This window comes from Sphaerisporangium sp. NPDC049003 (genome assembly GCF_043197795.1).
GTDB lineage: Bacteria > Actinomycetota > Actinomycetes > Streptosporangiales > Streptosporangiaceae > Sphaerisporangium.
Genome location: NZ_JBICTU010000002.1, coordinates 113049 through 170719 on the forward strand (window position 1 = coordinate 113049; position 57671 = coordinate 170719).

Genomic DNA, 57671 nt, shown 5'->3' on the forward strand with positions numbered 1-57671 from the left:
GCTCGCCCCTGTCGCCCTTGGGCAGGCCCTGGACGACCACGAGGCGCGGGGCCGGCGCCGGCACCGTGCGACGGCCGAGGACCTCCAGCCGGAGGGAGTCCCTGGCGACGTCGCGCACGACGCATTCGGCGACCGCGCCCCTGCCGTCCGTCAGGTCGACGCGCTCACCGGCGCGCAACCGCCGCACGGTGGCGGCGTGCCGCCCCTCGGGGCCGGAAAGGACGATCTCCTGCCCGGACAGGTCGTCGGCGAGGAAGACGGGGACGCTCACCCGCAAACCTTAGCCACGCCCGCACGACCTCCGCGAACCACGGGCCGTACGGGCTCCGGCGAATGCCTTACGTGCCGAGTCCGGCGGGTGCCTTGTGTTGGCTCCGAGGGGTCAGCGGCCGTTGAAGGCGTCCCTGAGGCGGGAGAAGAAGCCCTGCTGCCCGGGGGCGAACTTGCCCGGGGGGCGCTCCTCGCCGCGCAGCTTGGACAGCTCCTTGAGCAACTCCTCCTGGGCCGGGTCGAGGCGGGTGGGCGTCTCCACGTTCACGTGGATCAGCAGGTCGCCCCGGCCGGTCTCGTTGAGCCGCTGGATGCCCCGGCCGTACAGGGGAAGGACGTGACCGGCCTGGGTGCCGGGCCGCACGTCGATCTCCTCGGCGCCGTCGAGCGTCTCCACGGTCAGGATCGTGCCGAGCGCCGCCGCGGTCATCGGGATCTGGACCGTGCAGTGCAGGTCGTCGCCCCGCCGCTCGAAGATCTCGTGAGGCCGCTCGACGATCTCCAGGAACAGGTCTCCGGGGGGGCCTCCGCCGGGACCGACCTCGCCCTCTCCGGCGAGCTGGATGTGGGTGCCGTCCTCGACGCCCGCCGGGATGCGGACCTTGATCGTGCGCCGGGTGCGCACCCGCCCGTCGCCGGAGCACTCCTGGCAGGGATGCTGGATGATCGACCCGAAACCGCCGCACTGCGGGCAGGGGCGAGCGGTCATCACCTGGCCGAGGAACGACCGGGTGACCTGCGAGATCTCGCCGCGCCCGTGGCACATGTCACAGGTGTCGGGGTGGGTGCCCGACGCCGCGCCCGACCCGTGGCAGATCTCGCACAGCACGGCGGTGTCGACCACCAGCTCGCGCGTGGTGCCGAACGCCGACTCGGCCAGGTCGAGCTCGACGCGGATCGTCGCGTTGCGCCCGCGCCTCGCCCGGGACCGGGGCCCGCGGGACCCGCCACCGCCGCCGAAGAAGGCGTCCATGATGTCGCTGAACGGGAAGCCCGCGCCGAAGCCGGCCGCACCGGCTCCCGGGCCGGCGCCCGCGCCGCCGAAGGGGTCGGCTCCGAGATCGAACATCTGGCGCTTGTTCGGGTCCGACAGGACCTCGTACGCCTGGTTGATCTCCTTGAAGCGCTCCTGCGTCTCAGGGTCGGGGTTGATGTCGGGATGGAGCTCGCGCGCGAGGCGGCGATACGCCTTCTTGATCTCATCCGGGCTGGCGTCACGGCGGACCCCGAGGATGCCGTAATAGTCGCGGGCCACCTAGGACCCCGCCAGGATCTGGCCGACATAGCGTGCGACTGCGCGCACCGCTCCCATAGTCACCGGGTAGTCCATTCGCGTCGGGCCCAGCACTCCGAGCCGAGCCAGTTCATTGTCGCCCGAACCGTATCCGGCGGCGACGATCGAGGTGCCGTGAAGCCCGGAGTAGGGATTCTCCGAGCCGATCCGCACCGTGAGCGCGGCCGAGTCGCCCGCCTCGCCGAGCAGCCGCATGAGCACGACCTGCTCCTCCAGAGCCTCCAGGACCTCGCGCAGGCCGACGCTGAAGTCGCCCGCGAGGTTGGCGGCCCCGGCGAAGACGATCTTCTCGTCGTGCCGGTCGACCAGGGTTTCGAGGAGAACGGACAGGATCGTGGTCGCCACCGGCCGGTCCTCCTCGGGAAGCCGGCCGTGCAGGTCGGCCACCGTCTCTGGCACGCGGTTGAGGCGGCATCCGTCGAGGCAGGCGTTGAGCACCGCCCGCAGATGCGCGATCCGGTCGTCCTCCACCACATCGGGAAGGTCGACGACTCGCTGCTCGACCCGCCCGGTGTTGGTGATCAGCACCAGCATGATCCGCCGCTCGGCCAGCGGCACGAGCTCGACGTGCCGGACCGTGGAACGGATCAGCGATGGATACTGCACCACGGCGACCTGCCGAGTCAACTGCGCGAGCAGCCGCACCGTGCGGGTCACGACGTCGTCGAGGTCGACGGCGCCCGCAAGGAAGGTCTCGATGGCCCGGCGCTCGGCGCCGGACAGCGGCTTGATCTGGGACAGCCGGTCGACGAACAACCGGTAGCCCTTGTCGGTGGGCACGCGACCCGCGCTGGTGTGGGGTTGCGTGATGTAACCCTGCTCTTCGAGCACGGCCATGTCGTTGCGCACGGTGGCCGGAGAGACCCCCAGATTGTGCCGCTCCGCGAGCGCTTTGGACCCGACCGGCTCGTTGGTGGACACGTAGTCCTCGACAACGGCGCGCAGAACTGCGAGCTTACGCTCATCGAGCAACGTGCTCACCTCCCTGCCCTGCGTTCGTGCCTGCGTGAACACCTGGTCTGGCACTCTGTGTTCCCGAGTGCCAAGTGTACGGCTCCGGCCGACAGGGTGCGATAACCCATACGCACGACCTCCCCTAGTCAGGGTCAAGCCACTTGCTATCGCTCGGCAAGTCGGATCCTCCACACTCTGGTACATGAGTGAGAACGACCCCCGGCTGAACGACGCGACCACCAGGCTTCCGCGTCCCAACTCCCCCGGCGACCATGGTCCCCTGCCCGGCTCCCCGTCCGTAGGCGCGCCCGCCGGCGGCGCCCCTTCCTACGGATCGCCCGCATATGGCAACTCCCCCGGCGCCCCCTCCTACGGCACCCCGGCGGCCCCCTCGTACGGCACCCCGGCGGCCCCCTCGTACGGCGCCCCGTCGGGCCCCTCGTACGGCGCCCCGTCGGGCCCCTCGTACGGCGCCCCGTCGGGCCCCTCGTACGACGCGCCTCAGGGCGCCCCTCAGGGCGGCCCTTCCTACGGCCCCTCGTACGGCACGCCGCCTCCCCCGCCGCCCGGCTCGCAGCAGCGGCCCTACGGGTCCCCTGCTCACTCCGCCCCCGGCCCCATCCGGCCCCGCGTGCTGTGGATCGTGCTGGCCTGGCTCATCGCCATCGTCTGCGTCGTCGTGGGCGTCGCCGGCTTCGCCGGAGGGGTGTCCAAGACCCTCAACGACGCGGCGCCGACGCAGACCTTCGAGAGCGGCGGCAGCGTGTCCGCGGCGATCGACCCCGCGGACAAGCCCATCTTGTACGCCTCGACGTCCGGGCCCGCCAAGGTCACCTGCTTCGCGCTCAACGCCGAGGGCAAGAAGGCCGACCTCACCAAGCCGACGTCCAAGCAGACCGTCACCGCGGACGGGCGGCTCTGGGAGTCGCTGTTCACCATCGGCGTCCCGGCGGCCGGCACGTACAAGATCAGCTGTGACGCGTCGGACGGCAAGCAGGTCCTGTTCGGTGTCGGCAAGTCGCTGGCCGGCAGCACGGGCGCGCTGGCCGGTGGAGTGGCCTCGCTGGTCCTCATCCCGCTGGCCGGGTTCGTCTTCGCGGTCGTCACCACGATCGTCGTGCTCGTCCGGCGCAGCCGCGCCCGCAAGCGCCGGGCCGCCGCCTCCTACGGTGGCGCGTGGCCGCAGGGCACGCCGCCCGGAGCGTGATCTTTGCTAGCGTGCCCAGGTATGCGGGACTACGGACGGGACGTTCTGGCCGGCGACTGGCGGAGGCCGCTACGCGGGAAGATCCCGCAGGTCCCCGCCGAGCCCGACCTCGTGGTGGAGGACGCCGAGGGCGGCTTCTGCGGGGCCGTGGTGGCCTGTGACAAGGAGGCCGTCACGCTGGAGGACCGGTTCGGGCGCCGGCGGGTGTTCCCGCTCGCGCCCGCCGCGTTCCTCCTCGACGGCAAGCCCGTGACGCTCGTGCGCCCGGCTCCTGCCGCGGCGGGGGGCCCGGCGCGCAGCGCGTCCGGCTCGATCGCCGTCGGCGGGCTGCGGGCGCGCGTCGCCCGGGAGAGCCGCATCTACGTCGAGGGCGTGCACGACGCGTCCCTGGTGGAGAAGATCTGGGGCCATGACCTGCGCGTGGAGGGCGTCGTCGTCGAGTACCTCGAAGGCGTCGACGATCTCCCGGCTATCGTGGAGGATTTCGGGCCCGGCCCGGGGCGGCGACTCGGGGTGCTGGTCGACCACCTGGTCCCGGGGTCGAAGGAGAGCCGGATCGCGGCCCGGGTGTCCTGTCCGGAGGTGCTCATCGTCGGTCACCCCTTCGTGGACATCTGGCAGGCGGTGAAGCCCTCCGCCGTGGGCATCCCCGCCTGGCCCTCCGTCCCGCGCGGGGTGCCGTGGAAGGAGGGCGTGATCGGCGCCCTCGGCTGGCGACTGGAGCCGGCGGACGCCTGGCGGCGCATCCTCGGCTCCGTCCACACGTTCACCGACCTGGAGCCGGAGCTTCTCGGCCGCGTCGAGGAGCTGATCGACTTCGTGACAACCGAGAACGAGGTGCAGGCATGAGCGAGACTCCGCAGGACCGCCGCCCCGACGACCACCCCCACGACCGGCGACCGGAGGACGGGCAACCGGGCTACGGGCAACCGGGATACGGGCAACCGGCGTACGGCCAGCCGGGATACGGGGCCCCCGGCCAGGGGCCACAGGGGTACGGCGATCCCGATCATGGGCGACCCGGCTACGACCGGCAGGGGTACGGGCAACCCGGCTATGGGCAGCGCGGCTATGGGCAGGCGCCGTACGGGCAGATGCCCTACGCGGCGCGGCCGCATGTGCCGGGGATGTACGGGCCGCGCCCGGGGACCGACGACACGACGATTGCGATGCTGGCCCACCTGCTCGGCCTGCTCACCTCGTTCATGGGCCCGCTGGTGTTGTACCTGGTCAAGAAGGACGAGTCGCCCTACGTGCGCGACCAGTCGGCCGAGGCGCTCAACTTCCAGATCACGCTGTTCATCGCCTACGCGGTGTGCTTCGTGCTGGCCTTCTTCATCATCGGCGTCCTGCTGATGTTCGTGGTGTGGATCGGCTCCCTGATCGTGATGATCATCGCGGCCGTGGCGGCGAACCGCGGCGAGAGATACAGCTACCCGATGACCATCCGCTTCGTCAGCTGAGGCTTGATCGGCTGAAGCCGCCGGACCGGCGGAAGGCGCGGGCCCGCCGGGCGGCGTGCGCGTGACCCGCGGCGCCGCTCAGGTCAGGTCGCGCACCAGCGCGTCCGCGAGCAGCCGGCCCTTCAGCGTGAGCACGGCGAGGCCCCTCCTGAAGGCCCCGGGCTCCAGCAGCCCGTCTCCGAGGGCGCGGGCGACGGCTGTACGGGCGTCCAGGCCGATCTCCGCGAGCGGGAACCCCGTGTCGAGCCGCAGCTCCAGCATCAGCCGCTCCACATGCCGGTCGGCCTCGGACACCACCTCGCGCGCGTGGGCCGGCGAGGAGCGGGCGGCAAGGCGCGAGGCGTAGGCCGCCGGATGCTTGACGTTCCACCAGCGGGTGCCGCCCACGTGGCCGTGCGCGCCGGGCCCCACGCCCCACCAGTCGCCGCCGGTCCAGTAGAGCAGGTTGTGGCGGCACCGGGCCTCCTCCGATGTGGCCCAGTTGGACACCTCGTACCAGGAGAACCCGGCCTGCGACAGCATCGCGTCGGCGATGACATACCGGTCGGCGGCCACGTCGTCGTCGGGCATGGGCAGCTCGCCCCTGCGGATCCGCGCGGCCAGCCGGGTGCCCTCCTCGACGATCAGCGAGTAGGCCGACACATGGTCGGGACCGGCCTCGATCGCCGCCGCCAGCGAGGCCCGCCAGTCGTCGTCGCTCTCCCCCGGCGTGCTGTAGATCAGGTCCAGGTTGACGTGCGCGAACCCCGCGTCGTGGGCCTCTCGTACGGCCCGCGCCGGGCGGCCCGCGGTGTGCCTCCGGTCGAGGACGGCCAGCACGTGCTCCTTCGCGCTCTGCATGCCGAAGCTGACGCGGTTGAACCCGCCGGCCCGCAGCCCTTCGAGGTAGGCGGGGTCGACCGACTCGGGGTTGGCCTCGGTGGTGACCTCGGCGCCCGGCGCCAGCCCGAACTCCTCGTCCACGGCCCGCAGGATCCTCACCAGGTCGCCGGCGGGCAGCAGGGTCGGCGTGCCCCCGCCGAAGAACACGGTCTCCACCGGCAGCTCGGCGTCCCCGAGCACCCTGCGCGCCAGGCGCACCTCCTCGATCGCCGTGGCGGCGTAGTCGGCGCGGGAGGCGCCGGGGCCCAGCTCGGTGGCGGTGTAGGTGTTGAAGTCGCAGTATCCGCAGCGGGTCACGCAGAACGGCACATGGACGTAGAAGCCGAACGGCCGCGTGCCGAGGCCCTCATGGGCGCTCGCGGGCAGCTCGCCCGACGCGGGAACGGCGTCGCCGTCGAGAAGTACGGAAGGCACGCTCCCAGTCTGCCGCTCCGGGACCGGTGCCCCGGACGGGCCGCCCCCGGCACGATGCTCCGGAGGCGGGCCTTGGCCCGATGCCCAGGAGGCGGGCCCCGGCTCCACGCTTCGGACGGCCTGCCCGGCTCGCGCCCCGGACGGCCCCTCGGCTACTTCTTGGCCTTGTCGGCGGCGGGGGCCTCCGTGGAGAGCGCGGCGACGAAGGCCTCCTGCGGGACCTCGACCCGGCCCACCATCTTCATGCGCTTCTTGCCTTCCTTCTGCTTCTCCAGCAGCTTGCGCTTACGGCTGATGTCACCGCCGTAGCACTTGGCGAGCACGTCCTTGCGGATGGCACGGATGTTCTCGCGGGCGATCACGCGGGCGCCGATGGCCGCCTGGATCGGCACCTCGAACTGCTGCCGGGGGATGAGGTCCTTGAGCTTCTTGGCCATCTCGACGCCGTACGCGTAGGCCTTCTCGCGGTGGACGATCGCGCTGAAGGCGTCGACGGCCTCGCCCTGGAGCAGGATGTCGACCTTGACCAGGTCGGCCTCCTGCTCGCCCGAGGGCTCGTAGTCGAGCGAGGCGTACCCCCGGGTGCGGGACTTGAGCTGGTCGAAGAAGTCGAAGATGATCTCGCCGAGCGGCAGCGTGTAGCGGATCTCCACGCGGTCCTCGGAGAGGTAGTCCATGCCGAGCAGCGCGCCCCGGCGGCCCTGGCAGAGCTCCATGATCGCGCCGATGTGGTCGGACGGCGAGAGCAGCGTGGCCTTCACCACCGGCTCGTGGATCTCGGCGATCTTACCGGCCGGGAACTCCGACGGGTTGGTGACGATGAGCTCCTTGCCGTCCTCCATGACCACCCGGTAGATGACGTTCGGCGCGGTGGAGATCAGCGAGAGGTTGAACTCGCGCTCCAGCCGCTCGCGCACGATCTCCATGTGGAGCAGGCCGAGGAAGCCGCAGCGGAAGCCGAACCCGAGGGCGGCGGAGGTCTCGGGCTCGTAGACCAGGGCCGCGTCGTTCAGGCGCAGCTTGTCGAGGGCCTCGCGCAGCTCGGGATAGTCGTCGCCGTCGATGGGATACAGCCCGGAGTACACCATCGGCCTCGGGTGGTCGTACCCGCCGAGCGGCTCCGCCGCGGGACGTACGGCCGAGGTCACCGTGTCGCCGACGCGCGCCTGCCGCACGTCCTTCACGCCCGTGATGAGGTAGCCCACCTCGCCCACGCCCAGCGACACGGACGGCACCGGCTCCGGCGAGATGACGCCGATCTCCAGGGTCTCGTGGGTGCCGCCGGTGGACATCATGACCGTGCGCTCGCGCTTGGAGAGCTGCCCGTCGACCACCCGGACATAGGTGACGACACCGCGGTAGGTGTCGTAGACCGAGTCGAAGATCAGCGCCCGCGCGGGGGCGGCGGCGTCGCCGACGGGGGCGGGCACGTGCTGGACGACGTGGTCGAGCAGCTCCTTGACGCCCACGCCGGTCTTGCCCGAAACCTTCAGCACGTCGGACGGGTCGCACCCGATGAGCCCCGCGAGCTCCTGGGCGTACTTCTCGGGCTGCGCGGCGGGCAGGTCGATCTTGTTGAGCACCGGGATGATGTGCAGGTCGGCGTTCATGGCCAGGTAGAGGTTGGCCAGCGTCTGCGCCTCGATGCCCTGCGCCGCGTCCACCAGGAGCACGGCGCCCTCGCAGGCCTCCAGCGACCGGGACACCTCGTAGGTGAAGTCGACGTGGCCCGGGGTGTCGATCATGTTGAGCACGTGGCCGTCCCACGGGAGCCGGACGGCCTGCGACTTGATGGTGATGCCGCGCTCGCGCTCGATGTCCATGCGGTCGAGATACTGCGCGCGCATCTGCCGGGCGTCGACCACACCGGTGAGCTGGAGCATCCGGTCGGCGAGCGTGGACTTGCCGTGGTCGATGTGCGCGATGATGCAGAAATTGCGGATCAGCGCGGGGTCGGTCTGGCCAGGGTGGATGCGCACCGGGGTCCGTTCGGCAGATTGACGACGATCAGAAGGCTGGCAGGGCAGCCGCTACCCATGGTGGCACGCCCGGATGGGCACCCGGACAGCGTCACCTGGACAGCAGATCGGCGCGGCGTCGCGCCCGCACACCGCCCGGACGAGGTGTTTCCGCCCCGTCTCGCCGGCGTGCCGGTGCCGCGCTCGGGCTCCAGTTTACCGGCACCAAGACCACCAAGCTCGCCGCTGCGCTAACATAAGGGTGCAGGGGTGTGCCGTGGCCTCCGATTTGAGCGTGGTCCCGGCATGTTGGTACCCTGTTCAACTGCGTGTGGCGCGCCCTCTCTGCCCGCGCGCCCCATCCATCGACTTTCACCGAGGCTTCTTCGTGGCGAACATCAAGTCCCAGATCAAGCGCAACCGGCAGAACGAAAAGGCCCGGCTGCGTAACAAGGCCGTCAAGTCGTCCCTGAAGACGGCGGTTCGCAAGTTCCGCGAGGCCGCCGAGCAGGGCAACGTGGATGAGGCGGCCGTCCTCATGCGCGCCGCGTCGCGTCAGCTCGACAAGGCTGTCAGCAAGGGCGTCATCCACAAGAACCAGGCGGCGAACCGCAAGTCGGCGATCGCCAAGCGCGTCGCCACCCTCCAGCCCGCCAAGTAGGCTCGGGCTTTCTCCACGACGCCGTGTCCTTCGCGGACACGGCGTTTTGGCATGCCCGAGCCCTGCTCGCATCCGGCTGATCTGCCCTGGATGTGGGGCCCTTCGCCCCTCCGGGGCAGACGTTCGGGGTATGTCACGATTTCGATATCACGTGGCAATTTCCGCCGCATATCGGATGCATCACCGTGATACCCGGCCCTCTTTTGTTAGCCAAAACCATAACTATGGTGTGCGAAACAGGGCAGCGGAAGGCGGGCCATGCGGGGGCGGACACCTCTGGTGCTGCGGCGTGCGTTCAGCGAGCCACTGCTGCTCTTCGCCGCCTTCGGCTCGATCCTTCTCGCGACCACGGCGCTGGTGGCGCTCACGATGTACGCCTCCACGATCGCCGACATCGGCGTGCGGCGCGCCCTCGCGACCGCGTCGATCAGGACCACCGCGACGACGATCAGCGCGCCCGTCCAGCAGGGCACCTTCGACAGTACCGACAGGGCCGTACGGGCCCGGGTCGCCGCCCTCGGCACGGGTGACGGCCACGCGCCCGTACCCCTCGACGTCACCCTCAGCGCCCGCTCCGACTCCTACGCCCTGCCCGGACAGGAACGGCTGGAGCACCCCGAGCTCGCCCGGTTCGGGACCTACGACGGGCTGGAACACCAGGCACGGCTGCTCGAAGGCGCGTGGCCCGAGCCGGCGCCGCAGGGCGTCATCGAGGTCGCGCTCTCGCAGCCCGCCGCCCAGTCGATGAGACTGTCCGCCGGCGACGAGTTCACCCTCGTGGGACGTCTCGACCACAAGGCCGTGCGCGCGAAGCTGACGGGCGTCTTCCAGCTCACCGACCCCTACGCAGAACGCTGGAACGGTGAGGAACTGCTGCGCAGGGGCGTGGAGCGCGGCGGCTACACCACCTACGGCCCCCTGATGGTGCCGCGCGCGACCTTCCTGGCCCGCTTCACCAGCACCAGCGTCACGGTCACCTGGACCGCCGTCCCCGACCAGCGGAACCTCACCCAGCAGCGGCTGCGGCCCTTCGCGGCCTCGGTGGCGGGCCTCGGCGACTCCCTCAAGCCCGACTGCCCCTCGTGCGAGACGTTCAGCCGCCTGCCCGAGATGCTGACCCAGCTCGACCAGGCGGCGCTGGTCGCCCGGTCGACCATGCTGGTGCCGGTCCTGCAACTGCTGCTGCTCGCCGCGTACGCGCTCATCCTGACCGCGCGGCTGCTCGTCGACCACCGGCGCATGGAGATGGCGCTGATGCGCTCGCGGGGGGCGGGCAGCGTGTGGCTGGCGGTGCTGACCGGCACCGAGGCCCTGCTGGTGGCCATCCCGTGCGCGGTCATCGCCCCGTTCCTGGCTCCCCTGCTGCTGCGCCTGGTGAACCTGATCCCCTGGATCCGGGCGGCGGGGGTGCGCATCGCCCCCGAGGCCGGGACCGCCACCTTCGCCGTGTCCGGGGCGGTGGCCCTGGCCTGCGCCGTCCTGCTCATGCTGCCCGCCCTGCGCGGCGGCCGCCGTACGTACGTGGAGGAGCAGGCGGCGCGCGGCCGGGGCGACGCCCAAGGGCTGCTGCAGCGGGCGGGCGGCGACGTGGCGCTCCTGGTGGTGGCGGCGCTGGCCATCTGGCAGCTTCAGCACTATGGCGCCCCGGTCACCGCCACGACGGGCGGCGAGCTCGGCATCGACCCCCTGATCGTGACCGGCCCGGCGCTGGCGCTGCTCTGCGGCGGCATGCTCGGCCTGCGGCTGGTGCCGCGCGTCTCGCGGATCGTCGAGCGGTTCACCTCACCGCGTCCGAGCCTCGCGCCCGCGCTGGGCGCCTGGCAGGTGAGCCGCCGCCCGACGCGGTACTCCGGGCCCGCCCTGCTGCTCACCATGGCCGTGGCCATCGGCGTGGTCTCCCTTGCGACCTCGGCGACCTGGCGCACCTCGCAGGTGGACCAGGCCAGGCACCAGGCGGGGGCCGACCTGCGCGTGTCCGGGCCGGCGGAGTCCCTGGAGCTCGGCCCGCTCGGCAGGGGGGCCACCTTCGCGGCCCTGCCGGGGATCACCGAGGTCAACCCGATGTACCGGGGCACGGCCACCTTCGCGGCCGGCGCCGGGACGCTTCTCGCCGCCGACGCGGCCAAGCTGGGCCCGATGCTGATGCTGCGGCCCGACCTCGCAGGTCATCCGGTGACCACCCTGGCCGCGCGGCTCGCCGCCGGAAGGCCCGACGCCCCCGTCGTCCCCCTGCCAGGCACGCCGAAGAAGCTCACCCTGGACCTGCGGCTCCGCCTCGACCAGCCGTACCTCAGCTCCGCGTACGGCTCCCTGGACGTGAGGATGGTGATCGTCGACGCCCTTGGGGTGCAGTGGAGAGCCGTCGTGAGGCCGCCGGTCGCCGACGGCGAGCCGCATCAGGTCGAGGTCGACCTGGCCGGGCTCGCGGGGGTGTCGGGAAAGCTGAGCTACCCGCTGGGCATTCGGGGGTTCTCCGTCGCAGTGCCGATCCCCCACATCGGAACGGGCCTCGAACTGTCGGCCGAGGCGATCAGGACCGACACCGGCGCCGAGGTGACCATGCCCGGCGGCGTGCGATGGGGGCACATCCCCCGGGGAGTCGTCCACGTTCCCGGTGAGGAGGTCACCACCGGACCCGCGCTGTTCACCCTGACCGTCCCGGCGCCGAAGGCCGTGGGCTCCGACGACCCGGCAGCCGTCGAGGACGTCGCCGTGGTCGCCGCGCCCGCCGGAGTCGAGAACACCGCCCTGTTCGCGCAGGCGGACGCGCCCTCCGGCGACGGCGGACCCCTGACGCCGGCCGCGAAGGCCGCGATCTTCAGACCGCTCCCCGTGGTGATCACCGCGGACATCGCGGCCCGGGAGAAGCTCCCGGAGGGCAGGAGCGGCGTGCTGACGCTGGACGGCGAGCCGGTCAGGGTCACCGTCGCCGGAGTCGTCCAGGCCATGCCGGGGACCCCGGCCGGCACCCCGGCCGTTCTGGCCGACCTGCCCACTCTGCAGGCCCAGGACGTCGCCCTGGCCCGTGACCCGCGCCTGGCCGGAGAGTGGTGGATGTCCGCCCGCGGCGGCGAGACGGCGGCGGCGGTCACCACGCTGGCCCGCCACGGCGAGTGGGACCAGACCACGGTGGACCTCGGCTCGCTGACCCGCCGGCTCCGTGACGACCCGCTGGCCAGCGGGCTCCAGGGGGCGCTCATCCTCGGCTTCGCCGCGGCGCTGATCTTCGCGGTGCTCGGCTTCCTGGTCAACGCGGCCGTGGCGGCGCGCGAGCGCGTCTCCGAGTTCGCGATCCTGCGGGCCCTCGGGGTCGGCTTCCGCCAGATATTCGGCCTGCTCGCCGTGGAGCAGGCGTTCCTGATCGGGCTCTCGATGGTCGGCGGCACGCTGCTGGCCGTGGGGGTCGCGACGCTGGTCGTCCCGCACATCGTCCTGACCGGCCAGGCGGCCTCGGTGACCCCGGCCGTGCTGCTCGACGTCCCCTGGCCCGCCACGCTCGGGATGCTGGCGGGGATCACGGCGCTGCTGTTCGCGATCGTCGCCGGCCTCACCCGCTCGCTGCGACGCCAGGGCCTCGGCCGTACCCTGCGCATCGGGGAGGACCGATGAGCCGCACCGGCCGAGTCCAGCGGACCCGCACCGGGGAGGACCGATGAACCCCTTTGTCCTGCTCAGGGTCCACCGGGGGCCGGCGGCCCTGCTCGCGCTGCTGGCGCTGAGCGCGTCGCTGCTGGTCGCCGGCCTGCCACGCGGCTTCGAGGCCTCCTATGACGAGGCCCTGCACGGCATCATGCACGACAGCCCCGCGAGCCTCACGGACGTGGTCGTCAGGCTCCAGCCGAGGCTGGAGGAACAGAACCTCACCAGCGAGGCGCGGTTCAGGGACAAGGACAAGAACCTGCGTGCCGGCCTGCCGCCGGCCCTCACCTCCGTGCTGAGCTCCGGTGAGGGCGACGACAGCCACTTCGCCGCCAAGACGTACGGAACCCCGGTGGCCGACCGCGTCGGGTCCCCTCAGCCGGGGGCTCAGTTCGTCGACCTCGCCTGGCTGTCCGGGGTCGACAAGCGCGTGCGCTACGTGGAGGGAAGCGCGCCGGGGCCGCCGGCCACCGTGGCGAGCGTGCCCGGGCATCCGACGCTGAAGGACATCAAGCGCTTCGACGTCGCGATCGCCAGGAGCGCCTCCGCGAGGATGGCCATCCCCGTCGGCACCACCCTGGTGCTCGGCAACAGCCATCCCGCGCTCGCGCGCGTCACCGGCCTGTTCGAGCCGGTGGCCCCCGCCGACGCGTTCTGGGCGCACAACCTCGACACGATCCAGGTCACCGCACGGCGCACTCCCGCGGACACCGAAGAGCTGCACATCACCGCGCTCACCAGCGAGAGCGGGCTGGCGCAGCTCAACACCGCGGACCGGGACCTGAAATACAGCTGGGTCATCGGGATCAGCACCCCCTCCGTGGACGCCCGTAACGCGCCCGACGTGATCCAGGGCCTGGACGAGTTCCAGTCCTTCCTGGTCCGGACGAACGCGGGCTCGGTCACCGACTACCGGCTGGTCGCCGGATTCGCCGGGCTCCAGCTCGACACGGCGCTGGGCCGGATTCTGACGGACTTCCTGAAACGGCTCGCGACCGCTCAGGCGCTGATGTTCCTCATCCTCGGCGGCCTCGTCGTCGTGGCGGCCGGCGTGCTCGCCCTCGCCGTACAGCTGATGACCGAGCGCATGCGCCCCGCGCTCACCCTGGCCCGCGCCCGGGGCGCCTCGATGGAGGAGCTCGTCCGGGCGGTCGTGAGCACGGTCACGCTGGTCGTCGTCCCGGCCGTCCTCGCGGGCTACGGGCTGTCCTATTTGCTGCCCGGTCCCGTGACGCGGATCGTCCACGCGGCCCCCCTGCTCATCGTGGTGAGCACGGTGGCATTCGCGGCCGTCCGGGTCGCGTTCGTCCATCGCAGGCCGCTCCAGGAACGCCGCGAGGACGTGGCTGCCCGGCGGCCGTCCCCCCGCAGGACGATGCTGGAAGTCGTGGTCGTCGCGCTCGCGCTGGGCGGCGCCTTCCTGCTCCGCAGCCGGGGGCTCACCACCGGGGTCGCCGCCCTGGGCTCCGACCCCTTCCTGATGTTCGTCCCCGCGGCGCTCACCGTGTCCGTCGCGTTGATCACGTTGCGCTGCTATCCGTATCCGCTGCGCCTGATCGTCTGGCTCGCCGCGCGGGCGCGGCCCGCCGTGCCGTTCGTCGGGCTGACCCTGGCGGCCCGCGCCAGGTCGGTCACCGCCCTGCCCGTGCTGATCCTGCTCCCGGCGCTGGCCGTCTCGGTGTACGGGTCCGTGGTCGGGGCGACCCTGGACTCCACCCAGCGCCGTGCCGCCTGGATGGCCACGGGGGCCGCCGCGCGGGTGGACCGCGCGGCGGAGCTCCCGCCCGACGTCGTCGAGAAGATCCGCCGCGTGCCGGGCGTCCGTACGGTCGTGCCGGCGGACCGGGGCGTGGCGCAGATCGGGTTGAGCGGCAGGACCGCCATCGTCCTCGCCGTGGACCTCGACGCCTACCGCCGGATCGTCGCCGGCACCCCGCTCAGTGTGCCGCCCTCCGCGCCGGACCTGCCCCCTCCCGCCATCCCCGTCCTCGTCTCCCCCGGTCTCGCGAACCTGACCACCTTCGACATCGGCTGGCACGTCCGCATGAACCTCACCAAGAAGGGCGTCATCACCGGAGGGCTCGCCGGCCTGACCTTCGCCGAGGACAAGCTGATCGTGATGCCGTACGACTCCTCGAAGCGGGCCGGGGCGCGGACGTACACGAACACCCTGCTCATCGAGGGCGACGGCATCGACGGGGCGGCGCTGCGAGCGGCGGCGGGCAACCGGCCGGACATCCATGTGTCGACCTTCGACGAGGCCCTCGCCAAGGTGAACCGCTCGCCGCTCGCCTCCACGATCAAGAACAGCTTCATGCTCGTGACCATCGCCCTGGCCGTGTACGCGCTGCTCACCGTCATGATCGCCCTTGTCGTCGGCGCCGCCGAACGCGCGCGGGCACTGTCGTTCCTCCGTACGCTCGGGTTGTCGGAACGCCAGGCGGCGGGCCTCACCATGCTGGAGATCACCCCGCTGATCGTGCTCACGGCGTGCGCGGGGCTCCTGCTCGGCATCGGCCTGCCACCGGCCCTCGGCCCAGGCCTCGACCTCGGCATCTACGCCGGCGACCTGTCCATCCAGGCGTACGAGCTCAGCCTCACCACGCCGATGCTGCTGGCCGCCGGGCTCGCCGCCGTCGCCGTGGCCGGCGCGTTCCTGCACGCCGTGATCGGCCGCCGCCGGTCCCTGGGCTCCATCCTCCGAGTAGGTGACTGAGTTGGATCTGGACACTCCCACGCTCTCCGAACTGGAGGCCGAGGCCTCACATGTGCGGCCGGCCTTCGGCGAGCACGCGCACATCCTGTGTGACAACCTGGTCCGCATCTACAAGACCGAAGGCGTCGAGGTGGTGGCGCTCCAGGGCCTGGACCTGCTCATCGAGCAGGGCGAGCTGATCGCCATCGTGGGCGCGTCGGGATCGGGCAAGTCGACGCTGCTGAACGTGCTCTCCGGTCTGGACGTCCCGACCGCCGGGATCGCGCGCGTGGCCGGGACGGACCTGCTGGCCATGACCGCCAAGGACCGGCTCCGCTACCGCCGCGAGGTCGTGGGGTTCATCTGGCAGCAGACCGCCCGCAACCTGCTGCCCTACCTCACCGCCCGGGATAACGTACGGCTGCCGATGCGCCTGGCCAGGGGACGCGCCTCCGTGGCACGCGCCGACGAGCTGCTGGAGCTGCTCGGGGTCGCCTACTGCGCAGACCGCAGGCCGGACCAGATGTCCGGCGGCGAGCAGCAGCGGGTGGCCATCGCGGTCGCGCTGGCCAACTCGCCCGAGGTCATCCTCGCCGACGAGCCGACCGGCGAGCTGGACACCGAGAACTCCGAGCAGGTCTTCGCCGCGCTGCGCCAGGCCAACAGGGAGCTCGGTGTCACGGCCGTGGTCGTGACGCACGACGCGCTGGTGTCGGAGCAGGTGGACCGCACGGTGGGCATCCGTGACGGGCGTACGAGCAGCGAGACGCTGCGCCGCGCGTCGGCGGAAGGCGAGATCATCGCCGAGGAGTACGCCGTGCTCGACCGAGTGGGACGTCTCCAGCTGCCCAGGGACTTCACGAACGCGCTCGACATGGAACGCCGGGTACGGCTGGAGCTTGAGCGCGACCACATCGGAGTATGGCCGGACAAGCCCCGCCCGGAGGACCCCCAGTGACCACCCGCCCCACCGACCCCTCCCCCGGGCCCGCCGAAAATCCGCTGGTCGTCGTCGAGGGGCTCCGCAAGGTCTATCGGACCGGACCCAAGGAGGTCGTGGCCCTCCACGACGTCTCCTTCGAGGCGTACCCGGGCGAGCTGATCGCCATCCGGGGGCGCTCGGGCTCGGGGAAGACCACGCTGCTCAACCTGGTCGGAGGGCTGGACCGTCCGGACGGCGGGCACGTGGTCGTGGCCGGGCGTCCCGTCACCGAACTGCCCGAGGCGGAGCTGCTCGGGCTGCGGCGCGACGTGATCGGGTTCATCTTCCAGTCGTTCGGGCTGATCCCGGTCCTGTCGGCGGCGGAGAACGTCGGCGTGCCGCTGCGCCTCTCGCGCACGCCCGCCGCCGAACGCGACGAGCGCATCCGGATGCTCCTGTCGATGGTCGGGCTGGAGAAGCACATGAACCAGCGGCCCTACGAGCTCTCCGGCGGCCAGCAGCAACGCGTCGCGGTCGCCCGCTCACTGGCCAACCGGCCGCGCCTGCTGATCGCCGACGAGCCGACCGGGCAACTCGACTCGCAGACGGGGCGGCAGATCATGCAGCTCCTGCGCGCCGTCGTCCGGAGCGAGGGCGTCACGGCCCTGGTCGCCACCCACGACCCCAGCCTGATGACCCTCGCGGACCGTGTCCTGGAACTCCACGACGGCGCCTTCGCGTCCCCCGCCCCCACCCCGGCCTGACCCCTCCCCGGCCGGCCGCCACCGCGATCAACCACACAAGAGGCGATCAGGCCGTACGCACCGGGCACCGGGACCTGGCCGCCCATCGGACGAGAGCACCCAAACCGAATGGCAGCAGACCAATTTGGACAACGGCCAGACCATGCGGAAGACGATCAAGCCGTAGGGCCGTAGTTTCAGCGGCCGGTGCGGCTGGTCAAGCCGTAGGACCGTCGTTCAGCGGCCAGTGCGGCTGGCCAAGCCGTAGGACCGTCGTTCAGCGGCCAGTGCGGCTGGCCAAGCCGTAGGACCGTAGTTTCAGCGGCCGGTGCGGCTGGTGACGATGACCTGGAGGGTGCGCTCCAGAGCGTAGGCCGGGTCGGTGCCGCCGCCCTTGACCTGCTCGTCGGCGACCGCGACGGCCTGCATGGCCCGGGCGATTCCTTCCGGTCCCCAGCCGTTGAGCTGGCGCTTGACCCGGTCGATCTTCCATGGGGGCATGCCGACATGGCTCGCGAGCTGCCCGCCGCGCAGGTTGCGCGGAGCGCTGCCCACCTTCGCCAGCGACCGCACCCCTCCCGCCAGCGCGCTCACGATCAGCACGGGGGCCACCCCGGTCGCCAGTGCCCACCGAAGCTGTTCGAGCGCTTCCCCCAGCTTCCCCTCGACCGCCTTGTCGGCGACGGTGAACCCGCTGACCTCCGCCCGGCCCCGGTGGTAACGCGCGACGGCGGTCTCGTCGACGGCCTTCCCCGGAGTGTCGAAGGCGAGCTGGCCGCACGCGGCGGCCAGCTCCCTGAGGTCGTTGCCGACGGCGTCCAGGAGCGCCTGAGCGGCCCCGGCGCTGATCGACCGACCGGCGTTCCTCATCTCGGCCTTGATGAAGTCGAGGCGTTCGCCCGCCTTGGTCAGTTTGGTGACCGTGATGACGGCGGCACCGGCCTTCTTCACACCGTCGACCAGCGCCTTGCCTTTCACACCGCCTGGGTGCACGAGCACGACCACGGCATCCTCGGACGGTCTCTTGGCGTAGGTCACGACCTCGGCCACGGCGTCCTTGCCCAGGTCCTGCGCCGACCGGAACACCACGATGGCGCGGTCACCGAAGAGAGAGGGCGAGGTCAGGCGGGTCAGCTCGCCGGGCTCCACCTTGCCGCCGATCAGATCGTGCACCTGGGCATCCGGGTCGCCGGCACGCGCCGCCGCGATCACCGAGCTCACCGCCCGGTCGGCGAGCAACTCCTCGTCGCCGAGCACGAGGGTCACAAGGGCTGGATCCGTCGCCATGCGAGCAGCATGCCACGTCCCGACGACCAAGCGGCAACCCGGCGACCAACCTCCCCAGCACCCGGCCCGAACCCTCTCCCAGCACCCGACCCCGGCCTCTCCAGCATCTGCCCCCTCCCCGCCACCCGGCCCCGGCCCTGGCCCTGGCCCTGCCCCCCGCAGCATCCGGCCCCGGCCTCTCCCCAGCCCCCGACCCTGGCCCACGCGGCATCCGGCCCCCGCCTCCCCAACACCCGACCCTGACCCACGCAGCATCCGGCCCACGCAGAATCCAGCCCCCGCCTCCCCAGCACCCGGCTACCGCCTCCGCCGCGCGCGGCCAAGCGTCTTTACCCGCCCATTGAGGCAACTACCAGGTAAAACGCTGTAGCCTGAACTTGCCCTTCGGAGAACGGCCCTCCCCCCAGCGCGGCTCTGGAGTCGGAGTGCGGCGCTGGGAGAGACCAGGCGCCGGGCTCCGGTCCGGGACCGCGCCAAGGGGGCCTTTCCCGGCGAAAGCGAGTGGATCCGTTCATCGAGAGATGGACTTCCCGAGCCTGAGGCCCCGACGGCGTCAGTGGCCCGCGCATGCCAAAGGACCACAGGTGCTGTCACCTCGGCGCCATGGCCGAACTCGGGCACCCCCGAACCCTCGGTCACGCTCGTGGGAACCGGTCGGCCCTGCCCGTACGGCGAGACCCGGCATCCGGTATTCCGCGTCAGGAAGACCCCGGAGTCGGCCTCGGAGCCTTGGCAAGTGCCGGACGGTCGCCCAGTCTGTGGTGATCCACGGCTTCGACGCCGGAGCCCGCTCGTCACAGGACCTCGCTTGCGTACCACTGGTGACAATGCAAGCCGTCGACAATCGAACTGCAGGTATCCTCGGCCATTCTTGAAGCAACGAACAGTAAAAGAGGAGGTGAAACCGCTATGAAGACCAACCCGAACCGCCACGACTGCCCTCGGTGCGGAGCGATGCTCGATGACGGTCCCATCCTCTACCGCTGTGCCACGTGCCGCCGGTCGATCTACGCCGCCGATCTCGACACCGAGTTCCGCGCCAAGCACACGGCCGCCTAAGACCCACGGCCCCATGGATTCACTGGTGGCGGGGGACGATCGACAGGTGGCCGTGGTCGGTTGTCACAGCGAGGTCTCCTCCTTGGTCGGTCCGGTAGACGCGCATGCCGAGGTCACGCAGGCGGCTGAGCGTCAGCGGGGACGGGTGGCCGTAGTCGTTGCCCGCGCCGACACTGATCAGCGCGGCCCGGGCCCCTGTGGCCGCCAGGAAAGCCGGATCCTGGCGCGCGGACCCGTGATGGGGAATCTTGAGGATGTCGGCCGCGGGCAGGCCGCGCCGCAGCAACTCCGTCTGCGCCTCTGTCTCGACATCGCCTGACAGCAGAGCCGAACCGGCCGCCCACCGCACATGGATCACGATGCTGGCGTTGTTCGTCATGGAGCCCTCTCCGGGACCCGCCGGCACCGCCTCCGGCATGGGCCCGAGAACGCTCAGCGTGGCGGGACCGAGATTCCACACCATGCCCGGTGAAGCCACCCATTCGGGGACGTGGCGGCGCCCGAGATCGGCCGATATCCGCGCGCTCTCCTGCCCCGGCCCGTGGCCCGGACTCACCACCACGGCCCCCACCGGCCTGCCGCGAAACACCCCGTCCAGGCCGCCGACGTGGTCGAAGTGCGGATGGGTGAGGATCAGCAACGGCACCTGTCTCACGCCGAGCGTACGGAGGCAGCGGTCCACGGCCATGGGATCAGGCCCCGTGTCGATCACTACCGCCCGCGCTCCTCCTGCGGACAGGACCAGCGCGTCACCCTGCCCGATGTCACAGGCCACGAGAAGCCATCCGGGTGGCGGCCAGGACGCGACGAGCGGCCGTACGAGCAGCGCGGCGAGGGCCAGCCCGGCCGCGACCGCGCAGACCATGACGCGCCACACCGCGCGCCGCAGCAGGAACCAGGCGATCAAGGCGGTGGCCGCGAGCAGCAGGAGGCCGACCGCTCCCCCGGGCCATGGCAAGGTCGCGGCGGGCAGGGCCGCGGCCTCCCGGGCCACCCAGATGATCCAGCCGACCGCGTACCCGGCGGGACGGACGAGCCAGCTCGCCACCTCCACGCTCACGGGTGCCACCATCGCCGCCGCGAAGCCCAGAATCGTCGCGGGAGCCACGGCCGGTCCCGCGAGCAGGTTGGCAGGAACGGCGACAAGCTCCAGCCCACCGGACATGAGCACGAGCAGGGGCGTCACGGCCGCCTGGGCCGCGCAGGGCACCGCTATCGCCTCGGCCGCCCAGCGAGGCATCCGCCGATCCATGCGGTCACGCCACCTGGGCGCCAGCACCAGGATGCCTCCGGTCGCGAAGACCGAGAGCGCGAAGCCGTACTCCCGGGCCAGCGCGGGGTCGAAAAGGATCAATCCGAGGACGGTCGCCGAGAGGGCCGCGACGCCGTCCCTGGAACGACCGGTGCCGAGCGCCACGGCCGCCACCGAACCCATCACCAGGGCACGGAGCACGCTCGGCGACGGTCGCGCGACCACGGCGAACCCCAGCATGGCGATGACCGCGAGAATCGCCCGGACGGCCAGAGGCAGCCCCGCCACCCGCCCCAAGGCGATCACCATGCCGGCGATCACGGCCAGGTTCGCCCCGGACACCGCCGTCAGATGGCTGAGCCCCGCCGTTTTGAGGTCGTATTTGACCTGCTCATCCATGAGCGACACATCGCCGACCACGAGGCCCGGAAGCAACCCGCGCTCGGCGGGAGGGAGGACTCCCACGGCCTGTCTCAGCCCCGCACGGAGGGCCGCGGCGACGCGTTGCGGCGGGGATGGACCGCTCATCACCTCGGGCGGTGATCTGACCGTGAGGATCGCGGCAGTCAGCTCTCCCGGTTCCGCCGGGCTCAGCCTGCCGCCGGCCCGTATCCGCTGGCTGGGCAGCAGGGTGACCCATTCAGCCCCTTGGGCGAACACGACCACCGGTGCCCGGGTCGAGAAGCGCTCACCGGATGCCTCGACGATCTCGACCGAGCCTTCCACGATCACGCGATCACGTCGTACGACACCGCTGCGGCCGGGAAGGACTCGGGGATCGGCGGTGATCGTCATCTCGACCGTGACCACAGCCCGTCTCTCGGCGAGCTCGGCCACCGGGCCCGTACCGACCGCGTGAACCCGAAACCCCACCGCCCCCGCGACCGCCGCGACACACCCCGCCACCGCGACCCCGGTGTTCCACCACCCACTCCCCCTCCACCACCTGCTCCCCCTCCAACGCCGCTCTGCTTTCCAAGGACCCCAGGGCTCACCTGCCTTCCATCGCTCACTCGACTTCCTCCACCCACTGTCCTTCCACTGCTCGCTCCCCTTGCCTCGCTCGCCCCCGTTTCCCCAGGCTGCGGTCCCCTCGCCCCGCTCAGCCCTGGAGCCCCTCGCAAAGGACCGTGCTCTCCAAGTGGTGAGGGCCGCCATGCCGGCCAAGGCGACCAGAGCCGTGATCACGTCGGTGCGTACGGAACAGCCCAGCAGCACCAGGGAGGCACCCCAGGCTGCGAGCGCGGGCGGCACGAGGCGCAGGGAATGCGCCTGCCGCAGTCGCTCGTCGGAAGGCGTGCGGGGCGTCATACGCGTACCTTGTCGCGCAGATCGGCGAACTTCCTCTCGCCGATGCCCGTCACCTCGCGGAGCTGGTCGACGCTGCGGAACCCCGAGTGGGTCTGGCGGAACTCCACGATGCGGCCGGCGAGCACCTCTCCGACGCCGGGCAACGTCTCCAGTTGGGTGGGCGTGGCGACGTTCAGGTCGAGCGGAGCGTCGACCCCCAGGGTGGGGTCAGAGGGGGGAACCGGCGTGAGGCCGGGACGACTGGGTGCCCCGACGATGATCTGCTCACCGTCGGTCAGCTTCCGGGCGAGGTTGAGACCCCCTGCGGTCGCGCCGGCACGCACTCCCCCGGCGGCGGTCACCGCGTCGGCCACCCGTGAGCCGATGGGAAGCGTGATCACGCCCGGTTTCCTCACCTTGCCGGCCACTTGGACGATCACCTGTGCGGTCGGTGTCGGTGTCGGTATCGGTGCCGCTGCGGGAGAGGTCTCCAGGGGACCGGTGAGAGGGACAGGGGGGCCCAGCGGTTCGGCAACCGGCCGTGATCGCCATGCGTAGACACCCCCGACCAGGGCCGCCAGCAAGCCGAGGACCAGCAGCACACGAAGACCCGGCCGCCCGGGATCGAGAAGTGGACCATGCTGGGAAACGACATCACCCAGCCGAGACCGGACGGACCGGAAGGGCACCGGCTCCGACCGCCCCCACCCCGCCGGCCCAGAACCCGGAACAGGCCCGAGGCCAGAACCCGGAACAGGCCCGAGGCCAGAACCCGGAACAGGCCCGAGGCCAGAACCCGGAACAGGCACAGGCCCGAGGCCAGAACCCGGAACAGGCGCAGGCCCGACGTCGTAACCAGGAACAGGCGCAGGCCCGACGTCGTAACCAGGAACAGGCGCAGGCCCGAGGCCGTGACCCGGGAAGGGCCCAGGGTCGAACGCAGGATCGGGGCCAAAGGCAGGCTCAGGGCCAAAGGCAGGCTCAGGGCCGAAGGCGGGACCGGGAGCGAGAGCCGGCCCGCGCCCGAACGCAGGCCCGAGCGCAGGTCTGGATGCAGGCTCGAACGCGGATCCGGAGGCGGGAGCGGGAGCGCGTTCGAGGGCGGGATTGGAGGCGGGCACGGGATCGGGGCCGGGCGGGGGGTCATGTTCGGAGCGGTCGCCGGGGTGCCGGGGCGCCCGCGGTTGGCCCAGAGGGGTCAGGGCGCGGAGGCGGGACTCGCCGATCTCGCTCTCGGGGGGCCTGTCCACTGTTCGCACGAGAGCGACGTTAGGCAGCCCACGCCTCCAACTCCCGACCGAACGCGGCTCTGTGGATAACCGCCTCAGATGACGGAGAGACCACGGGGGAAGACAGGTCCTGACCGGGAAAGCCAGAGGTCAGCGCTGACGATCACGTGAAGGGCTGATCCTCGCTCGGATATGGGAGTACACGCGGAAGACCACGTCAAAGACCGGCCCTCGCTCGGATATGGGAGTACACGCGGAAGACCACGTCAAAGACCGGCCCTCACTGGGATATGGGAGTACACGCCGAGATCACGTGGAGGGCTCGTCCTCGCTGGGACGGGGGTGCACGCGGAGATCACGTGGGGGGCTGGTGCTCGGTGGGGAGGGCGGGGGTCACGGTGACGCCGAGCATGCCGGGGCCGACGTGTACGCCGACGGCCGGGCCGACCTCGACCACGCGGAGCCTCACCAGGCCGGGGATCCGCTTGGTCAGGTGGTCCGCCAGCGTGCGTGCTCGTCCGGCGGCCGCCAGGTGGTGCACGGCGACGTCGACCGGCCCGCCACCCGCCGCCCGTACCGCGAGGTCCTCCAGCCTGGCGATCGCCCTGCCGGCCGTACGGACCTTCTCCAGGGGCGCGATGGCCCCCTCCGTGATGTGCAGCAGTGGCTTGATCGACAACGCTGATCCGAGGAGGGTCGCGGAGGCTCCGAGGCGTCCTCCCCGGCGCAGGTGTTCGAGGGTGTCGACGTAGAAGAAGCTCTTCGTCGCCTCCGCGCACGTCCGCGCGGCTCCCGCCACGCCGGCCACGTCGCCGCCGCGACGGGCCGCCAGTGCCGCGGCGAGCACGGGGAAGCCCAGCCCCATGGCCAGCGAACGGCTGTCGACGACCTCAACGGGGATCAACGCGTCCTCGGCCGCGATCCGCGCCGCGTCCACGGTGCCGGACATCGCACCGGAAAGGTGGATGGAGACCACACCCGCCGCCCCACGCGCGGCGGCGAGCTCGTACGCGTCGGCGAAGCGCTGAGGAGCCGGCCGGGACGTGGAGACGGGCGACCACTCGCGGAGCGCCGAGGCGACGCCCTCGGCGTCGATCTGGGCGACGTCGTCGAGCGTGCGGCTTCCGACGACCACCTGGAGCGGGATCACGATGACGCCCAGCCGCTCGGCTTCATCGGGGTCGAGGTAGGCGGTGGAGTCCGTGACCACGGTGACCGGTTGCGACATGACCGAAGGCTACCCGCGGCAGAACCCGGCGAAAGGTACCGGACGCGGGTACCGTGCCGCACTCTGAGTGGGTTGAGGGCGGACCTGCTGGACGCCGGTGCCGTGGCGCACCCTGGGTGGGTGAAAGCGGGACCTACTGGACGCCGGTGCCGTGGCGCACCCTGGGTGGGTGAAAGCGGGACCTACTGGACGGGGGTGCCGCCGCGCCATACGCGGCGGGGCTTGAGGCCGAAGCCCCAGGCGAAGGCGCCCTCGTGGTCGGCGTCCCACTGGACGATGTCGGCGAGGCGGCCCGGAGCGAGGACACCGCGGTCAGGGGCGCCCAGGACGGTGGCCCCGCCGAGGGTGGCGGCCCGTAGCGCGTCGCCGACGCTGATGCCGAACGCGGCGACCGCGAGGCTGATCACCAGGGACATCGAGGTGATGCCGCAGTGACCGGGGTTGTGGTCGCTGCCGAGCGCGACGGTGACGCCCTGCGCGAGCATCCGCCGGACCGGGGGAAGGCTGCCCTGCTGCAGCGCCGTGCCCGGGCAGACCACCGCGGGCACGCCGTACCGCGCGAGAAGGGCGATGTCCTCGTCGGTGGTGTTGTGGAGAAGGTCGGCCGACGCGCAGCCGAGCTCGGCCGCGAGCTGGACGGCGCCGCGCCGCTTGTCGGTGCCGGCGTGGATGCGGGGCAGCAGGCCGACGTTGCGGCCTGAGGCGAGCACCCAGCGGGCCTCGTCGGTGCTGAAGTGCCCGTCGTCGCAGTAGACGTCGACGCTGTCGGCGCCCGCCGCGGCGGCGTCGGCGCACCAGGAGCCGACGGCCTCGACGTAGTCGCGCTGGCGTCCGAAGTACTCGGGAGGCACGACGTGGGCGGCGAGGAAGGTGACGTGCACGCGCGGCATCATGGGCTCTTTCTCAAGCTCACGGAGCAGCCGCACGTCGGCCAGCTCGCCGTCGCGGGTGAGGTGGTAGCCGGTCTTGGCCTCGACGGTCGTGGTGCCGTTGAGCAGCCAGTCGCGCAGCCGCTCGCGGACGCCGTTGCACAGGGTCCACGGGTCGGTGCCGCGGGTGACCGTGACGGTGGAGCCGATGCCCCCGCCCGCGGCGGTGATCGCGCTCGGCGTGGAGCCGCCGGAGCGCATGGCCATCTCGGCCCAGCGGTTGCCCGCGTACACGGGGTGGGTGTGCGCGTCGATGAGGCCCGGCGTCACGAGCGCGCCGCCGAGGTTCTCGACGTGGTCGACGTCGACGATGTCGTCGACGACTCCGGGGACGCTCTGCGGCAGGTCGGCGGCGCGGCCGACCCACGCGATGCGGTCGTTGTGGACGAGGATCGCGGCGTTGCTGCAGACGTCGTTGCCGGTCCAGAGCCGGCCGATGTTGGTGAGAAGTCGTACCGTCATGGCATCACCGCCCGGCCCGGCCACTGGCCGTCGAGACATCCGGGAACGCGACCGCAGCCCAGCTCAGGCCGGGCGCCTCGCCCGCTGGGTCCGCTCCGTTTCCGGACGTCATTGGGGGGTCTCCTGATCTCATCCGCACCGTTGTGCGATGACGGTATCGCCCGGATCTTGGTCAGGCGATTTCAGTTCAGTTACGTTATTTCACAGGTCGGCTCGCTGTACAGGGTTAATTGAGAAGAACGCCGGTTCGTCTCCCCTGTATCGCGTCGAGACCCTCTGCACCCCGGCATGTCGAGAATCTGCCCCCAGGTAACGCCCGGTGCCGAGCAAGCCCCTGCTGTAACAGCAGTCACACGCGTCATCATGCGAAACCAGCGCCAGAATGTCTTGTCAGGGTTTCCATATCGTAGCAATAATCAAGCCTCGCGGGCCACAGTCGTTTTGCTGCGCCTTTGCGTATTTCCCCACTGCCGTCGCGCTTTTGCGAGGTTTCGTCCTGTTCATCCCGCCCCCGGGTCCCACGCCCCCCGCAGTCATGACGTGAGATGATCTTCAGTCAACTCAGTGTAACCTCTCTGAAGAGCATTATCTTTGCTCGTCAAACCAGGTTGGCCCGGGAGCTGTCTTGACCGTGCAGGACGATACCAGCAGGCGTCACATCGAAGAGTTGTTGCGTGACAACGGGCAGCGCATCCTCGATCGCTGGATCCAGATCTCCAACGAGCCGCTTCGCGGCCGGGCGGTCGATACGGACACGCGCACCGAGCTTCAGGAGATCTACCAGGCCTTCCTGCGATCTCTGGAAAGCCAGGACGGCGCCGCGGAACTGCGCGGCCTGCTCGCCGAGCTCTCCCGGTCACGCGCCCGGCAGGGATTCACCCCGAGCGAGACCGCCATGGCGGTGTTCGGGCTGAAGGAGGCCGTCTACGAGCTCGTGGAGGCCGACGGCGGCCTTGAGGCGCTGCGCGGCTTCATCTGGCTGTCCCGCACCATCGACGGCCTCGGGCTCTACACCTTCGAGTCGTTCGCGTCGGCCCGTGAGAAGATCATCGCCGACCAGACGGAACAGCTCCTGGAGCTGTCGACTCCCGTGGTGAAACTGTGGGAGGGCATCGTGGCCGTCCCCCTCGTCGGCACGCTGGACTCGGCCCGCACCCAGGTCGTGATGGAGAAGCTGCTCCAGACCCTGGTCGACACCGGCTCCGAGTACGCGGTGATCGACATCACCGGCGTGCCCGCGGTCGACACCCAGGTCGCGCAGCACCTGCTCAAGACGGTGATGGCCGCCCGGCTCATGGGCGCAAGCTGCGTAATCTCCGGCATCCGCCCCCAGATCGCCCACACGATCGTCACCCTCGGCATCGAGTTCGGCGACATCGTCACCAAGGCCACGCTCGCCGACGCCCTGGCCTACGCGCTGAGGCAGAACGGCGTGGAGCTCGCCGGCCGGAAGCAGACGCGCGTGGCCGTCCGGGCCGAGGAGGCCTGATGGACCGCGTACCCATCCTCAAGATCGGCGACATCCTGCTCGTATCGATCCAGGGCGACCTGGACGACCAGGCGGTCCTGACGCTCCAGGAGGACCTCGCCGACCGGGTCGTCGAGACCGGCGCCGTCGGCGTGATCATCGACATCACGGCCGTCGAGATCGTCGACTCGTTCGTCGGCCGCATGCTCTCCACCATCGCCGGGATGTCCCGCATGCTCGACGCCGAGACCATCGTCGTTGGCATGCGTCCCGCCGTGGCGATCACCCTGGTGGAGCTCGGCCTCTCCCTCGGGGGACTCCGCACGGCCCTCGACCTGGAGAAGGGCATCGCGCTGCTGAGCCGGCACACCTCCTCACGGTCGGGCGACCTGTCCGCGGTCGGACTGTGAGCCATCCCCCGACGCGAAACGGTGTCGAGGAGCTCGCCATCACCTCCAACGACGAGGTGGTGATCGTGCGCCAGAAGGTCCGCGCGTCCGCGATCGAGCTGGGCTTCTCCCTCGTCGACCAGACGAAGATCGTCACCGCCGCCAGCGAGCTGGCCAGGAACACGCTCGTCCACGCGGGTGGCGGGCACGCGCGCATCGAGACCGTCCAGAACGGGGCACGGCGGGGTCTGCGCCTGGTGTTCAGCGACAACGGCCCCGGCATCCCCGATCTCAAGCTCGCGCTCACCGACGGGTGGAGCAGCGGAGGGGGCCTTGGTCTCGGGCTGAGCGGCAGCCGTCGCCTCGTCGACGAGTTCGACCTCGACTCCGAACCCGGCCGGGGTACGGTCGTGACGGTGACGAAATGGACGCGCTGAGCCCTGAGCGGGAGGACACCTGGCTCAGGATGGAGGATCCGAGCGCCATCGGCTCCGCCCGCCGCATCGCCACCGCACTCGCCGAGGACAGGCGCTTCGGCGAGGAGCACGCCGGTCAGGTCGCCGTGGCGGTCAGCGAAGCCGCCTCGAACCTCGTCAAGCACGCCACCATGGGCACCATGCTGGTGCGCCCTCACCCCTCGTCGCGCGAGTCGATCGAGGTCATCTCCATAGACCACGGCCCCGGCATGGCCGACACGGTCGGACCCATCCGTGACGGCTACTCCACCGCCGGCACCCTGGGCATCGGCCTCGGGGCCATCACCCGGCTCTCCGACGCGTACGACATCTACTCTCGCCCCGGCAAGGGCACCGTGCTCACCATGCGCTTCACGGCGAAGAACGCCCCACCGGCCGAGTCGCGCTCGTGCGGCCTGTACCGGCCGGTGGGCGACGAGATCGTCAGCGGCGACGCGTTCGCCGTCGAGGACACCGGCCGTACCGTCACGGCGGTCATGTGCGACGGGCTCGGCCACGGGGTCGCCGCCGCGGAGGCCTCCCGCGAGGCCGTGCGGGTGTTCCGGGAGGACCCCGAGGGAACCCCCCTCGCGATCGTGGAGCGGGTACACCGGGCGCTCGGGCACACGCGGGGCGGCGCGCTCGCGGTCGTCCACGTCGACCGTACGACCGGTTCGGTCAGGTACGCGGGGGTCGGCAACATCTCGGGGTGGATCTGCCACTACGAGGGACGGCAGGGCATGACCTCGGTGCCGGGGATCGCCGGGCACAAGGCCAGAAGCCTCAGGGAGTTCCAGTACGATCTCCCGCCGCACGGCGTGGTCGTCCTCCACTCCGACGGGCTGACCGAGCGCTGGGACCTGGCCGCCTATCCCGGCCTGCTCACGCACACGTCTCCGGTCATCGCCGGGACGCTCCTGCGCGACTCCGCCATCCGCCGTGACGACGCCTGCGTCCTCGCCATCCGGACCGAACCATGAGCCGCGACCTGCTCAGCATCGCCGTACGCGACGACCGGGACGTCTTCGCCGTACGGCAGCTTGGACGCGAGGTCGCCGAGGCCGTGGGGCTGGACGACCTCGACCAGATCCGGGTCGGCACCGCGCTCAGCGAGGTCGGCAGGGAGATCGTCGGAGGCTCCCGGGACGCTGAGGTGGCCTTCCGGCTGGACGACATGACCGGCCTCATCGTGGACATCGTCTATTCGGCGGGGGCAGGGACCGTCGCGGAGGCAGGGGTGACGCTGGCCGGCCGGCTGATGGACACGGTCGAGCATGACGACGGCCTGCGCCGGATCACCCTGGTCAAGAAGGTGCCGGGCGTACGGGCTCCCGAGGAGCCGCACCTCGGCGAGATCCGCGCCAAGATGATCGAGCTCGCCCCCGCCGGGGTCCTGGAAGAGCTGCGCCAGCAGAACCGCGAGCTCGCCGCCGCCCTGGAGGACTCGCGGAACCAGCGTCAGAGCCTTCTCCGGCTGAACGCCGAGCTGCAGGAGACCAACCAGGGCGTGTTCGCCCTCTACAACCAGCTCTCCGAGGAGCTGGAGGAGACCAACCGGGGCGTGGTGGCCCTCTACGCGGAACTGGACGAGAAGTCGGCCCAGCTCCGGGAGGCCAGCGAGGCCAAGAACCGCTTCTGGGCCACGGTCAGCCACGAGCTGCGCACCCCGCTCAACTCGGTCATCGGCCTGGTGAGGCTGCTGCTGGGTCCGGGCGGCGAGGAGCTGAGCGAGGAGCAGCACCTTCAGGTCGAGCTGATCGGCAACTCCGCGCAGACGCTGCTCGCCCTGGTCGCCGAGCTGCTCGACATGGCCAAGGCGGAGTCGGGGCACATCACCTCCCAGCCCTCCGTCGTCGATCTTCCGGCGCTGTCGGAGCGGCTGCGCATGACGCTGCACCCGACCACGGGAGCCGACGGCGTACGCCTCACGGTCGACGTGTCCCGGGCGCCGGAGACCCTGCTGACCGACGAGGTCCTGCTCTCCCGCATCCTGCGCAACCTGCTGTCCAACGCGCTGAAGTTCACCGAGTCGGGCACGGTGGACATGACCGCGTACGGCGAGGAGGGGGACGTGGTGTTCGTGGTGACCGACACCGGCATCGGCATCCCTGAGGAGCACCAGGAGCGCGTGTTCGAGGAGTTCTTCCAGGTGCCGGGGGCCGCGCAGGCACGCGCGCGGGGCACCGGCCTCGGCCTGCCGTACGCGCGCAGGCTGGCGGAGGTGCTCGGCGGCACCCTGAGCCTGGCCAGCGTCCCCGGCGAGGGGACCACGGTGACCGTACGGCTGCCGCAGATCGGCCCCACGCGTGACGAAGAGCCCGGCGCGGACCCCCGATAAGGAGGGAAGCCGGGCGGCCCGCTGCGGGCACGGTCGTGCGGCGAGGGCCCAAAGGCGCAGGCGGGAGCAGGCTCGGGCGGGTGCTATCAAAGAGGGACGATGAATGAGAATCCCGCGACCATCCTGGTGGTGGACGACACACCGACCAAGCGCTACATCCTTGGCAGCTGGTTGCGCAGGGCGGGGCACGACGTGGTGGAGGCCACCTGCGGCGAGCAGGCGCTGAGCCTGGTCGCGGCCATCCTGCCCGACCTGGTGATCCTCGACGTGCGGCTGCCCGACATCGACGGTTACGAGGTGTGCGAGCGGATCAAGGCCGATCCGGCCACCTTGGCCATCCCGGTGATCCAGATATCGGCCCACGCCATCGCGGTCGCCGACCGGGCCCACGGACTCGACCGCGGGGCCGACGCCTACATGGCGGAGCCCATCGAGCCGGAGGAGTTCATCGCCACCGTCCAGGCCACCCTGCGCTACTACAGGGCACGTCAGCGGGCCGAGCGGATGGCCCAGCGGCTGGGCGAGCTGACCCAGGTCACCCTGGAGATCAACGCGAGCACCACGTTCGACAGGCTGCTGCGCGTAGCCGTGGAGGGCACGTCCACGATCCTCGGGCGGCGGAGCAGCGCCCTGGCCATCGCGGTCGACGGCAGGATCCGCCACTACTTCGTGACCAACCCCGGCACGCCCGCCACGTTGCTGAGCGCCGCGCAGGACACCCTCGACCGCGTGACGCGGCTGGCGCTCGGCTCCGCGTCGGGCACAGCGGAGTTCACCGTGCCGCGGAAGGTCTGGCTGGAGGTGCTGCCGGACACGGTGATCAGGAGCGAGGTCTCGGCCGTCGTCTCGCGCACCAAGGTGGGCCGCCCGCCGGTGTACCTCGGGGTCGAAGGGGTCGACCCGCTCGACCCGGACGAGCTCAACCTCCTCAAGCAGCTCGGCCAGGCGCTCGCGCTCGCGGTGGACGCGCTCCGGGCGTACGCCGAGGAGCACATGATCGCGCTCACGCTTCAGCGCAGCTTCCTGCCCTCGCACATCCCGCCGACCCCGGGCCTGGAGCTTGCGGTGCGCTACCAGCCGGCGATAGACAACGTGGAGGTCGGCGGCGACTTCTACGAGGTACTGCGGCTCGGCGACCGGCTCCTCGTGGGCATCGGCGACGTCCAGGGGCACTCCCTGCACGCGGCCACGATCATGGCGGAGCTGCGCCACGCCCTGCGCGCCCTGGTCGTCGAGGAGCACGACCTCGGGCGCGTCATGGGGCGGCTGAACGACGTGCTCCGCAACTACCACCCCGCCATGACGGCCACCGTGTGCCTCCTGCTGATCGACCCCGTCACCGGCGCGGTGGAGCTGGCCAACGCCGGGCACATCCCCCCGGTGATCGTGGCCGACGGCGAGGCGCGTTACCTCGGCTGGGGGAACCTGCTCATGGGCGCAGCCCACGAGGTGTACCGCGTCGACCGGCTGGAGATCCCCGAGAAGGGTGCGCTCCTGATGTTCACCGACGGGCTCATCGAGGACCGTGACGTCCCGCTGGACCACAGCCTGGAGGTCGTACGCCAGATCGCGGCCTCCTCCGACGAGGACCTCGAAGTGTTCTGCGACCGGCTGATCGACCATTTCGGGGCGAGGGAGGACGACGTGGCGATCGTGGCCCTCCGGCGGACCGGCTAGCACGCATACGAGAACGGCCGGCGCGATGACGCGCCGGCCGTCCTGGCAGGCGGACCTGTCCGGGTCAGCGGACGTGTCCGGGTGAACGGATCAGTCCCGGCAAGCCGATCTGTCCGGGTAAGCGGATCAGACGGTCTCGACCGGCTTGGCGGTGCGCTCCAGCTCGTAGTAGAGGCCGGCGGGCACGCGCGCGTGAAGGATGGTGCCGCCCCCGGTGTGGTCGACCGAGAGCACCTCGCCCTCCTTGTGCGCCCGCGCGACCAGGTCGCCCCTGTCGTACGGCACGAGCAGGTGCACCTCGTGGTCGAGCCTCGGAAGCTCCCGCTCGATCGTGGCGAGCAGCTCGTCGATGCCGGCCCCGGTGCGAGCGGAGACGACCACGCTGTGCCGCTCGCGCGTCGCCAGCCTGGCCAGCGCCACCGGGTCGGCGGCGTCGGCCTTGTTGACCACCACGATCTCGGGGATGTCCCTGACGCCCTCGATGTCGGCCAGGACCTCCCGTACGGCGGCGATCTGCGACTCGGGGTCGGGATGCGAGCCGTCCACGACGTGCAGGATCAGGTCGGCGTCGCCGACCTCCTCCAGCGTGGACCGGAACGCCTCCACGAGCTGGTGCGGCAGGTGCCGTACGAACCCGACGGTGTCGGCGAGAGTGAACAGCCTGCCGTCGTTCGTGCGGGACTGCCGCACGGTCGGGTCGAGCGTGGCGAACAGCGCGTCCTCCACCAGGACCCCCGCCCCGGTGAGCCGGTTGAGCAGCGAGGACTTGCCGGCGTTGGTGTAGCCGGCGATCGCCACCGACGGCACCTCGCGCCGCGTCCTTCGCGACCGCATGGTCTCGCGGGCGACGGACATGCCGCCGATCTGCCTGCGCAGCTTGGCCATGCGCTCGCGGATGCGGCGCCGGTCGAGCTCGATCTTCGTCTCACCGGGGCCGCGGCCTCCGATGCCCACGCCGCCGGCGGCCCGGCCGCCGACCTGGCGGGAGAGGTTCCCACCCCAGCCGCGCAGCCGTGGCAGCAGGTAGCTGAGCTGGGCCAGCTCGACCTGGGCCTTGCCCTCGCGGCTCTTGGCGTGCTGGGCGAAGATGTCGAGGATGAGGGCCGTGCGGTCGATGACCTTGACCTTCACGACCTCCTCAAGCTGGCGAAGCTGGCCGGGGGTCAGCTCCCCGTCGCAGATCACGGTGTCGGCGCCGGTGGAGACCACGATGTCCCGCAGTTCCACAGCCTTGCCCGAACCGATGTAGGTGGCGGTGTCGGGACGCTGGCGGCGCTGGATGAGGCCCTCCAGGACCTCCGATCCGGCGGTCTCGGCGAGGAGCTTGAGCTCCTGAAGGGAGTTCTCCGCGTCGGTGACAGTGCCGCCGGTCCAGACCCCGACGAGGACCACCCGCTCCAGGCGGAGCTGCCGGTATTCGACCTCGGTGATGTCCTGGAGCTCTGTCGACAGCCCCGCGACCCGCCGGAGCGCCTGCCGCTCTTCGAGGTCGTAGTCGCCCGTGGCGTGATCTTCGTGGGACTCGTTGTACATATAAGTCTTCTCTGTGGCTATGGTGGCGCTCCTTGGCGCTCGTGGGCTCACCGCTTCGCACAGTTCAACACGGAGACCCCGTCGATGTCTTCCCCACGATGGTGCCACGACGACCATCCGGATTCACCTTGTTATCGCTCCGGGTCGCGCGCCTCAGATCTTGAGGACCTGGGCGTCGCCCGAACCGGTCCTCACGAAGATCTTCCGCGGGGAGGAGTCGTCGCTGGTGACGTCGACCTTCCGTTCACCCGAGCCCGTCCGCGTGGTCACGTGGTAGGCCCCCTGGGGCACGCGCACGATGCCCGTACCCGACCCGGTGCTCACGTGGACGTCGTCGGGGACGCCGGTGTAGCGCAGTTCGACGTCGCCCGAGCCGGTCTGCGCGACGGCCTTCTTGCCGGCCAGGCCGTTGGCGTCGATCGCGCCCGAGCCGGTCTTGGCGTCGACCTCTCCCGACAGGGTTCGCAGGGTGATGTCGCCCGAGCCCGCGTCCAGCTTGATCGCAAGGCCGCGGGGGACCTCGACCTCGTAGTCGACCCCGCATCCCCAGTCGGCTTCGCCGCACTTGTAGTCCAGCGTGAGGACGTCGTCCGAGACCGGGTGCCGTGTGGTGGGCTTGCCGGACTTCCAGTGCAGCGTCTCGGTCACGTGGACCCCGGGGCGGTCCGATCCGTTCACCACGATGTCTCCCGAGCCGCTCCGCACGCGGAGGATCGCCACCTTGCCGTCGAGGTCGTAGGACTTGGTCTCCTCCTTCGTGGGGGCGCCGATGTTCTGCAGGCCGCAGCCGGTCAGCAGGAGCGCCGAGCCGAGCACGGCTCCGGCGGCGACCACGCTTCTCCCTCTCCTGTCACCGGATCTTCCGAACCGGGCCGTCCCCTTGCCATGAGGTACGGCCCGGCTTGAGGAGCCGGTCTCCGGGGAGGTAACGGCGGGGGGCGTCTGCTTCGTCATGGTCCAAGATTGCTCGCCGGCCGGGCTGGCGCCCATCAGGGAAGGCCCCGAGACGACCCTTGGGGATCCCTCAGTGGCACCGGACGTTGACCCCTGACTTGGGCATCGAGTAGCGTCGATTCCATAATTCAGAAGTATTTTTCCGCATAGTGGAAAAGAACGATGGAAAGGATGGCCATGGACGGCGTTGAGGTAACCGGTCCGCTGCTAGACCGTTTCGACGAGATCCTCACCCCCGAGGCCCTGAGCTTCGTGGCCACCCTGCAGCGGGAGTTCGACGACCGCCGGCTGGAGCTGCTCGACGCCCGGCAGGCCCGCCAGGCCGAGCTGTCCGCGGGCGGCACCCTCGACTTCCTTCCGGAGACCAAGGCCGTCCGCGAGGACGACTCGTGGCGGGTGGCCGAGCCCGCCCCCGGCCTGGTGGACCGCCGGGTCGAGATCACCGGCCCGGTCGACAGGAAGATGACCATCAACGCCCTCAACTCGGGGGCCAAGGTCTGGCTCGCCGACTTCGAGGACGCCAACTCCCCGCTCTGGGAGAACGTGGTCAACGGGCAGCTCAACCTGCGTGACGCGCTCGACCGCACGATCGACTTCGAGTCGGGCGGCAAGCGGTACGCGCTCAGGCCCGACGACGAGCTCGCGACCATCGTGGTCCGCCCCCGGGGCTGGCACCTGACCGAGAAGCACCTGGTCGTCGACGGCAGGCCGGTCTCCGCCTCGATCTTCGACTTCGCCCTTTACTTGTTCCACAGCGGGCAGCGGCAGATCGACAAGGGCCGGGGGCCGTACTTCTACCTGCCCAAGATGGAGTCGCACCTGGAGGCCCGTCTCTGGAACGACGTGTTCACCCGCGCGCAGGAGCTGCTCGGCATCCCCTACGGCACGATCAGGGCCACCGTCCTCATCGAGACCTACCCGGCCGCGTTCGAGATGGAGGAGATCCTCTACGAGCTGCGCGACCACTCGGCGGGGCTCAACGCCGGCCGCTGGGACTACCTCTTCAGCGTCATCAAGAAGTTCCGCACGCGGGGCCGGGAGTTCCTGCTCCCCGAGCGCAACGCCGTGACGATGACCGCCCCCTTCATGCGGGCCTACACCGAGCTGCTCGTGCGCAGCTGTCACCGGCGCGGCGCCCACGCGATCGGGGGCATGGCGGCGTTCATCCCCTCCCGCCGCGACCCCGAGGTCAACAAGGTCGCCCTGGAAAAGGTGCGGGCCGACAAGACCCGCGAGTCGGGCGACGGGTTCGACGGCTCGTGGGTGGCGCATCCCGACCTGGTGCCGATCTGCCGGGAGGTGTTCGACTCCGTCCTCGGCGACAGGCCGAACCAGCTCGACCGGCTCCGTGAGGACGTCTCGGTCTCGGCCGGCGACCTGCTCGCGGTGTCCAAGACGCCGGGCGGCATCACCGAGGCGGGCCTGCGCAACAACGTGGACGTGGCCCTGCGCTACCTGGCCGCCTGGATGGGCGGGAGCGGCGCCGTCGGCATCCACAACCTCATGGAGGACGCCGCCACGGCCGAGATCTCGCGCTCGCAGATCTGGCAGTGGATCCACAACGACATCGAGCTGGCCGACACCGGCGAGGTGGTGACCAGGGAGCTGGTGGAGCGGGTCATCTCCGAGGAGCTCGACAAGATCCGCGAGGAGCCCGGCCACGACGCGTCGCTGTACGGGCAGGCCGCGGAGCTGTTCAAGGAGGTCGCGCTCGACGACGACTTCGCCGACTTCCTCACCGTCCCGGCCTACGCACGCATGCCATGACCCCGGCCCTGGCCGAGCTGTCCGGCCACTTCGCGTCGATCCTCGGTCCCGCCGCGGTGATCACCGATCCGGTGCGGCTGCGCACGTACGAGTGCGACGGGCTGACCTACCATCGCGCGACGCCGGCCATCGTGGTTCTGCCGGAGACGACCGAGCAGGTGGCGGCGGTGGTCAGGGCATGCGACCGTACCGGCACGCCGTTCGTCGCGCGGGGCTCGGGCACCGGCCTGTCCGGCGGTGCCCTCCCGCGCAGCGACGGCGTGCTGATCGTCACCTCGCGCGTGCGCCGGATCCTCGCGATCGACATCGAGAACCGGCGGGCCGTCGTGGAGCCTGGGGTGACCAACCTGGCGATCACGGAGGCCGCGCGCCCGTACGGCTACTACTACGCGCCCGATCCGTCGAGCCAGCAGGTCTGCTCGATCGGCGGCAACGTCGCCGAGAACTCCGGCGGGGCGCACTGCCTGAAGTACGGCTTCACGGTCAACCACGTGCTCGCGATCGAGCTGGTCACCCCCGACGGCGAGATCGTCGAGCTCGACGCCATGGACCCGGGGTACGACCTGCTCGGCGCCTTCATCGGCTCGGAGGGCACCCTCGGCATCGCCACCAAGATCACCGTACGGCTGTCGCGCGCACCCGAAGCGGTGACCACGCTGCTCGCGGCGTTCACCGACGTCGAGTCCGGCGGGCAGGCGGTGTCGGCGATCATCGGCGCGGGCATCGTCCCGGCGGCGATCGAGATGATGGACGCGCTGGCCATCGAGGCCGCCGAGGCGGCGGTGCGCTGCGGCTACCCGGCCGGGGCGGGGGCCGTGCTGATCGTGGAGCTGGACGGGCCGGGCGCGGAGGTCGCCCACCAGTTCGCGCGGGTCGACCGCATCTGCCGGGAGAGCGGGGCCTTCGAGCTGCGGGTCGCCGACGACCCGGCCGAACGGGCGGCGATCTGGAAGGGACGCAGGTCGGCGTTCGCGGCGGTCGGCCGCATCAGCCCCGCCTACCTGGTGCAGGACGGGGTCGTGCCGAGGACGGCCCTGCCGGGCGTCCTCGCGGGCATCGAGGAGCTGTCCGCCCGGTACGGCATCCGCGTGGCCAACGTCTTCCACGCAGGGGACGGCAACCTGCACCCCCTCGTGCTGTTCGACGACGCCGAGGAGGGGGCGGGAGAGCGCGCCGAGCGGGTGTCCAGCGAGATTCTCGACCTGTGCATCTCGCACGGCGGGTCGATCACCGGGGAACATGGGGTCGGAGTCGACAAGTCTCGCTATATGCCGAAAATGTTCACGCCGGAGGATCTGGACACCATGCAGCTCGTGCGGTGCGCCTTCGACCCCAAGGGCCTGTCCAACCCCGGCAAGATCTTCCCCACGCCCCGGCTGTGCGGCGAGGCCCCCGGGGTGCGCAAGGGCGTGCATCCCCTCGTGGCCTCCGGAGAGGCGGAACTGTTCTGATGCCCGCTCCCCCTTCCCCGTCCCGGCCCCGCCGTCGAGCGGCGTCTCCGGGAGAGTGCTTCAATGAGCGCCGGTGACGCCCTCGCGGCCGGCGGTGTGACGATCCGGGAGGCCGGACCTGACGACGAGGTCGCCGGGATCGCGCCCCGCTGGGTCGCGCTGCCCGAGTCGACCGAGGAGGTCGCCGCCGTGATGCGGGTCGCGGCCGAGCACGATCTCGCCGTGGTGCCGGTCGGCGGCGGCACCAAGCTGCACTGGGGCCCCGCGCCCGAACGCTGCGACCTGCTGGTGGACACCTGCTGCCTGAACCAGGTCCTGGAGCACGTCGCCGGTGATCTGGTCGTACGGGTGCAGGCCGGGGTGACGGCCGAGGCGCTCGCCGAAGCCCTCGCCGGCGCCGGGCAGCAGCTCGCCCTGGACATCCCGGTCGAGGGGGCGACCATCGGCGGCACGCTCGCCACCGCCACCGCCGGTCCCCGCCGCCTGCGGTACGGCACGGCGCGCGACCTGCTCATCGGGATCACGGTCGTGCTCGCCGACGGCACGATCGCCCATTCGGGCGGCAAGGTCGTCAAGAACGTCGCGGGCTACGACCTCGGCAAGCTGTTCACCGGCTCCCAGGGCACGCTCGGTGTGATCACGGAGGCGACCTTCCGCCTCCACCCGCTGCCGGCCTCCCGTGCCTGGGTCACCGCGACCGTCCAGGATCCGCGAGACCTGCCCGGCCTCACCGCCATCGCGGGCTCGCAGCTCGAACCGAGCGCGCTGGAGATCGACTGGCCGGGCGTCCACGCTCCCGTGACGGTCGCGGCGCTCGTCGAGGGCGTGGCGGCCGAGGAGCGGGCGAAGGCCGCCGGCGAGCTCATGGGACCGTCCGCGCTGATCGCCTCCGAGCCCCCGGTCTGGTGGGGGCTCCTGCCCGGCGAGGAGTTCCTGCTGGAGCTGCGTGTCCCGCCCGGCGCGGCCGTACGGGCGCTGGCCGCCGTGACGCGCGCGGCCGAGGAGGCCGGGGACGTCCCCGTCCTGGTCCGGGGGGCGGTCGCCTCGTCCGTACTGCACCTGGCGCTCCCGCCGGACACCACCGCACCGGCCGCCGAGATCTTCGTGACGTCCCTGCGTTCCGGCGTGGCCGCGGACGGCGGGAGACTGGTGGTGTGGACCGCGCCCCCGGAGGTCGCGTCACGGCTCGACCGCTGGGGGCCCACCGGGGCGGTCACGCTGATGCGGCGGGTGAAGGAGCGCTTCGACCCCGAGGGGCGCATGTCACCCGGACGGCTCATCGGCGGCCCGCCGCCGGCCGCGAGCCACGGCGCGTGAGGAGCGAACGGCCATGGACCCCGAGCTGATCAAGGACTGCGTACACTGCGGCTTCTGCCTGCCCGCCTGCCCCACCTACGTCCTGTGGGGCGAGGAGATGGACTCCCCCCGCGGGCGGATCCACCTGATGAAGCAGCACGTCGAGGGCACCCCGCTGACCCCCGAGATGGCCGGTCACTTCGACGCCTGCCTGGGCTGCATGGCCTGCGTCACCGCGTGCCCCTCGGGCGTGCGCTACGACCTGCTGATCGAGTCGACGCGGGCCGAGGTCGAGCGGGTCCACCGGCGCCCGAAGGCCGACCGCGCCTTCCGCGCCCTGGTGTTCGGGCTGTTCCCCTACCCTCGGCGGCTGCGGGCGCTCCGCCTGCCGCTCCGGATAGGTGAGCGGCTCACGCCGCGCGTGCGTCCCCTGCTCGAACGGCTCGATCCGCGTCTCGCCGCCATGGCCGAGCTGGCTCCCCCGGTCCCCCGCCGGGTACGCCTCCCGCACCGGGTACGGGCGCGGGGCGAGCGGCGGGCGGTCGTCGGGATGCTGACCGGATGCGTGCAAGGGGAGTTCTTCCCCAAGGTCAACGCGGCCACGGCCCGCGTGCTGGCGATGGAGGGGTGCGACGTGGTCATCCCTCCGGGGCAGGGCTGCTGTGGCGCGCTTTCCGTGCATTCGGGGCGTAAGGACGAGGCGGTGCGGTTCGCCCGCAGGACGATCGCGACGTTCGAGCGCGCGGGCGTGGACACGGTGGTCGTCAACGCGGCCGGATGCGGGTCGAGCACCAAGGAGTACGCCGAACTGCTCGCCGGTGACCCCGCCTGGGAGGCCAGGGCGCGGGCACTCCGCTTCGTTGACTTCGCGGAGTTCCTGGCCGAGCTGGGACCCTCGGCCGAGCGCCATCCGCTGCCGATCACGGTCGCCTACCATGACGCGTGCCATCTGGCCCACGCGCAGGGCATCCGCTCCGAGCCCCGTGCCCTGCTGGCGAGCGTGCCCGGCCTGCGGCTCAGGGAGGTCCCGGACGCGTCGATGTGCTGCGGCTCCGCGGGCACGTACAACCTGTTCCAGCCGGAGGCCGCCCGCGACCTCGGCGACCGCAAGGCCGAGCAGGTGCTGAGCGTCGGAGCGGACCTGCTGGTCTCCGCCAATCCCGGGTGCACGATGCAGATCGCCTCGGCCGCGCGAAGGCGGGGCGAGGACATCCGTGTCGCCCACACCGCCGAGGTCCTCGACGCCTCCCTGCGCGGCCTCTCCCCCGCCTCCATCGGACGTTCACCGCACCGCGCAGGCGCCTCGGCCGCCGGGGAGCGGGCCCGATGAGCGGACCGGATGAGCACGGTCCAGAGCGTCGCCGGGGAGCGGGCCCGATGAGCACGGTGCAGAGCGTCGACCGGGCGCTGGACGTGCTGGAGGCGCTGGCCGACCAGGGTGGCGAGGCGGGCCTGTCCGAGATCGCCGCCCGCACGGGCCTGCCGTACGGCACGATCCACCGGCTGCTGCGCTCGCTGCTGGCCCGGGGGTACGTCCGGCAGGAGTCCGACCGCCGCTACGCCCTGGGCAGTGCCCTGGTGCGGCTCGGCGGCGCCGCCGAGCGCATGGTGGGCGTGTGGGCGCAGCCGTACCTGGAGAAGATGGTCGCGCTGTCCGGCGAGACGGCGAACCTCGCCGTGCTGGAGGGCGACTTCGTCGTCTACGTCGCCCAGGCGGCCTCGCCTCGGCGGCTGCGGATGTTCGCCGAGGTGGGCCGCCGGGTCCTGCCGCACAGCACGGCGGTGGGCAAGGTCCTGCTCGCGGAGCGCGCCGACGCGGCCGCCATCCTGACCCGCACTGGCCTGCCGCGCCGCTCGGAGCACACGATCACCTCGATCGAGGCGATGCTCGCGGAGCTCGACAGGGTGCGGGAGCAGGGCTACGCGATGGACTTCGGCGAGGAGGAGCTGGGGGTCCACTGCCTGGCCGTGCCGGTGCGCGACGGCGCGAGGGTCATCGCGGCCATGTCGATCTCGGGCCCCGTCGACCGCATCGGGGCCCTCGGCCGAGAGGAACTGGCCCAGGGCATGCGCACCATCGCCGCCGCCTTCGGCACGGACGTGGCACCGCCCCGATGATCAGCCCCATCCCTGGTCACCACCATCAGGGCGGCCGGCAGCTCGCCGGTCCACCGAGCTTGCCGAGATCCGGACCTAGAAGCCGACATCACTCCCTGCGAGGCATGGGTCAGGGTGACTGCGGGGTGATGTTGAGGGAGCCGTTCTGCGGCACCGGCACCACCTGCACCCTGCCGTCCTGGATGGCCTTCCAGAGGATGGCTCCCTGCGGTCCGAGCACCTTGACCAGGTCCTTGATGGACTCCATCTCGGTCCTGACCTTGGTGTTGATCTGCTGCTGGGCGAGGTTCTGCTGCTTGGCGGCCTGCTCGGCGGCGAGCGCGTCGATCAGGGTCTGCGGCGGCTCGGGCTTCTGGATCGTGAGCGCGACGTCTCCGCACTCACCCGTGCCCGCGTAGTTGGGCTGGCAGAAGTAGTCGGCGCCGGCGGTCTCCTTGATGAACTGCCGCGCGAGCTGGCCGACCCGCTGCTCCCACTGCTGCTTGGCGTTCGGGTCGTTGAACAGCTTCTTCCACTCGAACTCCTGCGAGGCCGCGTCCATGGCCCGGTCGAGCGGCTGCTTGAAGTAGAAGTTGAGCATGCGGCGCCAGCCGTCGGACTCCCTGGCGTCGAAGTAGGAGCCGTACTTCAGCCCGATCTTCTCGTGGAACTGGCGCAGGGTCTCGCAGGAGGTGTTGAGGGTGAACGTCGCGGAGCCCGCGACCTGCATCTCGACGTTGTCCTTGGAGACGATGCTGATGGCCTTGGACTCGGAGTCATCGGTGCCGGAGAAGTCGAACGTGCGCTGACCGAAGGGATAGGCGTAAGAGGTGTCCCCCGGGCCGAGGAAGGTGGCCCCGCTGGAGGGGTTGATGCACTTCACGAACTTGATCGCCTCGAAGGGGCCGCCCGCGTAGTGCAGCCTCACCTCGTCGGGCGCGGTGCTGACCTTGCTGCATCCCGTGGCGAGGAGCCCGAGGCCCACGATGGCGATGACGGCGAGCAGAACCCCCCTGAGCAGAAGCCGCCTCCCACGCCCCCCACCCGATGCCTGCGAGCCCGATGCCTGCGAGTCGGTGCTCTTCCTTGCGCTCATCTTGGGGCCGCCCTTTACTCGTATTTTACGGTCGGCCGATCCTAGAACACCTCCCCAAGATCATCCGCTGCTCAGGCGGCTCCTGTGGACAACGGAAACAGCGTCCTCACACCGCTCTCGCACGCGGACATGGCCTGCCACTCGATCGGTCTGAATGAACCTGAGCGGTCTCCGGCACGCTGCGTCGGACTGACCACGAAAGCGGTCAGCTGAGTCAGATCGTGGGAACGGGGCGTTCGCCCGAGTATCGGATCGAGTCACCCGAAGGCGCTCAGTCGTTCTTGATCGTGGCTGTGGGGTGGTCGCCCGAGCAGCGGGTCTCGATTTCGGTGCGGGCGTCCTGGCTCTCGAACCTCACGCGCACCTTGTCGCGGGGGCCCCGCTCCGCGTCCTTCACCTCGTACCCCTGTGCCGGGGTCCAGGACCGCAGGGTCACCAGGCCGCCCGCGCACCGCGCCACCACGGTCCCGCCCCTGGCCGAGAACACCTTGGTCTGTCCTCGGGCGGCACTGGCGGACGGTGAGACCGAAGCGGACGCGGAAGGCCTCGCGGCGGCCGATTCGGTCCCCGAGGGCGACGCCGTCCCTGCCCCGGAGCCGTCACCCGTGGCGAGCGGTGACGGCGACGGTGAGGCGTCGAGGGAGCGGCGGATCTCGGCGGGCGAGAGGGCGCGGGAGGCGGAGCCGGTGATCGACTCGCCGAGGAAGGCGGTCACCACGATGCCCGCGCCGGTGGCCACGAGCCCGACGACCAGCCATCCGGTCACGACGAGAAGCAGGCGCCGGTTCATGCCCCTGATCCTCCCTGGCTGTCTCCTAAGACGGGGTTAAGGGCACCATAACGGGCTTATGCCGATCGCCTCGGAGCCGTTAGCGTATCCGCCCATGGCCAACGTCCTGCTCGTCGAGGATGAAGCGACGATTCGTACCGCCCTCATGCGAGGGCTGCGTGAGCGGGGCCACGCCGTGTCCTCGGCCCCGACCGCGCTCGACGGCCTGCGGCAGGCCGTCTCCGAGCGCCCCGACCTCGTCGTGCTCGACCTCGGCCTGCCCGACCTGGACGGCACCGAGATGCTGCGGATGCTCAGGGCCGTCAGCCGCGTCCCGGTCATCGTGGCGACCGCCCGGGACGGCGACGCCGAGATGGTCCGCCTGCTGGACGCGGGGGCCGACGACTACGTGGTGAAGCCCTTCAGCGCCGCCCAACTGGACGCCCGCGTGCGCGCCGTGCTGCGCCGCACCGCCGACGGCCGTACGGACGCGTCGGTGACCGTGGGAGGCCTGCGGCTGGACCCGCGCAGCCGCGAGGCCGTCCTCGACGGCGCCCCGCTGGACCTCACGCCACGCGAGTTCGACCTGCTTCACTTCCTGGCCGCCCGCTCCGGCGAGGTCGTCACGAAGCGTGAGCTGCTCACCGAGGTCTGGCAGGTGCCGTACGGCGGAGCGGACAAGACCGTGGACGTCCACCTGTCGTGGCTGCGCCGCAAACTGGGCGAGACCGCGCAGGAACCCCGCTACCTGCAGACCGTGCGCGGCGTCGGGGTCAAGCTGGTCGACCCGACATGAATCGACGGCTCACGGCGGCCCTCACCGCACCGGAACCGGCCGGGCCGGCATGAGGCGGTGGCTCGCGCTGCTCGTGGCGGCCACCACCTCGCTGGTGCTGGTCGCCCTGCTCGTCCCGCTGGGCCTGCTGGTCCGCGCGCTGGCCGAGAGCGGCGCGGTGACGCAGGCGAACTCCGAGGCACAGTCCGTCGCGGCGTCGGTGGGCACCGTGGATCCCGATGGCCTGGCGCTGACCGCCGAGCGCACCTCCGCGTCGAGCGGCCACGCGATCAGCGTTTTCCTGCCCGGCGGCCAGGTCGTCGGCTCCCCCGCGTCGCGCTCGCCGGCCGTGGAGCTGGCCGCGCGCGGGCAGAGCCTCACGGCGCGGACCGCCTCCGGCCTGGAGGTGCTCGCCGCCGTGCAGGGCCTTGCCGATGGTACGGCCGTGGTCCGCGTCTTCCTCAGCGAGAAGGACCTCCGCAAGGGGGTCAGGGAAGTGTGGATCGGCATGCTCGTCCTCGGGCTCGCCCTGATCGGCGTCGGCATCCTCGTCGCCGACCGCCTGGCGCTCGCGCTCACCCGGCCCATGACCGGGCTGGCCCGTGTGTCCCACAGGCTCGCCGCCGGGGACCTGGGCGCGCGGGCCACGCCCGGCGGTCCCGTGGAGGTGCGCGACGTGGGGCTCGCGCTCAACCACCTGGCGGGACGGATCAGCGACCTGCTCGCCGAGGAGCGGGAGACGGCCGCCGACATCTCCCACCGCCTCCGTACGCCTCTCACCGGGTTGCGGCTGGAGGCCGAGTCGCTCACCGACCCGGAGGAGGCCGCGCGGCTCGGGAACCGCGTCGACGCGCTGGAACGCGCCGTGAGCTCGGTGATCACGGACGTACGCCGCCGGTCGCAGGAGCACGCGAGCTGTGACGCGGTGGCGGTGGTGGCCGAGCGGGTCACGTTCTGGTCGGTGCTGGCCGAGGACCAGGGCCGGCCGGTGGAACTGGACCTTCCCCAGGGGCCGCTCAGCGTGGCCGTCAGCGCGGCCGAGCTGTCCGCCTGCGTCGACGCGCTGCTCGGCAACGTCTTCGCCCACACCCCCGAGGGCGTCTCCTTCACCGTACGACTGACGCCCGCCGCAGCCGGTGACGTACGTCCGGCGGGCCCCCCGGGCGACGTACGAGCGGCGCCCGCCGCGTCCGGGGGTGTACGGATCGAGGTCGCCGACTCGGGGCCGGGGTTCGGGCTCGCGCCGGAGGGCGCGAGCCCCCTCGATCGGGGACTCAGCAGCGCGGGATCGACCGGGCTGGGGCTGGACATCGCCCGGCGGACGGCCGAGGCGTCGGGCGGTTCCCTGTCGCTCGGCACCGCGCCGGGCGGCGGCGCGGTGGTCGTTCTGACCTTAGGAGCCCCTTAACTTCGCCGAAGCGCGGGCTTAGGGCGTTCCCGGCGAATGTGGGGCCATGACGAAAACACGAAGCATCGGCAAGGCGGCCAGGCTCACCATCGCGGGCGCCGGAGCGATCGCCGTCCTCACCACCGGAGCCGTGGCGGCCTCGGCCGCGAACGCGCTCTCCACGCCCGCCGCCTCGACGTCCACGACCGCGTCGGCGGTGACGGCCACGACGAGCACGACGAGCACGGTCACCACGTCCTCGGCGATCACCTATCGGCAGGCGATCAGGATCGCCAAGAAGCGGGTCCCCGGCGCGCGGGTCACCGAGGTCGAGCGCGAGTGGGAGCACGGCTACCGCGTCTGGAAGGTGGAGCTGAAGAAGCACCACACCGAGTACCGCGTCTACATCTCCGTCAAGACCGGCAAGATCATCAAGTTCCGCCAGAAGCACGACGACTAGGACGGCCAGGACGACCGACAGGTCTAGCCGTGCCGTGGAGGGCAGAGGGGGCTCACCACGGCACGGCTCGTGCTTTCACAGCCCGCACCGGAACAGTTCGTCACATCTCCGACCGGAACATTTCTTCACTCCCTGTACCGGCACAGCTCATCACGTCTCATGCCGGAACAGTTCGTCCATGCCTCGTACCGTACGGCGGGTGCGGGTCAGGCGCACTGGGCGAGCATGGCGTCCTTGTCGGGGGCGGTGACCGCGAGCTCGTACTTCAATGCCACCTGCGCGAAGCGCACGGCGTAGGAGCAGCGGATGACCTTGGACGGGGGAAGCCAGGTCGCCGGCCCCGAGTCGCCCTTTGAGGAGTTGGTCGAGCCGTCGACGGGCATGAGGTTCAGCGGGTCGTTGGCGATCTGGACCCGCTTGGCCTTGGTCCATCGCGACGCGCCCATCTGCCAGTCGTACGACAGCGGCATGATGTGGTCGATCTGGACCTCGGAGGCGTCCTGCTTGGTCCATGCGATGGTCTTGCCGGTGTAGGGGTCGTGAAGCGTCATCGAGGCCAGGACGCACTTGGAGCCCGAGCGGTACTTCAGATCGTCGCCGTCGCGTGCCAGGACGTCGTTCCTGGTGTCGCAGCCGTTGTGCGCGAACGGGATGTCCTCGGCGTTGTCCGCCCACGCGTACCCGAATTCGGCCCGGGCATAGCCGGTCTTGGGGCCGCGTCCCTTGGTCGGCAACTTCTCGATCAGCTTGACCGCCGCGACGCGGTCCTTGGACGACGTGATCGCGGCGAGGCCGCGCCCGGTGCCCTTGGGATTGTCCAGAGGGAGGACACCGGTGGAATCGCCACCGGCACCGCCACCATCCCCGGACCCCATGTCACCAACACCGCCGCCACCGGCGCCATTGGCGTCGATGGGGCCACACCCCATCAGCATGACGGCCGCCACGACTCCGGCCATGATCGCGCGAGATCCACGCAGGCGCACTGCCACCCCCAGGTAAAGAAAAAGTAATACCTAGGTATAGCAACTACCCCCGAAAGCCGCGATTACGGCAAAGCCCGGGAGAAGGCGGCCAAGCCCAGGTAGATCGGACGAATCCTCGGGGGGAGGCATGCGGACAGCGGTTATGGACGGAAGAACAATCGAGCGGATCCGCGAGAAACGAGCTCCCGTCGCGATCAGGGCGCCGATCTCACGGACTCAAGAACGCTCACGGACCGAAGCCGATCTCACGGGCACAAGAACGCTCACGGACCGAAGCCGATCTCACGGGCACAAGAAGGGTTTCCTGGGTCGTAGAACGGTCTCGCGGGGTCGTAGAACGGTCTCACGGGTCGTAGGACGGTCCTGCGGGCCCAAGAAGGAAAGCCAGGGACTCCGGGACCGTCAGGTTCTTCCGTAGGCGTCGTCGAGGCGCTCGATGTCGTCCTCGTCGAAGTGGCCGAAGGCGACCTCCAGAATGCGCGTCGCCGGGCCGGAGGAGCTCAGCCGGTGGGTCTGCCCCGCACGGATCAGCACCCGGTCGCCCACCGACGGCTCGACGCGCTCGCCGTCGATCTCGAAGACCGCGCCGGGGTCGAGGGCCACCCATAGCTCGTCGCGGTATTTGTGCCGCTGGAGGCTGAGCCGCTGCCCGGGCGCGACCTCGATGATCTTGACGGTCGACGTCTCGTTGTGGGTGTAACGCTCGAAACCACCCCACGGGCGCTCGTCTCGTACCACCGCGGCAAGCCGGTCGATCTCCAGCACTCTGCCTCCCAACTCCACGTAAACGTACGCGTGACTCTTCCACATACGGATGAAGTATGCGTGACCTGGACGAAACCGCCCCGCCACAACCACGAGACGCCCAGGCGATCCATGACCAGGCGGCGGACGGCCGGGATCATGTTGCCAGGAAGCCGCCGTCGACGGGCAGGACCACGCCGGTGACGTACGAGCCGGCGTCCGAGGCCAGGAAGACCGCGGCGGCCACCAGCTCGGCCGGGTCACCGGCCCGCCCCATCAGCACGCGCCGCTCCAACTGCCCGTCGAGGTAGCCGGGACGGTAGCTGGCGGTCATTTCGGACTCGAAGAACCCCGGCTCCAGGCAGTTGACCCGGATGCCGCGCCGCCCGGTCCACTGCTGGGCCAGATCTCTGGTCAGCCCGGCGACGGCCGCCTTGGACGCGCTGTACGCCGCCTGCGGCAGACCGGCCGTGGTTTCGCCCAGCACGCTTCCGACGTTCACGATGGACGACCCGGGACGCATCACCTTCGCGCAGGCCTGGGCCATCCAGTACGAGCCGTGCAGGTTGACCTCGACGACCTGGCGGAACTCCTCCGGGGTCTCCCGCAGCGCGGGCACCGCCGTGCCGACCCCGGCGTTGTTGACCAGGATGTCGACGCCTCCCAGCTCGGCGACCGCCGCGTCCACGAGCGCCTGGCAGTCGCCGGGGCTGGTGACGTCGGTGACCACCGCGACGCAGCGGCGCCCGGTCTCCTCGACCAGACGCCGCGTCGCCTCCAGCCTGTCCTCGCGCCGGGCGCCGATCGCGATGTCGGCGCCCGCCTCGGCGAGGCCGCGGGCGAAGGCCACGCCCAGCCCCGAGGATGCCCCGGTGACGACGGCGACCTTGCCGTCGAGCCTGAACCGCTCAAGCACCATGGCTCCCCAGGGACACCGGATCTACAGGCCGTACTCCTTGGTGATGCGCTCGTGCCGCTCCACCTCGATGCCGGCGCTGCGCGCGAGGTCGAGCCAGGCCAGCGGGTGGCTCCAGCGCTCGGTCGCGTCGTCGAGCAGGGCGTCGACCTCGACCGGCTCGATCCCCGGCGGCACGGCGATCCAGCCGTAGACGCCCTGGAGCCGCTCGCGGGTGGTGGGGTGGGAGACCGAGTAGTTCTCGTCGCTGTAGACCCACATGGGCCAGCCGCGCTCGGCCATCACCTCGTTGAACTCGGTCCAGTCTTCTTCGCTGGGGGCCGCCCCGTCGAAGAACCAGCTGGTGTAACCGCCCGGACGCAGCAGCGCCACACCGGCGAACGGGATGACGTAGCTCTCCTGCTCCTCGGCGCCCTCGGGCACCGGCTCCAGCGGCCGGGGGTCGATGACGACGACGTCACCGGCGTTGTAGTCCATGCCGCGGGGCTGCGGGATGAGCAGCCGGGCGGTGGCGGGACCGGTGCGCACGGCGAGCACCTCGCGCTGGCTGCCGTCGGAGACCGGCAGGACGACCCGGACGAGGTGCCACTCCTCCTCGATGGGGCCCTCGGTGGTGTCGAGCTGCATGCCGAGTTTGGCGGCGCCCTCGCGGACGAGCGGCCAGTCTTCGGAGGCGGTGGCCATGACGATCATGCGCCAGGTGTCCTCCTCCTCGCCCTGGCCCGACTCGACCAGGTCGCGCAGGATGGCCGCGCCCTTGGCGTTGTCGCCGAGCTGCTGGGCTGCACCCGCGAGCAGGCGCCTGGCCTCCAGCGCGACGATGCCCTCGGCTCCGGCCGCGAGCGACTTCTCGGCCTCGGAAGTGGTCTCGGCCCACCGCTCACGCGCCCGGTGCAGCCTGCCCAGCGCGAGGTGGGAGGTCGGCGCGGGCAGCATGGCCGCGAACCGCTCCACCCGCTGGTCCTGGCCCGCCTCGATCAGCACGCCGGTGAGGTAGGCGATGTCCTCCTCCTCGGCGGTGGCCGGGTCGGCGTCCTCGACGATCGTCTTCCACAGGATGTCGGCGCCCAGCGGCGCGTACCCGAGGAAGCCCAGCGTCGTGGTGTGGCGGCGCGTGGCCTCGAGGTCGGTGCCCGACAGCGGCCACAGCCAGCCCACCCAGCGCTCGGGGTCGGCGTTGTGGCCGTCGGCGGCGTCGAAGTAGGCGACCAGCTCGTCCTGCGGGCCCGGAGCCGGGGGCGGCGTCGCGGCGTCGGCGGCGGCACGCAGCGCGGTCACACGCTCGGACAGCCCTTCGGCCGTGCGCAGCTCGCCAAGCCAGGACTCGGCGAGGTCGGCGAGCGCGCGGGCCTGCCACACGCCCTGCCGCGCCACGGCGAGCTCACCGGCGATCAGGGCCAGCTCGACCCGCCCGCGGTTGACGCCCATGGTCTCGAAGTAGCCCATCCACTGGCGAAGCACACGGCCGAGCTGCCAGGTGTTGCTGATGACCTCGCCGAGCAGCCGCACGGCGCGCGCCCACTCGACCCAGTCACGGGGGTGGTCGCCGACGACGTCGAGGTCGGGGAGCGCCTCCAGCGCCGGGGTCAGACGCCCCGCGGTGGCCAGCACCAGGGCGCGCAGCACCCCCTCGCGGTGCTCCTTGGCGACCGGGTCGTCCGCCGGGAACTCCTTGGCGGAGTCGAGCTCGGTGAGCGCCTCCTGCGTGCGGCCCGCGGCGAGCAGCGCCCGCACGCCCGAGGCCGCCAGCTCCCAGCTGACCTGCCCTTCGGCGGACCTGCGGCCCGCGACGGCGGACTCGTAGTAGGTGACGGCCTGCTCGGCCTCGCCCGCGTCGGACAACGCCGCGACGTACTGCGTGACGAGCCCGCAGAAGGCGGGCGAGCCGGGCCGCACGGCCTCAAGCGCGGCGCCGAGAGCGGCGAGGCGCTCGGCGGCGTACCCGGGGCCGTCGATGTTGGCCTGGCAGACGGCGAGCGCCTCCACGGCGGCGGGAACCGAGGGGCACTCCCTGGTGTCCTCGCGCCGCGCGAACTCCAGCAGGGCCTCGGCGTCGCCGAGCGCGACCGTGCCCTGAGCGCGGTCGCCGATGCGGCTGACCAGGTGCCAGTGCCGGGCGAAGAGCTCAAGCCACGGCAGCTCCAGCGCCTCGGCCTGCTGGGCGACCGCCGGCGCCATCACGTCGAGCTGGGCATAACGGCCCTCGAAAGCCTGCGCCGGGAGGTCGCCCAGCGCGATGGCCAGCCCGGTGTTCCCCGATTCGGCCAGTTGCCGTTGGGTGTCTGAGACCCAGGCCCAGATGTCCACGTCCATGGCACGCCAGTCTGCCAGTTCGCAGAGCATGCCCCAAACATGCGGGCGGTGCGGTGGACGAGCGGGCGGCCGCAACCGGACCCCGCGGCCCGCTCAGGAGAGGGCGAAGGCGGGGAACTCGCCGGAGGCGACGAGGACGGCCGGGCCGGTCAGGTGGCTCGTGCGCCCGTCGAGCGTCACCGTGAGGACGCCCCCCGGCACCTCGACGGTCCACGTGCCCGAGGTTTCTCCCGCGAGACGCGCCGCCGCCACCGCCGAGGCCACCGCGCCCGTGCCGCAGGACCGGGTCTCTCCGGAACCGCGCTCGTACACGCGCATCACGACCCTGCGCTCCCCCACGAGGTTGAGCAGCTCGACGTTGACGCCGTGCGGGAAGACGGCGGGGTCGAAGCCGGGCTGCGAGGTCAGGTCGAGCTGGGTCACCGGGTCGCCGGTCACGCAGGCCAGGTGCGGGTTGCCCATGTCGACGACGAGCCCCTCGTACTCGGTGGCTCCGACGGTCGCCACGCTCTCGCCGAGGACCTCCGGCGCGCCCATGTCGACGGTGACGTCCCCGGTGCGCGCGAGCTGTACGCGGCGGACGCCGGCGCGGGTGACGACGTCGAACTCCCCCGGGTCGGCCAGCCCGGCGTCCACGAGATAGCGGGCGAAGACGCGCAGGCCGTTGCCGCACATCTCGGCCACGCCGCCGTCGGCGTTGCGGTAGTCCATGAACCAGTCGGCGCCGTGCGACCGGCCGGACTCGCGATCGGCGATCTCGGCGGCCTCCGCGCTCAGCTTGGCGGGCACGACGTGGAGCACCCCGTCGGCCCCGATGCCGGAGCGGCGGTCGCACAGCGTCGTCACCAGCGACGCGGGCAGATCGAGGCTCCCGTCAGGGTCCGGAAGGATGACGAAGTCGTTCTCGGTGCCGTGGCCCTTTACGAAACGCATGTCACCGAATCTTACCCCGCGACCAATGTCAGGGCCTGCTCGACCAGGTCAGGAGCGTCGAAGGGCAGCCACCTCACCCGAGGGTCGCGCCGGAACCACGACTCCTGGCGCCGGGCGAACCGTCGCGTCAACCTGACGGTCTCCTCCCTGGCCTGGTCCTCGGTCCACTCCCCCTCAAGGAAGCGCAGCACCTGCGCGTAGCCGAGCGCCCTGCGGGCCGTACGGCCGCTCGCGAGCCCCCGGCCGGCGAGGACCCTGACCTCCTCGACGAACCCGGCCTCCCACATGCGGTCGACCCGGATGGCGATGCGCTCGTCGAGCAGCGGCCGGGGCACCTGGACGCCGATCTGCACGCTGTCGTAGACGGCGTCGTAGGAGGGCATCGTGGCCGAGAAGGGCCGGCCGGAGAGCTCGATCACCTCCAGGGCGCGCACGATGCGGCGGCCGTTGCTCGCCAGGACGGCCTCGGCCGCCACCGGATCGAGCTCCTTGAGGCGCTGGTGGAGCGCCTCGGGACCGACGGCGTCGAGCTCGGCCTCCAGCCTGGCCCTGATCGCGGGGTCCGTGCCGGGGAACTCCAGATCGTCCAGGGCCGCGCGGACGTAGAGGCCGGAACCGCCCACCAGGATCGGCACCGCGCCCCTCGCGCGCATGCCGTCGATGAGCGCGCGGGCCATCCGCTGGTACTCGGCCACGCTCGCCGTCTCGGTGATGTCCCAGACGTCCAGCAGGTGGTGGGGGACGCCGCGGCGCTCGGCGGGCGTGAGCTTGGCCGTGCCGATGTCCATTCCCCGGTAGAGCTGCATGGAGTCGGCGTTGACGGCCTCGCCTCCGAGGCGGAGCGCGAGCTCCACGGCCAGGTCCGACTTGCCCGCGGCGGTCGGCCCGACGACGGCGACGACCGGCGGCCCCGCGTCCGCGCGCTCCACTACAGCTCCCAGTCGAGGGTCGGCGGCAGGTAGCCCTCCAGGGTGAGCAGCCAGCGCTTGGAGTCGACCCCGTCGCCGCCGCTGAACCCTCCGAGCCCGTTCCCGGCGACGACCCGATGGCACGGGACGATGATCGGGACGGGGTTGCTGCCCATGATCGACCCGATGGCGCGGGCAGGCACGCCGGAGCCGCTGCTCCCGGCCAGGTCGCCGTAGGTCGTCACCCTGCCGTACGGGACCGTCTCGTACAGGGCGCCGAGCACCCGCCGTTGCATCGTCGACATCAGGCGCCAGTCGATGGGCACCGTGAACTCCCGGAGCTCCCCGGCGAAGTAGGCGGCCAGCTCGTCCAAGGCGTGCGCCGTACGGGCCGGATCGTCCACGCCGGGCACGCCGAGCCGGCCGAGCAGCCTCCGCCTGGCGGCGTCGCTGTCCTGGAACACGGTCGCCACCACCCCATCCGGGGTGACGGCCGCCAGCACGTCGCCGAGCGGTGTCGGCACGCTGCCCAAGGCGACGTCTACCATCCGATCATGTCCATCCGCGCTAGTCGTCGGCGCGGCGAGCGCCGCACCCGTCCTCCCACCGTAACCACGGCCGGGCGTGGTCCCATCCCTATCCTCCGAGCCGCCGCTCACGATGGCTCGTGCCGGGTCCAGCGGGCCACGAGGTAGCCGACGCCGTAGGGCGCGTCGTCGTAGAGCAGCTCGCCGTGGAAGCCGCTCCCGCCCTCCGACTCGGCCCCGGCCGCGCCCGCGAGCACCTGGAACGGCACCCGGCCCGCCACCCACAGCTCCGCGGCCTCAGCGGGGTCGAGGGCCGCCAGGGCCGGTACGTCCGCGCCGCCGAGCGCCCGCGCGAGCGCCTCGTTGTAAGCGAGGGCACCGGGCTCGAAGTAGCCGGGCGAGCGCACCGTGAGCCTGGCGGAGCCGTCGCCCATGACCAGCAGCGCGACCCGCCGCCCGCGACCCGCCAGAGCCGCGCCGAGCCGCCGGCACGCCTCGGGCGGGGCGTCGGAGGCGACCGCCTCGTACCCGGAGGCGGGCCCGGACCCGGCGAGGTCCAGGAGCAGGCGGCCGACGGTCAGGGAAAGCGGGAGGACCGGGCTCCCCGAGCCCACGCGGACGCCGGCGCCGCCCCACGGGGCGAGGCTCCCGCCCGCGTGCGGCTCGTACGAGCGTGACGCCTCGGCGTCGCCGACCACGACGAGCGTGTCCGGCCGGGAGGCGGCCAGCGACCGGATCGCGGACGCGCAGGCGTCGCGCAGGTCGTCGAGCTCCGGCGCCGCCGCTCCCGCGATCTCGGGGGCGATCAGCGGAGGATGCGGGCAGACGGCCGCGGCGACGAGCACAAGATCAGGCTAACCCCACCGGCCCGCCACCCGGACCGGCCGCCCTCCCGCCCGGCTCGCCGCCGGAACGGACGGCGCCGTCCTCCCCGGCTCTACGGGCCGGACCATGGGTCCTTGGAGCCGGTCGAGCGGAGAGGACGGCGGTGGGCCGTTCCGGAGAGCCGTCCAGGTCAGGCGGAACCGAAGTCCTGGGTCCACCAGGGGCCGCCGCTACCGAAGTGGACGCCGACGCCGATGGCCTTGAGCTTGCAGTTCATGATGTTCGCGCGGTGCCCGGGGCTGTTCAGCCAGCCCTTGACGACCGCGTCCGGGGTGGCCTGGCCGCGTGCGATGTTCTCGGCGAACATCGACGCGTTGTACCCGGCGGCCTTGATCCGGTCCCACGGGGAACGGCCGTCGGCCGAGGTGTGGTCGAAGTACCCCTTGGCCGCCATGTCGTCGGAGTGGCCCCGCGCGGCCTTGCGCAGCTTCTCGTCGATGCGCAGCGGGCCGCAGCCCTGCTCCTGCCTGGCGGCGTTGGTCAGGCGCGCCACCTCGTCCTCTGCGGCGACGACGGCCGACACCTTGCCGGTCGGGGAGGGGCTGGACGCGGGCTTGGTCGGCTTGGGAGCCGGCGTCGTCGAAGGCTTGGCGCTCGGCTTGGCCGTGGGCGTCGCGGACGGCTTCGTGCTCCGCGGCGCGGCGAGCCTGCCGATGTCGTCGAAGAAGTCCGGGGGCAGGCCGGAGGACCGGTCCGGCAGTTGCGCGTTCGGCTCGACGTACCCGGCGAGGCCGTCGGGGGTGACGCCCTGGCCATTCGTGCCGGTGGTGTCCGTCGAGGTGTTCTTCTTGTTCTTCGCGCTGTCGTTGTTCGCGACGGGCGCGGCGGTCGGTCCGACCGGGGAGCCCGGATCGTCGGCCCGTGCGCCGGAGGACCCCGAAGAACCAGAGGAGCCGCTCGACCCGTCGGACCCCGCGCTCTCGCCGGAGGCGTCGTCCGGGTCGGCGGAGACGTCGCCGGGGTCGGACGCGGCGTCGCCCGCGGCCTGGTCGGAGCCGGTCCCGTCCTCGGACGACTGCTGGCTCACGGTGCCGGCGCCGCTGGTGGAAGCGGTGCGGTTCGTGAGGGTGATGACCCCTCCGGCGGTGACGGCCGCCGCCAGCACGGCGGCGGCCGTGCTGATCACGAGGGTCCTTTTGCGCGAGCTCGAGGGGGAGGGCGGCTCGCTTGCGAGGTATTCGGTGGGGAGATGTGAGCTGGACTCGTCGTAGCGGCCCGGCGACGGACGGTCGTGCCGATCCATGTTAGGTGACTCCTGCGGCCTATCGGGGGGAAAGCGCTCCGGCTTCCGCGGGCGGTGGTCACACTAGCCCCATAGAACGAATTACCGCACCTCAATCACGGAAGAATCACGACTTGTCATCACTTGGACCGATCTCAATTCGAACGGTGGCGGCCGTCGGGGGCGTGACGGCGGTCTTCGCCATCGTGGGGCTGGGGATCACCCTTGGTACCGCTCCAACGGCACCCGGATCGCCGACGCAAAAGAGGGATCCGGCCTCGCCGATCTCGCGCCCCACCGTCCCGTCGGCCGCTCGCCCGGAGCCCCTGCCCGGACCCGGAGCGCGCCCCGTATTCGAACACGAAAAAAATGCGGGCCATCCGGCCGTCGCCGCCTCCGCGGGGCACATCGAGCCGCCCGGACGCCCGCGGCTCGACCCGCCCTGGCGCCCGCGGCCCGAACTCCCTCAGATGAAGCGGCCCGAGCGCCTGTGGACGGCGTTCGTCCCCCCTCTCCAGGGCGGCGCCTCCCCAGACGAGCGGGCGCGGGTCCCGGGCGGCTCGTACGCGGCGAGCGCGCCGGGCGAGGGGAGCACCGCCACGACGCGGGCAGGGCGCCGGCACGGCGGGCGGGCAGGGGACGCGTCCTCGGGCGCGACCAGGAAGAACGGGCCGATCACTCCTGCGGCCCGCGACCGCCGGGAAGGCCCCCGGGGCAGGGTGCGAACCCTCCCGGATCAGCCGAAACCGCCGGCGCCCATCCCCAAGCCCCCGCCGCGTCCGTCGCCACCGGACCCGCCCCGGTCGCCGCCGTCACCGGAGCCGCGCCGGCCCGAGGCCGATCGGCCTCCCCCGGTGCCGAACCCCTGCGCGACCTTCACGGACTTCCGCCGCGCCTACTGCGACCGGCTGCTCAGCGGCCACACCGGTACGAAGTGAACCGGCCGCGTCCCAGCGGCCGTACCCGGACGGAAGTGAACCGGCCGGCCACCGCGGCCGTACACCCGGGTGGACGAGGCCGGACCGGCATGGCGCGCCGGGGAGCGGAGCGGATGTGGATCAGGAACGGCGCATGGCGGGCATGCCGAGCGAAACCGCGCCCGGAGTGCCGGAACCGGAGCCCGCGCCCGTGCCGCAGGCGGCGCTCTCCCTGGCCTCCCACGCGTCACCCGCGCGGGTGCGGCGCAGCGCCAGGGCGGGACCGTCGGCGACGAGATGGTGCGGAGCGGCGTAGGTGACCTCGACGGTCACCATGTCACCCGGTCTCGGCAAGTCACCACCAGGGAGGTCATCGCGCAGTGCCGGAACGAAATGGACCAGGCGGTTGTCGGGGGCGCGGCCGGACATGCGCTGGGTCGCCCCGTCCTTGCGCCCTTCACCCTCGGCGACCAGGACCTCCAGCCTGCGGCCCACCTGCGCCTTGTTCTCGGCCCACGAGATGTCGTTCTGCAGGGCCACCAGGCGCTCGTAACGCTCCTGGACGACCTCCTTGGGCACCTGGTCGTCCATGGTCGCGGCCGGGGTGCCCGGACGGATGGAGTACTGGAAGGTGAAGGCGTTGGCGAAGCGGGACTGCCGGACGACGTCGAGCGTGCCCTGGAAGTCCTCCTCGGTCTCGCCGGGGAAGCCGACGATGATGTCGGTGGATATGGCGGCGTCGGGCATGGCGGCGCGCACCCGCTCGATGATGCCGAGGTAGCGCTCGGCCCGGTAGGAGCGGCGCATGGCCTTCAGCACGCGGTCGGAGCCCGACTGCAGGGGCATGTGGAGCTGGTGCATGACGTTGGGCGTCTCGGCCATGGCGGCGATGACGTCGTCGGTGAAGGCCGCCGGGTGCGGCGAGGTGAAGCGCACCCGCTCAAGCCCCGAGATGTCGCCGCAGGCGCGCAGCAGCTTGCCGAACGCCAGCCGGTCGCCGAACTCCACGCCGTAGGTGTTGACGTTCTGACCGAGGAGCGTGATCTCAAGGACGCCGAGGTCGACCAGGGAGCGGACCTCGCTCAGCACGTCGCCGGGGCGGCGGTCCTTCTCCTTGCCGCGCAGCGCGGGGACGATGCAGAACGTGCAGGTGTTGTTGCACCCGACCGAGACCGACACCCACGCCGCGTACGGCGACTCGCGCTTGGTCGGCAGGGTGCTCGGGAAGACCTCCAGCGACTCCTTGATCTCGACCTGGGCCTCCTGCGCGATGCGCGCGCGCTCAAGGAGGACGGGGAGCGAGCCGATGTTGTGCGTGCCGAAGACCACGTCGACCCAGGGGGCCTTGCGGACGATCTCGCCCTGGTCCTTCTGCGCGAGGCAGCCGCCCACGGCGATCTGCATGCCGGGGTTGGTCAACTTGGCCGGGCGCAGGTGGCCGAGGTTGCCGTACAACCTGTTGTCGGCGTTCTCACGGACGGCGCACGTGTTGAACACGACCACGTCGGCCGTGTCGCCGTCGTCCGCCCGGACATACCCGGCGTCCTCCAGCAGGCCCGAGAGCCGCTCG

48 protein-coding genes (2 of these 48 cut by a window edge) are annotated in these 57671 nt (G+C 71.4%); 24 read left to right on the forward strand and 24 right to left on the reverse strand.

The genetic code is table 11. The features are described from left to right. The 3 genes from ACGFIV_RS02460 to hrcA form a co-directional block, all read right to left on the reverse strand. Nucleotides 1–271, reverse strand: the beginning of a protein-coding gene (locus ACGFIV_RS02460) for a 16S rRNA (uracil(1498)-N(3))-methyltransferase (protein WP_392831268.1). It extends 455 nt beyond the left edge of the window; the window shows 271 of its 726 coding nt (coding positions 1–271); the start codon lies at nucleotides 269–271; the stop codon falls past the left edge of the window. A 111-nt stretch (nucleotides 272–382) separates the two neighbouring features. Beyond that, nucleotides 383–1525 (reverse strand): molecular chaperone DnaJ, encoded by a 1143-nt coding sequence (gene dnaJ, locus ACGFIV_RS02465; RefSeq protein ID WP_358548217.1) that lies wholly within the window; start codon nucleotides 1523–1525, stop codon nucleotides 383–385. Further along, nucleotides 1526–2536 (reverse strand): heat-inducible transcriptional repressor HrcA, encoded by a 1011-nt coding sequence (hrcA, locus tag ACGFIV_RS02470; RefSeq protein WP_358548220.1) that lies wholly within the window; start codon nucleotides 2534–2536, stop codon nucleotides 1526–1528. A gap of 184 nt (nucleotides 2537–2720) precedes the next feature. Between hrcA and ACGFIV_RS02475 the strand changes: the two genes are divergently transcribed. From ACGFIV_RS02475 to ACGFIV_RS02485, 3 genes are read left to right on the forward strand one after another with little or no spacing between them, the layout of a single operon-like run. Next, complete coding sequence (locus ACGFIV_RS02475) at nucleotides 2721–3725, forward strand: hypothetical protein (protein ID WP_392831273.1); 1005 nt, start codon at nucleotides 2721–2723, stop codon at nucleotides 3723–3725. Between the two features lie 21 nt (nucleotides 3726–3746). Continuing rightward, on the forward strand, nucleotides 3747–4574 hold the full coding sequence (locus ACGFIV_RS02480) for a DUF3097 domain-containing protein (RefSeq protein ID WP_358548226.1): 828 nt from the start codon (nucleotides 3747–3749) through the stop codon (nucleotides 4572–4574). After that, on the forward strand, nucleotides 4571–5188 hold the full coding sequence (locus ACGFIV_RS02485) for a DUF4870 domain-containing protein (RefSeq protein ID WP_358548229.1): 618 nt from the start codon (nucleotides 4571–4573) through the stop codon (nucleotides 5186–5188). Before ACGFIV_RS02480 ends, ACGFIV_RS02485 begins: the two co-directional genes overlap by 4 nt. 78 nt (nucleotides 5189–5266) lie before the next feature. On the opposite strand, the gene hemW is transcribed toward ACGFIV_RS02485, so the two are convergent. Together hemW and lepA are read right to left on the reverse strand one after the other, a co-directional pair. Further along, complete coding sequence (gene hemW / locus ACGFIV_RS02490; protein WP_358548231.1) at nucleotides 5267–6484, reverse strand: radical SAM family heme chaperone HemW; 1218 nt, start codon at nucleotides 6482–6484, stop codon at nucleotides 5267–5269. 152 nt (nucleotides 6485–6636) lie between these two features. After that, nucleotides 6637–8463, reverse strand: coding sequence for a translation elongation factor 4 (lepA, locus tag ACGFIV_RS02495; RefSeq protein WP_392831278.1), 1827 nt, complete (start codon nucleotides 8461–8463; stop codon nucleotides 6637–6639). 367 nt (nucleotides 8464–8830) lie between these two features. Between lepA and rpsT the strand changes: the two genes are divergently transcribed. The 5 genes from rpsT to ACGFIV_RS02520 all read left to right on the forward strand — a co-directional run bounded on the left by rpsT (nucleotide 8831) and on the right by ACGFIV_RS02520 (nucleotide 17123). Continuing rightward, on the forward strand, nucleotides 8831–9103 hold the full coding sequence (rpsT, locus tag ACGFIV_RS02500; RefSeq protein ID WP_358548234.1) for a 30S ribosomal protein S20: 273 nt from the start codon (nucleotides 8831–8833) through the stop codon (nucleotides 9101–9103). A 258-nt stretch (nucleotides 9104–9361) separates the two neighbouring features. Then, a complete protein-coding gene (locus tag ACGFIV_RS02505; RefSeq protein ID WP_392831280.1) occupies nucleotides 9362–12712 on the forward strand; it encodes an ABC transporter permease in 3351 nt (1116 codons plus the stop codon). Between the two features lie 43 nt (nucleotides 12713–12755). Next, on the forward strand, nucleotides 12756–15458 hold the full coding sequence (locus tag ACGFIV_RS02510) for an FtsX-like permease family protein (protein ID WP_392831283.1): 2703 nt from the start codon (nucleotides 12756–12758) through the stop codon (nucleotides 15456–15458). Continuing rightward, entirely contained in the window at nucleotides 15451–16395 is a 945-nt protein-coding gene (locus tag ACGFIV_RS02515) for an ABC transporter ATP-binding protein (RefSeq protein ID WP_358548241.1), read from the forward strand. The genes ACGFIV_RS02510 and ACGFIV_RS02515 overlap by 8 nt, the downstream gene beginning before the upstream one ends. Further along, complete coding sequence (locus ACGFIV_RS02520) at nucleotides 16392–17123, forward strand: ABC transporter ATP-binding protein (RefSeq protein ID WP_358548244.1); 732 nt, start codon at nucleotides 16392–16394, stop codon at nucleotides 17121–17123. Before ACGFIV_RS02515 ends, ACGFIV_RS02520 begins: the two co-directional genes overlap by 4 nt. A gap of 297 nt (nucleotides 17124–17420) precedes the next feature. Here the strand turns inward: ACGFIV_RS02520 and holA are convergent, their stop codons facing one another. Further along, nucleotides 17421–18389 (reverse strand): DNA polymerase III subunit delta, encoded by a 969-nt coding sequence (holA, locus tag ACGFIV_RS02525; protein ID WP_358548247.1) that lies wholly within the window; start codon nucleotides 18387–18389, stop codon nucleotides 17421–17423. Nucleotides 18390–19298: 909 nt separating this feature from the next. Here holA and ACGFIV_RS02530 point away from each other — a divergent pair. Next, a complete protein-coding gene (locus ACGFIV_RS02530; protein WP_358548250.1) occupies nucleotides 19299–19448 on the forward strand; it encodes a hypothetical protein in 150 nt (49 codons plus the stop codon). A 19-nt stretch (nucleotides 19449–19467) separates the two neighbouring features. Here ACGFIV_RS02530 and ACGFIV_RS02535 read toward each other — a convergent pair whose 3' ends face one another. From ACGFIV_RS02535 to ACGFIV_RS02550, 4 genes are all read right to left on the reverse strand, one after another. Next, nucleotides 19468–21606 (reverse strand): ComEC/Rec2 family competence protein, encoded by a 2139-nt coding sequence (locus ACGFIV_RS02535; RefSeq protein WP_392831289.1) that lies wholly within the window; start codon nucleotides 21604–21606, stop codon nucleotides 19468–19470. 401 nt (nucleotides 21607–22007) lie between these two features. After that, entirely contained in the window at nucleotides 22008–23249 is a 1242-nt protein-coding gene (locus ACGFIV_RS02540) for a helix-hairpin-helix domain-containing protein (RefSeq protein ID WP_392831291.1), read from the reverse strand. A 325-nt stretch (nucleotides 23250–23574) separates the two neighbouring features. Beyond that, nucleotides 23575–24447 (reverse strand): DegV family protein, encoded by an 873-nt coding sequence (locus ACGFIV_RS02545; protein ID WP_358548257.1) that lies wholly within the window; start codon nucleotides 24445–24447, stop codon nucleotides 23575–23577. Nucleotides 24448–24629: 182 nt separating this feature from the next. Next, entirely contained in the window at nucleotides 24630–25838 is a 1209-nt protein-coding gene (locus tag ACGFIV_RS02550; protein WP_358548260.1) for an amidohydrolase family protein, read from the reverse strand. A 631-nt stretch (nucleotides 25839–26469) separates the two neighbouring features. On the opposite strand from ACGFIV_RS02550, the gene ACGFIV_RS02555 reads away from it, so the two are divergent. From ACGFIV_RS02555 to ACGFIV_RS02580, 6 genes are all read left to right on the forward strand, one after another. Next, nucleotides 26470–27327, forward strand: a complete 858-nt coding sequence (locus tag ACGFIV_RS02555) for an STAS domain-containing protein (protein WP_358548286.1) — start codon at nucleotides 26470–26472, stop codon at nucleotides 27325–27327. After that, entirely contained in the window at nucleotides 27327–27716 is a 390-nt protein-coding gene (locus tag ACGFIV_RS02560; RefSeq protein ID WP_358548263.1) for an STAS domain-containing protein, read from the forward strand. Before ACGFIV_RS02555 ends, ACGFIV_RS02560 begins: the two co-directional genes overlap by 1 nt. Then, nucleotides 27713–28132: an anti-sigma regulatory factor gene (locus tag ACGFIV_RS02565; protein ID WP_358548266.1), complete on the forward strand. Its 420-nt coding sequence runs from the start codon at nucleotides 27713–27715 to the stop codon at nucleotides 28130–28132. The genes ACGFIV_RS02560 and ACGFIV_RS02565 overlap by 4 nt, the downstream gene beginning before the upstream one ends. Continuing rightward, the gene (locus ACGFIV_RS02570) at nucleotides 28120–29130 is read left to right on the forward strand and encodes an ATP-binding protein (protein ID WP_392831296.1); all 1011 of its coding nucleotides are present in this window, start codon (nucleotides 28120–28122) and stop codon (nucleotides 29128–29130) included. Before ACGFIV_RS02565 ends, ACGFIV_RS02570 begins: the two co-directional genes overlap by 13 nt. Continuing rightward, nucleotides 29127–30488: an ATP-binding protein gene (locus tag ACGFIV_RS02575; RefSeq protein ID WP_358548270.1), complete on the forward strand. Its 1362-nt coding sequence runs from the start codon at nucleotides 29127–29129 to the stop codon at nucleotides 30486–30488. The genes ACGFIV_RS02570 and ACGFIV_RS02575 overlap by 4 nt, the downstream gene beginning before the upstream one ends. Nucleotides 30489–30587: 99 nt before the next feature. After that, nucleotides 30588–32165 (forward strand): fused response regulator/phosphatase, encoded by a 1578-nt coding sequence (locus tag ACGFIV_RS02580; protein ID WP_358548272.1) that lies wholly within the window; start codon nucleotides 30588–30590, stop codon nucleotides 32163–32165. A 126-nt stretch (nucleotides 32166–32291) separates the two neighbouring features. Here the strand turns inward: ACGFIV_RS02580 and hflX are convergent, their stop codons facing one another. Continuing rightward, nucleotides 32292–33698: a GTPase HflX gene (gene hflX / locus ACGFIV_RS02585; protein WP_358560539.1), complete on the reverse strand. Its 1407-nt coding sequence runs from the start codon at nucleotides 33696–33698 to the stop codon at nucleotides 32292–32294. Between the two features lie 153 nt (nucleotides 33699–33851). Next, on the reverse strand, nucleotides 33852–34532 hold the full coding sequence (locus ACGFIV_RS02590) for a DUF4097 family beta strand repeat-containing protein (protein WP_358560541.1): 681 nt from the start codon (nucleotides 34530–34532) through the stop codon (nucleotides 33852–33854). A gap of 291 nt (nucleotides 34533–34823) precedes the next feature. Here ACGFIV_RS02590 and aceB point away from each other — a divergent pair, with 291 nt between their 5' ends. The 5 genes from aceB to ACGFIV_RS02615 all read left to right on the forward strand — a co-directional run bounded on the left by aceB (nucleotide 34824) and on the right by ACGFIV_RS02615 (nucleotide 41284). Beyond that, complete coding sequence (gene aceB / locus ACGFIV_RS02595; RefSeq protein ID WP_392831598.1) at nucleotides 34824–36419, forward strand: malate synthase A; 1596 nt, start codon at nucleotides 34824–34826, stop codon at nucleotides 36417–36419. Next, a complete protein-coding gene (locus ACGFIV_RS02600) occupies nucleotides 36416–37870 on the forward strand; it encodes an FAD-linked oxidase C-terminal domain-containing protein (RefSeq protein ID WP_392831301.1) in 1455 nt (484 codons plus the stop codon). Before aceB ends, ACGFIV_RS02600 begins: the two co-directional genes overlap by 4 nt. Nucleotides 37871–37933: 63 nt before the next feature. Continuing rightward, nucleotides 37934–39187, forward strand: a complete 1254-nt coding sequence (locus ACGFIV_RS02605) for an FAD-binding oxidoreductase (RefSeq protein WP_358560547.1) — start codon at nucleotides 37934–37936, stop codon at nucleotides 39185–39187. Between the two features lie 13 nt (nucleotides 39188–39200). Further along, complete coding sequence (locus ACGFIV_RS02610) at nucleotides 39201–40496, forward strand: heterodisulfide reductase-related iron-sulfur binding cluster (protein WP_358560549.1); 1296 nt, start codon at nucleotides 39201–39203, stop codon at nucleotides 40494–40496. A 47-nt stretch (nucleotides 40497–40543) separates the two neighbouring features. Continuing rightward, nucleotides 40544–41284 carry an IclR family transcriptional regulator gene (locus ACGFIV_RS02615; protein WP_392831305.1) on the forward strand — a complete coding sequence of 247 codons (741 nt, stop codon included), beginning with the start codon at nucleotides 40544–40546 and terminating at the stop codon, nucleotides 41282–41284. Between the two features lie 109 nt (nucleotides 41285–41393). Here ACGFIV_RS02615 and ACGFIV_RS02620 read toward each other — a convergent pair whose 3' ends face one another. Continuing rightward, nucleotides 41394–42359, reverse strand: coding sequence for an SPFH domain-containing protein (locus tag ACGFIV_RS02620; RefSeq protein ID WP_358561791.1), 966 nt, complete (start codon nucleotides 42357–42359; stop codon nucleotides 41394–41396). 271 nt (nucleotides 42360–42630) lie between these two features. Further along, entirely contained in the window at nucleotides 42631–43149 is a 519-nt protein-coding gene (locus ACGFIV_RS02625) for a hypothetical protein (protein ID WP_358561794.1), read from the reverse strand. A gap of 94 nt (nucleotides 43150–43243) precedes the next feature. Here ACGFIV_RS02625 and ACGFIV_RS02630 point away from each other — a divergent pair, with 94 nt between their 5' ends. The 3 genes from ACGFIV_RS02630 to ACGFIV_RS02640 are packed head-to-tail and all read left to right on the forward strand — an operon-like array spanning nucleotide 43244 to nucleotide 45750. Beyond that, a complete protein-coding gene (locus ACGFIV_RS02630) occupies nucleotides 43244–43924 on the forward strand; it encodes a response regulator transcription factor (protein WP_392831309.1) in 681 nt (226 codons plus the stop codon). A gap of 49 nt (nucleotides 43925–43973) precedes the next feature. Then, entirely contained in the window at nucleotides 43974–45311 is a 1338-nt protein-coding gene (locus ACGFIV_RS02635; RefSeq protein ID WP_392831312.1) for a sensor histidine kinase, read from the forward strand. A gap of 46 nt (nucleotides 45312–45357) precedes the next feature. After that, entirely contained in the window at nucleotides 45358–45750 is a 393-nt protein-coding gene (locus ACGFIV_RS02640; RefSeq protein ID WP_358560206.1) for a PepSY domain-containing protein, read from the forward strand. 206 nt (nucleotides 45751–45956) lie between these two features. On the opposite strand, the gene ACGFIV_RS02645 is transcribed toward ACGFIV_RS02640, so the two are convergent. From ACGFIV_RS02645 to ACGFIV_RS02685, 9 genes are all read right to left on the reverse strand, one after another. Beyond that, nucleotides 45957–46709 (reverse strand): HNH endonuclease family protein, encoded by a 753-nt coding sequence (locus tag ACGFIV_RS02645; RefSeq protein ID WP_358560208.1) that lies wholly within the window; start codon nucleotides 46707–46709, stop codon nucleotides 45957–45959. A gap of 429 nt (nucleotides 46710–47138) precedes the next feature. Then, complete coding sequence (locus ACGFIV_RS02650; protein WP_392831316.1) at nucleotides 47139–47546, reverse strand: phosphomannose isomerase type II C-terminal cupin domain; 408 nt, start codon at nucleotides 47544–47546, stop codon at nucleotides 47139–47141. Nucleotides 47547–47637: 91 nt separating this feature from the next. After that, nucleotides 47638–48399 (reverse strand): SDR family NAD(P)-dependent oxidoreductase, encoded by a 762-nt coding sequence (locus ACGFIV_RS02655; RefSeq protein WP_392831319.1) that lies wholly within the window; start codon nucleotides 48397–48399, stop codon nucleotides 47638–47640. Between the two features lie 21 nt (nucleotides 48400–48420). Next, nucleotides 48421–50739: a tetratricopeptide repeat protein gene (locus ACGFIV_RS02660; RefSeq protein ID WP_358560214.1), complete on the reverse strand. Its 2319-nt coding sequence runs from the start codon at nucleotides 50737–50739 to the stop codon at nucleotides 48421–48423. A 63-nt stretch (nucleotides 50740–50802) separates the two neighbouring features. After that, nucleotides 50803–51642, reverse strand: a complete 840-nt coding sequence (dapF, locus tag ACGFIV_RS02665; RefSeq protein WP_392831324.1) for a diaminopimelate epimerase — start codon at nucleotides 51640–51642, stop codon at nucleotides 50803–50805. Nucleotides 51643–51653: 11 nt separating this feature from the next. Further along, nucleotides 51654–52571 (reverse strand): tRNA (adenosine(37)-N6)-dimethylallyltransferase MiaA, encoded by a 918-nt coding sequence (miaA, locus tag ACGFIV_RS02670; protein ID WP_392831327.1) that lies wholly within the window; start codon nucleotides 52569–52571, stop codon nucleotides 51654–51656. Further along, the gene (locus ACGFIV_RS02675; protein ID WP_392831330.1) at nucleotides 52571–53098 is read right to left on the reverse strand and encodes a methylated-DNA--[protein]-cysteine S-methyltransferase; all 528 of its coding nucleotides are present in this window, start codon (nucleotides 53096–53098) and stop codon (nucleotides 52571–52573) included. Before ACGFIV_RS02675 ends, miaA begins: the two co-directional genes overlap by 1 nt. A gap of 107 nt (nucleotides 53099–53205) precedes the next feature. Then, nucleotides 53206–53922: a class III extradiol dioxygenase subunit B-like domain-containing protein gene (locus ACGFIV_RS02680; RefSeq protein ID WP_358560222.1), complete on the reverse strand. Its 717-nt coding sequence runs from the start codon at nucleotides 53920–53922 to the stop codon at nucleotides 53206–53208. Between the two features lie 170 nt (nucleotides 53923–54092). Then, nucleotides 54093–55088, reverse strand: coding sequence for a CAP domain-containing protein (locus ACGFIV_RS02685; protein WP_392831333.1), 996 nt, complete (start codon nucleotides 55086–55088; stop codon nucleotides 54093–54095). Nucleotides 55089–55654: 566 nt separating this feature from the next. Between ACGFIV_RS02685 and ACGFIV_RS02690 the strand changes: the two genes are divergently transcribed. Then, nucleotides 55655–56122 (forward strand): hypothetical protein, encoded by a 468-nt coding sequence (locus ACGFIV_RS02690; protein ID WP_358551917.1) that lies wholly within the window; start codon nucleotides 55655–55657, stop codon nucleotides 56120–56122. Nucleotides 56123–56242: 120 nt separating this feature from the next. Here the strand turns inward: ACGFIV_RS02690 and miaB are convergent, their stop codons facing one another. Next, a protein-coding gene (miaB, locus tag ACGFIV_RS02695; protein ID WP_392831338.1) for a tRNA (N6-isopentenyl adenosine(37)-C2)-methylthiotransferase MiaB crosses the window boundary here: on the reverse strand, nucleotides 56243–57671 show its 3' portion. It continues 74 nt past the right edge of the window; only the last 1429 of its 1503 coding nucleotides appear in the window; the start codon falls outside the window, past its right edge; it ends in the stop codon at nucleotides 56243–56245.

What these genes read in the sequence shown, in the direction of transcription:
- ACGFIV_RS02475 (WP_392831273.1), top strand. Translation starts at nt 2,721, where the DNA reads ATGAGTGAGAACGACCCCCGGCTGAACGACGCGACCACCAGGCTTCCG.
- ACGFIV_RS02480 (WP_358548226.1), top strand. Translation starts at nt 3,747, where the DNA reads ATGCGGGACTACGGACGGGACGTTCTGGCCGGCGACTGGCGGAGGCCG.
- ACGFIV_RS02485 (WP_358548229.1), top strand. Translation starts at nt 4,571, where the DNA reads ATGAGCGAGACTCCGCAGGACCGCCGCCCCGACGACCACCCCCACGAC.
- ACGFIV_RS02505 (WP_392831280.1), top strand. Translation starts at nt 9,362, where the DNA reads ATGCGGGGGCGGACACCTCTGGTGCTGCGGCGTGCGTTCAGCGAGCCA.
- ACGFIV_RS02510 (WP_392831283.1), top strand. Translation starts at nt 12,756, where the DNA reads ATGAACCCCTTTGTCCTGCTCAGGGTCCACCGGGGGCCGGCGGCCCTG.
- holA (WP_358548247.1), bottom strand. Translation starts at nt 18,389, where the DNA reads ATGGCGACGGATCCAGCCCTTGTGACCCTCGTGCTCGGCGACGAGGAG.
- ACGFIV_RS02530 (WP_358548250.1), top strand. Translation starts at nt 19,299, where the DNA reads ATGAAGACCAACCCGAACCGCCACGACTGCCCTCGGTGCGGAGCGATG.
- ACGFIV_RS02545 (WP_358548257.1), bottom strand. Translation starts at nt 24,447, where the DNA reads ATGTCGCAACCGGTCACCGTGGTCACGGACTCCACCGCCTACCTCGAC.
- ACGFIV_RS02550 (WP_358548260.1), bottom strand. Translation starts at nt 25,838, where the DNA reads ATGACGGTACGACTTCTCACCAACATCGGCCGGCTCTGGACCGGCAAC.
- ACGFIV_RS02560 (WP_358548263.1), top strand. Translation starts at nt 27,327, where the DNA reads ATGGACCGCGTACCCATCCTCAAGATCGGCGACATCCTGCTCGTATCG.
- ACGFIV_RS02570 (WP_392831296.1), top strand. Translation starts at nt 28,120, where the DNA reads ATGGACGCGCTGAGCCCTGAGCGGGAGGACACCTGGCTCAGGATGGAG.
- ACGFIV_RS02575 (WP_358548270.1), top strand. Translation starts at nt 29,127, where the DNA reads ATGAGCCGCGACCTGCTCAGCATCGCCGTACGCGACGACCGGGACGTC.
- ACGFIV_RS02580 (WP_358548272.1), top strand. Translation starts at nt 30,588, where the DNA reads ATGAATGAGAATCCCGCGACCATCCTGGTGGTGGACGACACACCGACC.
- hflX (WP_358560539.1), bottom strand. Translation starts at nt 33,698, where the DNA reads ATGTACAACGAGTCCCACGAAGATCACGCCACGGGCGACTACGACCTC.
- aceB (WP_392831598.1), top strand. Translation starts at nt 34,824, where the DNA reads ATGGCCATGGACGGCGTTGAGGTAACCGGTCCGCTGCTAGACCGTTTC.
- ACGFIV_RS02600 (WP_392831301.1), top strand. Translation starts at nt 36,416, where the DNA reads ATGACCCCGGCCCTGGCCGAGCTGTCCGGCCACTTCGCGTCGATCCTC.
- ACGFIV_RS02605 (WP_358560547.1), top strand. Translation starts at nt 37,934, where the DNA reads ATGAGCGCCGGTGACGCCCTCGCGGCCGGCGGTGTGACGATCCGGGAG.
- ACGFIV_RS02610 (WP_358560549.1), top strand. Translation starts at nt 39,201, where the DNA reads ATGGACCCCGAGCTGATCAAGGACTGCGTACACTGCGGCTTCTGCCTG.
- ACGFIV_RS02615 (WP_392831305.1), top strand. Translation starts at nt 40,544, where the DNA reads ATGAGCACGGTGCAGAGCGTCGACCGGGCGCTGGACGTGCTGGAGGCG.
- ACGFIV_RS02620 (WP_358561791.1), bottom strand. Translation starts at nt 42,359, where the DNA reads ATGAGCGCAAGGAAGAGCACCGACTCGCAGGCATCGGGCTCGCAGGCA.
- ACGFIV_RS02625 (WP_358561794.1), bottom strand. Translation starts at nt 43,149, where the DNA reads ATGAACCGGCGCCTGCTTCTCGTCGTGACCGGATGGCTGGTCGTCGGG.
- ACGFIV_RS02630 (WP_392831309.1), top strand. Translation starts at nt 43,244, where the DNA reads ATGGCCAACGTCCTGCTCGTCGAGGATGAAGCGACGATTCGTACCGCC.
- ACGFIV_RS02635 (WP_392831312.1), top strand. Translation starts at nt 43,974, where the DNA reads ATGAGGCGGTGGCTCGCGCTGCTCGTGGCGGCCACCACCTCGCTGGTG.
- ACGFIV_RS02640 (WP_358560206.1), top strand. Translation starts at nt 45,358, where the DNA reads ATGACGAAAACACGAAGCATCGGCAAGGCGGCCAGGCTCACCATCGCG.
- ACGFIV_RS02645 (WP_358560208.1), bottom strand. Translation starts at nt 46,709, where the DNA reads ATGGCCGGAGTCGTGGCGGCCGTCATGCTGATGGGGTGTGGCCCCATC.
- ACGFIV_RS02650 (WP_392831316.1), bottom strand. Translation starts at nt 47,546, where the DNA reads ATGTGGAAGAGTCACGCGTACGTTTACGTGGAGTTGGGAGGCAGAGTG.
- ACGFIV_RS02655 (WP_392831319.1), bottom strand. Translation starts at nt 48,399, where the DNA reads ATGGTGCTTGAGCGGTTCAGGCTCGACGGCAAGGTCGCCGTCGTCACC.
- ACGFIV_RS02660 (WP_358560214.1), bottom strand. Translation starts at nt 50,739, where the DNA reads ATGCTCTGCGAACTGGCAGACTGGCGTGCCATGGACGTGGACATCTGG.
- dapF (WP_392831324.1), bottom strand. Translation starts at nt 51,642, where the DNA reads ATGCGTTTCGTAAAGGGCCACGGCACCGAGAACGACTTCGTCATCCTT.
- ACGFIV_RS02675 (WP_392831330.1), bottom strand. Translation starts at nt 53,098, where the DNA reads ATGGTAGACGTCGCCTTGGGCAGCGTGCCGACACCGCTCGGCGACGTG.
- ACGFIV_RS02690 (WP_358551917.1), top strand. Translation starts at nt 55,655, where the DNA reads ATGAAGCGGCCCGAGCGCCTGTGGACGGCGTTCGTCCCCCCTCTCCAG.